Annotated in this window: 54 protein-coding genes and 3 tRNA genes (2 of these 57 running past the window's edge); 19 read left to right on the plus strand and 38 right to left on the minus strand. The window is 65.5% G+C overall.

Annotated elements, in window-relative coordinates; all coding sequences use genetic code 11:
• The 6 genes in view from U5A58_RS19400 to U5A58_RS19425 are tightly spaced (at most 50 nt apart) and all read left to right on the plus strand, a layout consistent with a single transcriptional unit that may run on beyond the window.
• Positions 1-1,878: the 3' portion of a feruloyl-CoA synthase gene (locus tag U5A58_RS19400; protein WP_321962647.1), read on the plus strand. The gene continues 3 nt to the left of window position 1, outside the view; only the last 1,878 of its 1,881 coding nucleotides appear in the window; its start codon lies off the left edge, out of view; its stop codon occupies positions 1,876-1,878.
• 50 nt (positions 1,879-1,928) lie between these two features.
• The gene (locus U5A58_RS19405; protein ID WP_321912486.1) at positions 1,929-3,068 is read left to right on the plus strand and encodes an acyl-CoA dehydrogenase family protein; all 1,140 of its coding nucleotides are present in this window, start codon (positions 1,929-1,931) and stop codon (positions 3,066-3,068) included.
• Positions 3,069-3,097: 29 nt separating this feature from the next.
• Positions 3,098-4,285 carry a lipid-transfer protein gene (locus U5A58_RS19410; RefSeq protein WP_321962648.1) on the plus strand — a complete coding sequence of 396 codons (1,188 nt, stop codon included), beginning with the start codon at positions 3,098-3,100 and terminating at the stop codon, positions 4,283-4,285.
• 34 nt (positions 4,286-4,319) lie between these two features.
• The gene (locus U5A58_RS19415) at positions 4,320-4,760 is read left to right on the plus strand and encodes a MaoC family dehydratase N-terminal domain-containing protein (protein ID WP_321936093.1); all 441 of its coding nucleotides are present in this window, start codon (positions 4,320-4,322) and stop codon (positions 4,758-4,760) included.
• 13 nt (positions 4,761-4,773) lie between these two features.
• Entirely contained in the window at positions 4,774-5,187 is a 414-nt protein-coding gene (locus U5A58_RS19420; RefSeq protein ID WP_321962649.1) for a MaoC family dehydratase, read from the plus strand.
• Positions 5,188-5,223: 36 nt separating this feature from the next.
• Positions 5,224-6,048: an SDR family NAD(P)-dependent oxidoreductase gene (locus U5A58_RS19425; RefSeq protein WP_321962650.1), complete on the plus strand. Its 825-nt coding sequence runs from the start codon at positions 5,224-5,226 to the stop codon at positions 6,046-6,048.
• Between the two features lie 84 nt (positions 6,049-6,132).
• Here U5A58_RS19425 and U5A58_RS19430 read toward each other — a convergent pair whose 3' ends face one another.
• From U5A58_RS19430 to U5A58_RS19440, 3 genes are all read right to left on the minus strand, one after another.
• A complete protein-coding gene (locus U5A58_RS19430; protein WP_321962651.1) occupies positions 6,133-6,597 on the minus strand; it encodes a DUF2214 family protein in 465 nt (154 codons plus the stop codon).
• Between the two features lie 94 nt (positions 6,598-6,691).
• A complete protein-coding gene (locus tag U5A58_RS19435; protein ID WP_321962652.1) occupies positions 6,692-7,660 on the minus strand; it encodes a hypothetical protein in 969 nt (322 codons plus the stop codon).
• Positions 7,661-7,896: 236 nt separating this feature from the next.
• Positions 7,897-8,961, minus strand: coding sequence for a glycosyltransferase family 4 protein (locus U5A58_RS19440; RefSeq protein WP_321912499.1), 1,065 nt, complete (start codon positions 8,959-8,961; stop codon positions 7,897-7,899).
• Between the two features lie 782 nt (positions 8,962-9,743).
• Between U5A58_RS19440 and U5A58_RS19445 the strand changes: the two genes are divergently transcribed.
• Positions 9,744-11,576: an ABC transporter ATP-binding protein gene (locus U5A58_RS19445; protein WP_321912501.1), complete on the plus strand. Its 1,833-nt coding sequence runs from the start codon at positions 9,744-9,746 to the stop codon at positions 11,574-11,576.
• Positions 11,577-11,693: 117 nt separating this feature from the next.
• Here the strand turns inward: U5A58_RS19445 and otsA are convergent, their stop codons facing one another.
• Together otsA and otsB are read right to left on the minus strand one after the other, a co-directional pair.
• Positions 11,694-13,124 (minus strand): alpha,alpha-trehalose-phosphate synthase (UDP-forming), encoded by a 1,431-nt coding sequence (gene otsA / locus U5A58_RS19450; protein WP_321962653.1) that lies wholly within the window; start codon positions 13,122-13,124, stop codon positions 11,694-11,696.
• Between the two features lie 103 nt (positions 13,125-13,227).
• On the minus strand, positions 13,228-13,980 hold the full coding sequence (otsB, locus tag U5A58_RS19455; RefSeq protein WP_321948762.1) for a trehalose-phosphatase: 753 nt from the start codon (positions 13,978-13,980) through the stop codon (positions 13,228-13,230).
• 364 nt (positions 13,981-14,344) lie between these two features.
• Here otsB and U5A58_RS19460 point away from each other — a divergent pair, with 364 nt between their 5' ends.
• From U5A58_RS19460 to U5A58_RS19470, 3 genes are all read left to right on the plus strand, one after another.
• Positions 14,345-14,995 carry an SCO family protein gene (locus U5A58_RS19460; protein WP_415774256.1) on the plus strand — a complete coding sequence of 217 codons (651 nt, stop codon included), beginning with the start codon at positions 14,345-14,347 and terminating at the stop codon, positions 14,993-14,995.
• Between the two features lie 66 nt (positions 14,996-15,061).
• Positions 15,062-15,529, plus strand: a complete 468-nt coding sequence (locus U5A58_RS19465) for a copper chaperone PCu(A)C (RefSeq protein WP_321936096.1) — start codon at positions 15,062-15,064, stop codon at positions 15,527-15,529.
• A gap of 86 nt (positions 15,530-15,615) precedes the next feature.
• Positions 15,616-16,485 (plus strand): cytochrome c oxidase assembly protein, encoded by an 870-nt coding sequence (locus tag U5A58_RS19470; RefSeq protein WP_321962716.1) that lies wholly within the window; start codon positions 15,616-15,618, stop codon positions 16,483-16,485.
• Here the strand turns inward: U5A58_RS19470 and U5A58_RS19475 are convergent.
• The 7 genes from U5A58_RS19475 to uvrC all read right to left on the minus strand — a co-directional run bounded on the left by U5A58_RS19475 (position 16,461) and on the right by uvrC (position 20,981).
• Complete coding sequence (locus U5A58_RS19475; protein ID WP_321962654.1) at positions 16,461-16,949, minus strand: GNAT family N-acetyltransferase; 489 nt, start codon at positions 16,947-16,949, stop codon at positions 16,461-16,463. The genes U5A58_RS19470 and U5A58_RS19475 overlap by 25 nt on opposite strands.
• Before the next feature lie 86 nt (positions 16,950-17,035).
• Positions 17,036-17,308: a DUF2164 domain-containing protein gene (locus tag U5A58_RS19480; RefSeq protein WP_321962655.1), complete on the minus strand. Its 273-nt coding sequence runs from the start codon at positions 17,306-17,308 to the stop codon at positions 17,036-17,038.
• Between the two features lie 101 nt (positions 17,309-17,409).
• A tRNA-Cys gene (locus U5A58_RS19485) sits at positions 17,410-17,483 on the minus strand.
• Positions 17,484-17,620: 137 nt separating this feature from the next.
• Positions 17,621-17,696, minus strand: a tRNA-Gly gene (locus U5A58_RS19490).
• Positions 17,697-17,772: 76 nt separating this feature from the next.
• A tRNA-Gly gene (locus U5A58_RS19495) sits at positions 17,773-17,848 on the minus strand.
• A gap of 178 nt (positions 17,849-18,026) precedes the next feature.
• Positions 18,027-18,617: a CDP-diacylglycerol--glycerol-3-phosphate 3-phosphatidyltransferase gene (gene pgsA / locus U5A58_RS19500; RefSeq protein WP_042261239.1), complete on the minus strand. Its 591-nt coding sequence runs from the start codon at positions 18,615-18,617 to the stop codon at positions 18,027-18,029.
• A gap of 123 nt (positions 18,618-18,740) precedes the next feature.
• Positions 18,741-20,981: an excinuclease ABC subunit UvrC gene (gene uvrC, locus U5A58_RS19505; RefSeq protein WP_321962656.1), complete on the minus strand. Its 2,241-nt coding sequence runs from the start codon at positions 20,979-20,981 to the stop codon at positions 18,741-18,743.
• 212 nt (positions 20,982-21,193) lie between these two features.
• On the opposite strand from uvrC, the gene earP reads away from it, so the two are divergent.
• The 4 genes from earP to U5A58_RS19525 all read left to right on the plus strand — a co-directional run bounded on the left by earP (position 21,194) and on the right by U5A58_RS19525 (position 25,354).
• The gene (gene earP / locus U5A58_RS19510) at positions 21,194-22,378 is read left to right on the plus strand and encodes an elongation factor P maturation arginine rhamnosyltransferase EarP (protein WP_321962657.1); all 1,185 of its coding nucleotides are present in this window, start codon (positions 21,194-21,196) and stop codon (positions 22,376-22,378) included.
• Positions 22,379-22,559: 181 nt separating this feature from the next.
• Positions 22,560-23,117, plus strand: a complete 558-nt coding sequence (efp, locus tag U5A58_RS19515) for an elongation factor P (RefSeq protein ID WP_321912514.1) — start codon at positions 22,560-22,562, stop codon at positions 23,115-23,117.
• Positions 23,118-23,429: 312 nt separating this feature from the next.
• Positions 23,430-23,639, plus strand: coding sequence for a CsbD family protein (locus U5A58_RS19520; protein WP_028206671.1), 210 nt, complete (start codon positions 23,430-23,432; stop codon positions 23,637-23,639).
• A gap of 329 nt (positions 23,640-23,968) precedes the next feature.
• Complete coding sequence (locus tag U5A58_RS19525) at positions 23,969-25,354, plus strand: sigma-54 dependent transcriptional regulator (protein WP_321962658.1); 1,386 nt, start codon at positions 23,969-23,971, stop codon at positions 25,352-25,354.
• A 101-nt stretch (positions 25,355-25,455) separates the two neighbouring features.
• On the opposite strand, the gene nagZ is transcribed toward U5A58_RS19525, so the two are convergent.
• From nagZ to U5A58_RS19635, 22 genes are all read right to left on the minus strand, one after another.
• The gene (nagZ, locus tag U5A58_RS19530) at positions 25,456-26,496 is read right to left on the minus strand and encodes a beta-N-acetylhexosaminidase (RefSeq protein ID WP_321912518.1); all 1,041 of its coding nucleotides are present in this window, start codon (positions 26,494-26,496) and stop codon (positions 25,456-25,458) included.
• Between the two features lie 54 nt (positions 26,497-26,550).
• On the minus strand, positions 26,551-26,961 hold the full coding sequence (gene acpS / locus U5A58_RS19535) for a holo-ACP synthase (protein ID WP_321912519.1): 411 nt from the start codon (positions 26,959-26,961) through the stop codon (positions 26,551-26,553).
• 53 nt (positions 26,962-27,014) lie between these two features.
• Positions 27,015-27,779, minus strand: coding sequence for a pyridoxine 5'-phosphate synthase (pdxJ, locus tag U5A58_RS19540; RefSeq protein WP_321912520.1), 765 nt, complete (start codon positions 27,777-27,779; stop codon positions 27,015-27,017).
• Positions 27,776-28,780 (minus strand): DNA repair protein RecO, encoded by a 1,005-nt coding sequence (recO, locus tag U5A58_RS19545; protein ID WP_321962660.1) that lies wholly within the window; start codon positions 28,778-28,780, stop codon positions 27,776-27,778. Before recO ends, pdxJ begins: the two co-directional genes overlap by 4 nt.
• Positions 28,781-28,798: 18 nt before the next feature.
• On the minus strand, positions 28,799-29,704 hold the full coding sequence (gene era, locus U5A58_RS19550) for a GTPase Era (RefSeq protein ID WP_321912524.1): 906 nt from the start codon (positions 29,702-29,704) through the stop codon (positions 28,799-28,801).
• A gap of 54 nt (positions 29,705-29,758) precedes the next feature.
• Positions 29,759-30,928 carry a ribonuclease III gene (rnc, locus tag U5A58_RS19555; RefSeq protein ID WP_321962661.1) on the minus strand — a complete coding sequence of 390 codons (1,170 nt, stop codon included), beginning with the start codon at positions 30,926-30,928 and terminating at the stop codon, positions 29,759-29,761.
• Between the two features lie 221 nt (positions 30,929-31,149).
• Positions 31,150-32,046, minus strand: a complete 897-nt coding sequence (lepB, locus tag U5A58_RS19560; RefSeq protein ID WP_321936103.1) for a signal peptidase I — start codon at positions 32,044-32,046, stop codon at positions 31,150-31,152.
• A 33-nt stretch (positions 32,047-32,079) separates the two neighbouring features.
• Positions 32,080-33,873, minus strand: coding sequence for a translation elongation factor 4 (gene lepA / locus U5A58_RS19565; RefSeq protein ID WP_321962662.1), 1,794 nt, complete (start codon positions 33,871-33,873; stop codon positions 32,080-32,082).
• Between the two features lie 174 nt (positions 33,874-34,047).
• Positions 34,048-34,371, minus strand: coding sequence for a glutaredoxin family protein (locus tag U5A58_RS19570; protein ID WP_321962663.1), 324 nt, complete (start codon positions 34,369-34,371; stop codon positions 34,048-34,050).
• 18 nt (positions 34,372-34,389) lie between these two features.
• Positions 34,390-35,913 carry a DegQ family serine endoprotease gene (locus tag U5A58_RS19575; RefSeq protein WP_321912533.1) on the minus strand — a complete coding sequence of 508 codons (1,524 nt, stop codon included), beginning with the start codon at positions 35,911-35,913 and terminating at the stop codon, positions 34,390-34,392.
• 23 nt (positions 35,914-35,936) lie between these two features.
• Positions 35,937-36,998, minus strand: a complete 1,062-nt coding sequence (locus tag U5A58_RS19580; protein ID WP_321962717.1) for a MucB/RseB C-terminal domain-containing protein — start codon at positions 36,996-36,998, stop codon at positions 35,937-35,939.
• Between the two features lie 5 nt (positions 36,999-37,003).
• Complete coding sequence (locus tag U5A58_RS19585; RefSeq protein WP_321936104.1) at positions 37,004-37,645, minus strand: sigma-E factor negative regulatory protein; 642 nt, start codon at positions 37,643-37,645, stop codon at positions 37,004-37,006.
• A gap of 91 nt (positions 37,646-37,736) precedes the next feature.
• Entirely contained in the window at positions 37,737-38,336 is a 600-nt protein-coding gene (rpoE, locus tag U5A58_RS19590) for an RNA polymerase sigma factor RpoE (protein ID WP_158758258.1), read from the minus strand.
• 113 nt (positions 38,337-38,449) lie between these two features.
• The gene (locus tag U5A58_RS19595; RefSeq protein WP_321962664.1) at positions 38,450-38,869 is read right to left on the minus strand and encodes a protein YgfX; all 420 of its coding nucleotides are present in this window, start codon (positions 38,867-38,869) and stop codon (positions 38,450-38,452) included.
• Between the two features lie 83 nt (positions 38,870-38,952).
• Positions 38,953-40,194: a beta-ketoacyl-ACP synthase II gene (fabF, locus tag U5A58_RS19600; RefSeq protein ID WP_321948767.1), complete on the minus strand. Its 1,242-nt coding sequence runs from the start codon at positions 40,192-40,194 to the stop codon at positions 38,953-38,955.
• A gap of 190 nt (positions 40,195-40,384) precedes the next feature.
• The gene (gene acpP / locus U5A58_RS19605; RefSeq protein ID WP_004197638.1) at positions 40,385-40,624 is read right to left on the minus strand and encodes an acyl carrier protein; all 240 of its coding nucleotides are present in this window, start codon (positions 40,622-40,624) and stop codon (positions 40,385-40,387) included.
• A gap of 167 nt (positions 40,625-40,791) precedes the next feature.
• Positions 40,792-41,541 (minus strand): 3-oxoacyl-ACP reductase FabG, encoded by a 750-nt coding sequence (gene fabG, locus U5A58_RS19610; protein ID WP_321936107.1) that lies wholly within the window; start codon positions 41,539-41,541, stop codon positions 40,792-40,794.
• 34 nt (positions 41,542-41,575) lie between these two features.
• Positions 41,576-42,514 carry an ACP S-malonyltransferase gene (fabD, locus tag U5A58_RS19615; protein ID WP_321912542.1) on the minus strand — a complete coding sequence of 313 codons (939 nt, stop codon included), beginning with the start codon at positions 42,512-42,514 and terminating at the stop codon, positions 41,576-41,578.
• 124 nt (positions 42,515-42,638) lie between these two features.
• A complete protein-coding gene (locus tag U5A58_RS19620) occupies positions 42,639-43,628 on the minus strand; it encodes a beta-ketoacyl-ACP synthase III (protein WP_321962665.1) in 990 nt (329 codons plus the stop codon).
• Complete coding sequence (plsX, locus tag U5A58_RS19625) at positions 43,628-44,767, minus strand: phosphate acyltransferase PlsX (RefSeq protein ID WP_321962666.1); 1,140 nt, start codon at positions 44,765-44,767, stop codon at positions 43,628-43,630. Before plsX ends, U5A58_RS19620 begins: the two co-directional genes overlap by 1 nt.
• 135 nt (positions 44,768-44,902) lie before the next feature.
• Complete coding sequence (rpmF, locus tag U5A58_RS19630; protein WP_018441573.1) at positions 44,903-45,082, minus strand: 50S ribosomal protein L32; 180 nt, start codon at positions 45,080-45,082, stop codon at positions 44,903-44,905.
• Between the two features lie 134 nt (positions 45,083-45,216).
• Positions 45,217-45,858 carry a DUF177 domain-containing protein gene (locus tag U5A58_RS19635; RefSeq protein WP_321962667.1) on the minus strand — a complete coding sequence of 214 codons (642 nt, stop codon included), beginning with the start codon at positions 45,856-45,858 and terminating at the stop codon, positions 45,217-45,219.
• Positions 45,859-46,224: 366 nt separating this feature from the next.
• Here U5A58_RS19635 and U5A58_RS19640 point away from each other — a divergent pair, with 366 nt between their 5' ends.
• Both U5A58_RS19640 and U5A58_RS19645 read left to right on the plus strand, forming a co-directional pair.
• Positions 46,225-46,863 carry a Maf-like protein gene (locus U5A58_RS19640; RefSeq protein WP_321962668.1) on the plus strand — a complete coding sequence of 213 codons (639 nt, stop codon included), beginning with the start codon at positions 46,225-46,227 and terminating at the stop codon, positions 46,861-46,863.
• Positions 46,860-47,582, plus strand: a complete 723-nt coding sequence (locus tag U5A58_RS19645; RefSeq protein ID WP_321962669.1) for an SAM-dependent methyltransferase — start codon at positions 46,860-46,862, stop codon at positions 47,580-47,582. The genes U5A58_RS19640 and U5A58_RS19645 overlap by 4 nt, the downstream gene beginning before the upstream one ends.
• A gap of 99 nt (positions 47,583-47,681) precedes the next feature.
• Here the strand turns inward: U5A58_RS19645 and U5A58_RS19650 are convergent, their stop codons facing one another.
• Genes U5A58_RS19650 through U5A58_RS19665 form a run of 4 tightly spaced genes read right to left on the minus strand, consistent with a single transcriptional unit; the run spans position 47,682 to position 50,860 of the window.
• Entirely contained in the window at positions 47,682-48,686 is a 1,005-nt protein-coding gene (locus U5A58_RS19650; RefSeq protein ID WP_321912551.1) for a S49 family peptidase, read from the minus strand.
• Positions 48,687-48,716: 30 nt separating this feature from the next.
• A complete protein-coding gene (locus U5A58_RS19655) occupies positions 48,717-49,121 on the minus strand; it encodes a Rieske (2Fe-2S) protein (RefSeq protein ID WP_321962670.1) in 405 nt (134 codons plus the stop codon).
• Positions 49,118-49,777, minus strand: a complete 660-nt coding sequence (locus U5A58_RS19660) for an HAD-IA family hydrolase (protein WP_321912553.1) — start codon at positions 49,775-49,777, stop codon at positions 49,118-49,120. The genes U5A58_RS19655 and U5A58_RS19660 overlap by 4 nt, the downstream gene beginning before the upstream one ends.
• A gap of 33 nt (positions 49,778-49,810) precedes the next feature.
• Positions 49,811-50,860 (minus strand): RluA family pseudouridine synthase, encoded by a 1,050-nt coding sequence (locus U5A58_RS19665; RefSeq protein WP_321962671.1) that lies wholly within the window; start codon positions 50,858-50,860, stop codon positions 49,811-49,813.
• Between the two features lie 860 nt (positions 50,861-51,720).
• Here U5A58_RS19665 and U5A58_RS19670 point away from each other — a divergent pair.
• The 3 genes from U5A58_RS19670 to mobA form a co-directional block, all read left to right on the plus strand.
• Positions 51,721-54,975 carry an Rne/Rng family ribonuclease gene (locus U5A58_RS19670; RefSeq protein WP_321962672.1) on the plus strand — a complete coding sequence of 1,085 codons (3,255 nt, stop codon included), beginning with the start codon at positions 51,721-51,723 and terminating at the stop codon, positions 54,973-54,975.
• A 161-nt stretch (positions 54,976-55,136) separates the two neighbouring features.
• Positions 55,137-56,258, plus strand: a complete 1,122-nt coding sequence (moaA, locus tag U5A58_RS19675) for a GTP 3',8-cyclase MoaA (RefSeq protein WP_321962673.1) — start codon at positions 55,137-55,139, stop codon at positions 56,256-56,258.
• Between the two features lie 16 nt (positions 56,259-56,274).
• Positions 56,275-56,704 carry the 5' portion of a molybdenum cofactor guanylyltransferase MobA gene (gene mobA, locus U5A58_RS19680; RefSeq protein ID WP_321962674.1) on the plus strand. It continues 194 nt past the right edge of the window, so 430 of the gene's 624 nt are visible here — the first part of the coding sequence; the start codon lies at positions 56,275-56,277; the stop codon falls past the right edge of the window.

A 56,704-nucleotide genomic window follows, 5' to 3' on the forward strand; every position in this document is an offset into this window, starting at 1 on the left:
AGTACGCTCTCGGCCAGTACTGCGCCGGCGGTTGCCGTCCGGCCTCTACCCATGCCCCACCGCCAAACGCTCGTCGAGCGGCGCAGCGACGGCAGCCTGATCCTGCGCCCGGCAAATCCGCCGCCAGCCATTACGCAAAAGAGCTTCGTGGATTTCGTCGAGGGCTGGGCGCTCACGCGCGGCGAGACCGCCGCATTTTGCGAGCGCGGGAGCGATGGCGCATGGCGGCGCCTGAGCTGGCGCGAACTCTGGCAGCAGGTGCAGTGCGTCGGCGCCGCGCTGCTCGAGCTGGGCCTCGATCAGGCGCACCCGCTCATGCTGCTCTCCGGTAATTCGATCGAACAGGCCGTCGTGCTGCTCGCCGCCGAATACGTGGGCATTCCCACCGCACCGGTTTCGCCCGCCTACGCGACGCTGAGCCAGGACTTCGCGCGTCTGAAGGCCATAGCGGAACTGGTGCCGCCCGGCGCATTGTTCGTGCAGAACGCCGCCCCCTTCGAACGTGCACTCGCCACGCTCGCGCACTGCCACGCGCCGGTCGTCGCCGTGCAAGGCGCCGGCGCAGGCCAGCTCGACTGGGCGACGCTCGCGCAGACCGAACTGACCGCGACGCGGCGCGCCGCAGTCGCCGCCGCGCATGCCGCGATCGCGGCGGATGCAACAGCACGCGTGCTCTTCACGTCCGGCTCGACCGGCACACCCAAAGGCGTCGCCCTGAGCTACGGCAATCTCAAGGCCGTAGCCGCCTACTACGCCGACAATCTCGCCTTCCTGCTCGACACCGAGCCTGTGTTCCTCGACTGGCTGCCATGGCATCACGGCCTCGGCGGCGTGCTCAACCTGGGCCGCTCGATCCAGTTCGGTGCGACCCACTATATCGACGACGGACGCCCCGTGCCCGGCCTCATCGAGCGGACGGTGCGCAACCTGCGCGAGGTGGCGCCCACGATTTTCACGAGCGTCCCGTCAGCCTGGGCCGTGCTCGCGAACGAGCTCGAACGGGACCCTGAACTCGCGGCGAACCTGTTCTCGAAGGTTCTCTTCTTCGGCTATGGCGGCGCGAGCCTGCCCACCGATGTCCACGAGCGCATCCAACGCGTGGCCGAAAAGACCGTTGGCCAGCGCATCGCCTTCGCGACCGGCCTCGCCTGCACGGAAACGAGCGGCATGGGGACGATGTGCGGCTGGATCACCAACACGATCAGCAATATCGGCACACCGGTTCCGGGTTCGGAAGTGAAGCTCGTGCCACTCGAAAGCGCAGACGGCCGCTACGAGATCCGCATGCGCGGCGCGAACGTGTTCGGCGGTTACATCAAGCAGCCGGCGCTCACGGCGGCCGCCTTCGACGAGGAAGGCTTCTTCCGGCTCGGCGACGCCGTGCGCCTCGCCAATCCCGAAAACCCATCGGACGGCATGCTGTTCGCCGGTCGTGTCGTGGAAGACTTCAAACTCACGAACGGCACATGGGTGCGCACGGGCGCGATGCGGCTCGCGCTGCTCGATCGCTGCGCCCCGCTGCTCACCGACGCCGTGATCTGCGGACACGATCACGATTACGTCGCCGCGCTCGCCTGGCCGAACGTTCCGGCGTGCCAGCGTCTCGCGCCCGAACTCGCGGGCCTCGACGCCGCCGCGCTGGCGCGACACCCTGTCGTCGTCGCCGCACTGAGCGAGCAGTTGCGCAACCAGCGCGCGCAAGGTGCGAGCGTTCACGTCGAACGGCTGCTGCTGATGGCAGAGCCGCCCTCCATGGACGCGAACGAAATCGCCGACAAGGGTTATGTCAATCAGGCTGTCACGCGCACGCGCCGGGCCCACCTCGTCGACGCGCTCTTTCACGCCGAACCCGCCGCGCATGTCGCTCGCGCGCGTTGATCTCACCCTCAACACTCCCAACAGCAACCGCTTACGTTCAGGACTCCGATATGCAAATCAACCGTAACGTCTTTCGCGACGACCACGAGATGCTGCGCACCACCGCGCGGCGCTTCCTCGAAAAGGAATGCGTGCCGAGGCAAGCCGAATGGGACAAGGCCGGCAAGGTCGATCGCGAGACCTGGCTCAAGGCCGGCCGCGAAGGCCTGCTATGCCTGACGCTGCCGACCGAATACGGCGGCGGCGGCGGCGACTTCGGCCACGCGGCCGTGTTCAACGAGGAAGTCAGCCGCGCCGGGTTGAGCGGCCTCGGCTTCGGGGTTCACTCGGACATCATCGCTCCGTACATTGCGCGGCTCGGCAACGAGGAGCAAAAGCAGCGCTGGCTGCCGAAGGCCTGCTCGGGCGAATACATCCTCGCCATCGGCATGACCGAGCCGGGTACGGGCAGCGACCTGAAGGCCGTGCGCACGACCGCCGTACGCGACGGTGACGAGTACGTGATCAACGGCAGCAAGACCTTCATCAGCAACGGCCTGAATGCGGACCTCATCATCATGGTCTGCAAGACCGACCCGGCGGCCGGCTCCAAAGGCGTGAGCCTGATCGTGGTCGAAACCGACCGCGAAGGCTTTCGCCGTGGCCGCAAGCTCGAAAAGGTGGGCCAGCATGCGCAGGACACCGCGGAACTCTTCTTCGACAACGTGCGCGTGCCGGTCTCGAACCGGCTTGGCGAGGAAGGCAAGGGCTTCGCCTACCTGATGACTGAACTGCCGCAGGAGCGCCTCTCCATCGCCGTGAACGCGGCTGCCAAGCTCGAAGCCTGCCTCGAGCACACACTGAACTACGTGAAGGACCGCAAGGCATTCAATCAGACCGTGTGGGACTTCCAGAACACCAAGTTCAAGCTCGCCGACATCAAAGCTCAGGCGCTCGCGGTGCGGCTCATGGTCGATCACTACCTGTCTGAACACGTGCGACGCCGCCTCACGCTGGAGGAAGCCGCTGTCGTGAAGCTCTTCGCGACCGAAACGCTCGGCAAGGCGCTCGACGAAATGGTGCAGTTGCACGGCGGCTACGGCTACATGCTCGAATATCCGGTGGCCCGCGCATTCGCCGACGCTCGCGTGATGCGCATTTACGGCGGCACGAGCGAAGTGATGCGCGACCTCATCTCACGCAAGCTTTAAAAAAATTCAACTCACTCAGGAGTACTGATATGACTCGAAGTGCATACATCGCCGGCGTCGGCATGATTCCGTTCAAGAAGCCCGGCGCGAGCGACACCTACGACGTGATGGGCGCCACCGCGATCCGCCAGGCGCTCGCCGACGCGGGCATCGACTACAGCGATGTGCAGCAGGCCTATGCGGGCTACGTCTACGGCGACTCGACCTGCGGACAGAAGGCCCTTTATCAGGTCGCCATGACGGGCATTCCGGTCATCAACGTGAACAACAACTGTGCGACGGGCTCGTCCGCGCTCTATCTCGCGCGCCAGGCCGTGCAGAGCGGCGCGGTCGAGTGCGCGCTCGCGGTTGGCTTCGAGTTCATGCAGCCCGGCGCACTCAAGTCGATCTGGAACGACCGCAAGAGCGCACTCGAGCGCGCGATCGACATCACCGACGAGCTGGTCGGCCAGCATGAGGGTTTGAGCAACGCCATCCGCCAGTTCGCGGGCGCGGGTCTGTCGCACATGAAGCAATACGGCACGAAGCTCGAAACCTTCGCGAAAATCCGCGCGAAGGCGAGCCGCCACGCGGCGCGCAATCCGCTCGCCGTGTTCCGCAACGTGGTTTCGACCGAAGACGTGATGGCCGCACCCATGCTCTGGGAAGGCGTGCTCACGCGCCTGATGGCCTGCCCGCCCACCTGCGGAGCGGCGGCGGCGCTCGTCGTGTCCGAGGCGTTCGCGAAGAAGCACGGCCTGCGCACCGACGTGGTGATCGCCGGCCAGGCGCTCACCACCGACACCCCGAGCACGTACGACGCGCGAGACATGATCCGCGTGGTCGGCTTCGACATGACGCGCTCGGCTGCGAAAAGCGCCTACGAGCAAGCCGGCATCGGGCCGCGCGACATCGACGTGATCGAGTTGCACGACTGCTTCGCGCAGAACGAGCTGCTGACCTACGAGGCGCTCGGCCTGTGCGCGGAAGGCGAAGGCGAAAAGCTCGTGAACGACGGCGACAACACCTACGGCGGCAAATGGGTCGTCAACCCGTCGGGCGGCCTGCTCTCGAAGGGGCATCCGCTCGGCGCAACGGGCCTCGCGCAGTGCTACGAGCTCACACAGCAACTGCGCGGCACGGCGAGCGAGCGCCAGGTCGAAGGCGCGAAGGTCGCGCTCGCGCACAACGTGGGTCTCGGCGGCGCGTGCGTCGTCACGATCTACAAGCGCGCGTGAGCGTGAGCACGGCTGACGACTGGGAGTCAATCACATGATCGACAAGCAACACATCGGCAAGACGCTGCCCGCGTTTCGCGCCGTAGCCGAAGCGGGCCGGCTGCGCTTCTTCGCACAGGCGATTGGCGAAACGAATCCCGTCTACTTCGACGAGTCCGCCGCGCGCGACGCAGGGCACCCCGGCCTGCCGCTGCCGCCCACCTTCCTGTTCTCGCTCGAATTCGAGCAGCCGGACGGGTCCTGGCGCGACGAGATCGGCATCGAGCTGCCGCGCATCCTGCACGGCGAACAGTCTTTCACGTATCACCGGCTCGCCTATGCGGGCGACGTGCTGCTGTTCGAGTCGCGCATCGCCGACATCTACGACAAGAAAGGCGGCGCGCTGGAGTTCGTCGTGCGCGAGACGCGCGTCACGAACCCGCGCGGCGAGCACGTGGCCGATCTGCGCAGCGTGATCGTGCAACGCAACGGCTGAAGGGAGACCTCGCATGACCATCCAGTACGACACGATCGAGGTGGGCGACACGCTCCCTCCCCTCGAACTGCCGAGCGTGGACCGCAAGATGCTCGCGCTCTTCGCAGGCGCCTCGGGCGACCACAACGCGGTGCATATCGACATCGACTACGCGCGGCGCGCGGGCATGCCCGACGTGTTCGCGCACGGCATGCTCTCGATGGCCTGGCTGGGCCGCCTGCTCACCCAATGGGTCGATCAGCGCCAGTTGCGCCAGTTCGGCGTGCGCTTTGTCGGCATCACGCACCTCGGCCATCGCATCGTCTGCACGGGGCGCGTGGTCGAGAAGTTCGAAGCCGAAGGCGAGCGTCGCGTGCGCCTCGAAATCCAGACCGCCAACCAGTATGGCGAACCGCGCGTCGTGGGTGACGCCGTGGTCGCGCTCTGAACCCACCCGCATCAATCGATAGAAGGAGTCAACAGCATGGGTAAGCTCGACGGCAAGGTGGCACTCGTCACCGGCTCGGGACGCGGCATCGGCCGTGCAATCGTGGAAAAGCTCGCTAGCGAAGGCGCGCGCATTGTCGTGAACGACCTCGACGCCGATCCGGCGCACGAAACGGTCGAAGCGCTGCGCAAGACAGGCGCCGAAGCGGTAGCCTGCGTGGGCAACGTGACGGCGCCGGACTTCGCCGAGCGCTTCATCAACACGGCGATGAGCACGTACAAGGGCATCGACATCATCGTCAACAACGCCGGTTACACCTGGGACGATGTGATCCAGAAGATGACCGACGAACAGTGGTACGCGATCCTCGACTGCCACATGACCGCGCCGTTCCGCATCCTGCGCGCCGCGTACCCGCATGTGAAGGCGCTGCACGCGGCCGACGTCGCCGAAGGGCGCGAGGTGTATCGCAAGATCGTGAACATCTCGTCCACGTCCGCGCTCAATGGCAACGCCGGGCAGATGAACTACTCGTCCGCGAAGGCGGGGGTGATCGGCATGACGCGCGCACTCGCACGCGAATGGGGGCGCTTCAACGTCAATGTCAATGCGGTGGCGTTCGGCCTGATCCACACGCGCATGACGAGCGCCGACGCGAAAGCGGGCGCGACGGTGAGCATCGAAGGGCGCGAGATCCGCGTAGGCCTGAACCCCGAGTTGATCAAGACGCATGCGCAGCGCAATCCGCTCGGCCGGGGCGGTACGCCCGAAGAAGCGGCGGGCGGCGTGTATCTGTTCTGCTCGCCCGAGTCGAACTACATCACCGGCCAGACGGTCGCGGTAGCGGGCAATCTTCAGTAAAGCGAAGCAACGACTTGTCCAGTCCGGAAACCCGCCGCCGCGCGGGTTTTCTCTTTTTCGGGGCCTGATTAAGCGCCGGGTGGTCTATTCAGCGCCCGTATCGAGGCCAATGCCGCGCGCCATGCCCGTCGCCGCGAACACCATGACGACGACCAGCACCGTCTGCCACACGCCGATGCGTGCATATTTCGGCGCGCCGGTCAGATCCGGCACGTCACCTCGGCGCACGGCGAGGCGCCAGCGCAACAGCGCCATCATCGGGGCAATCTCGAGCAGGAGGATCAGCACGAGCGCGCCCATCTTCACGTGAAAGAGCGGTTCGTGCAGGTAGTACCCGGCGCCCTTCTCGAAGCCGCCGAACGCGCGCATGGCACCGGTGACGATCAGCACGACGGCCGAGCCGCCCCAGCCGTTGTCGGCGCTGAAGATCACCGGCAGGTCCTCGGTGGAGGTGCAACGGCGCAGTCCGCGTGTACGCCGCAGGATGGACGCGAGCGCGAAGCCGAAGGCCAGCAGGTGAATGGCGGCGAGCAACCAGCGTATGAGCATTGCGACTCCTTCGAGTGGACGACAGGAACGGCAAGCAACAAAAAAGCGGGCGTATATGGGCGCGGCGTCATGCAGCCGGGCCCTGTCGGGTGCGTCAGGTCTGCTTCAGCGCCGAGTCGAGAGCGCGCGAGGCCGTGCGGTCCCCTTCGGACGCAAGCGACACGCGAAACACGGTCTGGCGGTTATGGCCCGCCGCAGCCGGCGAATCCCAGAGCAATTCGATCTTCGGCCGGCGCGCGGACTTGCCCGCAGGCTTGGACGATGACGACGCCGATGCCTGACGCGGCACAGTGTGCGCGCCGGGTTCTCGCGTGGCCGCGGGCGGCACGCCCGCCAGCGTAGCGGCGGCATCGGGAGGATCCGCACTGGCAACCGGCTCGACAACGCCGGCCGCGACCGCGGGATCGTCCACCTGAGCGCGCTCGGGTGCAGGCAGGCGCGCAGGCTCCGCCATGACCACCCCGCCCTGCGGCGCCCCCGAAAGCCAGCGCACCGACAGTTCACGCGCATCGTACTGCCCGACCTTGCGGCTTTCCTGCCAGACGACCGTCGTGCGCGTGGCCGGATCGATCGACACGGCGAAGCGCCCGATCGCGAAACGCCGCGCCGCGAAGTTGCTGCGCCAAAGCGCGCGCGGCCGGCAGATCCAGACCACGGCGGCATAGAGCGCGGGGGCGGCGACGAGCCAGCCGTTGGTATCGGCCACCGCGTGGAAGGTGCGCCGCCAGCCGGCGGTCCAGACAAACACGCCGATCGAGCCGATCGCGAACAGAAAGCCGAGCACGCCGAAGAAGCGCAGCGCCTGGCGCAGCCACTGCGGCAGCGGGTGAAACGGCCGCTCGACGCGTGCCTTCGCGCCCGGCAGGACGATCAGCAGAAATAGGAAGACGAGATTCAGGCTTGCCGCCGGCGACGACGCCATGCCTTCGAGCGCGGCGAGGAAATTCATCTGCGCCATGGAGTGCAGCCAGCGCGCCAGGATCACGAGCCCGATCGCGCGCAGCGCGAAAAGCGTCCCGGCGCCGGGTACGGTCGCCGTGGGCGTCGGTCGGGTTCTGGCCAAGGGTCTTCTCCTCTGTCGACCAGAGTTCGCGCTTCAGCGCGTTACTCTGGTCCCATGCAAAGCACGCTTTTGTGGGCGCCGCGGATTTTACGGCACGGCCATTATAGGGACATTAAGCGTGCGCCTCACTTGCCGGCGCAGCGAATGTGACAACGCCCCGGTGCACAGGCACCAGGGCGTTGGGGAAAAGCGGGAAAACCGGGCGCGCCGCAGCGCGTCCGGTTTCGGTGCGCAGCTTAGCCGGCGTTGACTTCGCGCAGCACCGTGCGATGCTTCTGGCGCAGCAGTTCTTCGTACACGGCCACGTAGTTGCGCGCCATCACCTTCGACGAGAAGCGCGACTCGAACGCGGCGCGCACCTTCTCGCGCGGCAGCGTCGACAGGCGCTTGATCGCGGCGACTGCGCTGATTTCGTCTTCGACGACGAAGCCCGACACGCCGTTCTCGATGACTTCCGGCACCGAACCGCGCTTGAACGCGATGACCGGCGTGCCGCAGGCCATGGCTTCGATCATGACGAGGCCGAAGGGCTCCGGCCAGTCGATCGGGAACACCAGTGCGTGGGCATTGCCGAGGAACTCGCGCTTTTCGTGCTCGCCGATTTCGCCGATGTACTCGACGTGCGGCAGCGCCATCAGCGGCTTGATGACTTCTTCGTAGTAGGCACGGTCGGCCTTGTCGATCTTGGCGGCGACCTTGAGCTTCATGCCCGCCTGCCCGGCGATGCGGATCGCGCGGTCAAGGCCCTTCTCCGGCGAGACGCGGCCGAGGAATGCGAGGTAGCCCGGCTCGACGTTCGGAATCGGCGTGAGCACGTCTTCCGGCAGGCCGTGGTAGACGGTCTGCTGCCAGTTGGCTTGCTGCAGCGGATTGCGCTGGTTGTCCGAGATCGAAACGACCGGCACGTCGTTGAACGCGTTGAACACCGGCTGCAGTTCCGGCAGGTCCAGACGGCCGTGCATGGTCGTGACGAACGGCACCGGCTGACGTGCGAACAGCGAGAACGGGTAGTAGTCGATGTGGAAGTGCAGCACGTCGAATTCTTCCGCGCGGCGGCGAACTTCTTCGAGCAGCAACATGTGCGGAGCCATCACGTCGCGAATCGTGGGATCGAGGCGCAGTGCCTGCGGCCAGAACGCTTCGAGCTTTGCCGAGGTGATCGAATCGCCGCTGGCGAACAGCGTGACATCGTGACCCTGTTCGACCAGCGCTTCGGTCAGGTAGGAGACCACCCGTTCCGTGCCGCCGTACAGCTTGGGAGGAACCGCCTCGTGCAACGGAGCGATTTGAGCGATTCGCATAGTGGTGAACTCCTTCCTCGTAATAATCGGGCAATAGACTGCAAATTTGACAATCGACCTATGCAGGCTGCGGCTTCCTTGTCGCCACGCGCCTTACAGGCGTTCCGTACCGCTAACCGCGCCGGAAATCCGGACACAGACCCGACGCAGTTGTGAAGCGGCAAGAGAGCGCACACGCGGCGGTTCAGGCGGTAAACGCGCAGGGTTCGCGGCCGTTGACATAAAAGCTGTCAAATTCCCTACGCCGTCCGAGTCGGCATTATCCCGGTCAGGGGTCAATACCGGCTAGATCATTTCAAAGTCTTTACGTTGTTACAAACCGGAAACACTCCGCAACCCATTGTTTTCCAAGAGAGTTCTAGATTGGGTGCTGCGCTGCGGAAAACAACTGCGGGGGATTGTCGCGGCACGAATCCGCATCGATCGATCCCACTCGTAAGGTTCCAGGTTCGTCATGGGCTGGCTGCGCGTTGCAGGCACGCACAGCAGTTTTCCGAATGCAATCCGTAATTCTATCTCTAAAACATCTATCACTAAAACGGTCCGCGATTCCTGTTGAACCTCCGCTGCAACAACGTGTCCCCAATCTGTATCCCGCGCTATCGTGTCGCGATATGATGCGCGTCCGCCGGGCACAGGCGGTGCGCCAGGCGCACGGGGTGTTTACAATGCGGTAAGTCCGCCTTCGTTGCCGCGCGCCCTGAGCCGTCGTCGCCTCAGCGCCAGCTATCTTCCTTTGAACTTGCACGGACGAAATTCCGTCAGACCGACCACCCGATCAATTGGAACATCTGACCACCGCCCAGCGTAACGCCCACAACGCAAAGCTCGCGAGCTATGCGCGGCGTCCGCTCGCGTTCCTTTTCCGCTACATCAAGCGCCATCCGTTCGCCCACAGCGTCGTGCTCGCCAGCGTGTTCGCGGCCGTGGGCTGCGCGCTTGCGTCGCAATACGCCATCAAGCATCTGATCGACGTGCTCGGCGCGGGACGCCATCATCCGGGCCCGCTGTGGACCGCGTTCGCCATCCTCGTCGGCCTGATCGCCGCCGACAACCTGCTCTGGCGGGTCGGAGGCTGGTTCGCCGCGCACACCTTCGTCACCGTGACGGGCGACCTGCGGCGTGACCTCTTCCAGTATCTGAGCGGACACTCGCCCACTTACTACGCCGAAAAGCAGCCCGGCACGCTCGCGAGCCGCATCACAGCGACGTCGAACGCCGTCTACACGGCCGAGAACACCACGGCGTGGAACGTGCTGCCGCCATGTATCGCCGTGGCCGGCGCGATCGTCATGATCATCGCCGTCAATCCGCTGATGGCAGCGGGCCTGCTCGTCTGCTCGGCCATCCTTTCGGTGATTCTTTTCAAGCTGGCCGGGCGCGGCTCGTCGCGCCACCACACGTTCGCTTCCAAAGCGGCCGCCGTGGACGGCGAGCTCGTCGACGTGATCGGCAACATGGCGCTCGTGCGCGCCTTCGGCATGACGTTGCGCGAGCAAAAGCGCTTCGGCTCGACCGTCAAGGCCGAACTCGACGCGCGCCGCTCGAGCCTGCTCTACCTCGAAAAGCTGCGTCTGCTGCACGCCGTGATCACGGCCATGCTGTCCGCCGGGCTGCTCGGCTGGGCGCTCTGGCTCTGGGATCAGGGCAAGGCGACGTCGGGCGACATCGTGCTGGTGAGCTCGCTCGGCTTCACGATCCTGCACGGCACGCGCGACCTCGCCGTGGCGCTCGTGGATGTGACCCAGCACGTGGCGCGTCTGGCCGAAGCCGTGCAAACGCTGCTGGAGCCGCACGGCATGCCCGACCGCGACGACGCCACGGAACTCGTAGCCCAGGGCGGCCGCGTCGACTTCGAGGGCGTGACGTTCGCGTATCCGCACCGCAAGCCGATCCTCGATCATTTCGACCTGCACATCGAAGCCGGTCAGCGCGTCGGCCTGATCGGCAAATCGGGGGCAGGCAAGACGACGGTGCTCGCGCTGCTGCAGCACTTCTACGACACCCAGGGCGGCGCCATCAAGGTCGACGGCCAGGACATCGCGCACGTCACCCAGGACAGCCTGCGCCATTCCATTGCGCTCGTGCCGCAGGACATTTCGCTGCTGCACCGCTCAATCTACGAGAACATCGCCTACGGCCGCCCCGAGGCGAGCCGCGAGGAAGTGCTCGCCGCGGCTCGCGAGGCGCGCTGCGCCGAATTCATCGAGGCGATGCCCGAGGGCTACGACACGATCGTGGGCGACCGCGGCGTGAAGCTGTCGGGCGGCCAGCGCCAACGCATTGCGATCGCGCGCGCCATTCTGAAGAATTCGCCGATCCTGCTGCTCGACGAAGCCACCTCCGCGCTCGACAGCGCGTCCGAAGAGGCCATCCAGCAGGCGCTCGACCGGCTCATGGTCGGCCGCACCGTGATCGCGATCGCCCACCGCCTCTCCACGCTCAACAACTTCGACCGCATCATCGTGATGAGCGCGGGCAAAGTGATCGACGACGGCAGTCCCGAAGAGCTGCGCAACCGTCCGGGCCTCTACCGCGACCTCCTCGCCAAGCAGTACGGCAAGCATTCCACGCTGCATCTGGGCAAGAAGACCGACGAAAAGCACGTAGCCTGACCACCGCGCAGGCGAGCGCGCCGCCATCGTGCGCTGCCAAACGCAAAAAAGCCGCTTCAGTGCATCGCCTGAAGCGGCTTTTTTTCGCTCTCGCCGAGGCAGGCGAGGCGTGGGTGCTCAGCCCCGCGCGGGCTCGAGCGGCGGCAAGCTGACTCCTTTCCGCACGCTGACCTGGCTGAGATCGCGCATGAAGCGGTCACGCCAGACCGAGACATTGTTCTCCCGCAACTGGGCCATCATGTCCCGATAGCGCGCAAGCCGCTCGGCGAGCGGCATGGCGAGCGCAGCGTTGAGCGCGTCGGCCATGCCGTCGATATCGAGCGGATTGACGATCAGCGCGCCCGAAAGCTCCTGCGCCGCGCCGGCGAAGCGCGAGAGCACGAGCACGCCCGGATCTTCGGGGTCCTGCGCCGAGACGTATTCCTTGGCGACGAGATTCATGCCGTCGCGCAGCGGCGTGACGTAGCCGACGTTCGACGCCCGGAACAACGCGGCCAGCACCGCCCGTTCGTACTGGCGATGGATGTACCAGATCGGCGTCCAGTCGAGTTCCGCGTAGCGGCCGTTGATGCGCCCCGACTCCGCCTCGAGGCGCAGCCGGATGTCCTGATAGGCGTGGAGGTCGGCGCGCGTAGGCGGCGCGATCTGCACGAACGAGACCTTGTTGCGCTGCGCCGGCGCGTGGTCGAGCAGGCGCTCGAACGCGCGAAAGCGCTCCACGAGCCCCTTCGAGTAGTCGAGCCGGTCCACGCTCATGATGACCTTGCGCCCGTGCAGCGTGGCCTTGAGCGTGCGCACCGGCTTGCCGCGCTCGCCCGCCTTGGCAAGCTCCGCGATTTCGTCAGGATAGACGCCGATCGGGTAGTCGCCCGCGCAAAGCGTCTGCCCGAACGCCTCGATGCGCGTGAGGCCGTCCGCCTGCGGCGCGGTCGTGCCGCCCGCCTCGTTCACGATGTAGTCGCAAAACGCGCGCAGATCGGGCCTGGTCTGGAAGCCGAGCAGGTCGAACGCGCAGAGCGCCTGAACCAGTTCGCGATGCGGCGGCACCGCCAGCAGCACCTGCGAGGCCGGAAACGGAATGTGCAGGAAAAAGCCGATGCGGTTCTTCACGCCCGCCGCGCGCAGCGCCTGGGCGAACGGAATGAGGTGATAGTCGTGGACCCAGATCACGTCGTCTTCGCGCAGAAGCGGCACGAGCTGCTGCGCGAGCCACGCGTTCACGCGGCTATAGCCCTCGTACTCGTGGCGGTCGTACTGGACGAGATCGGCGCGGTAGTGGAACGCGGGCCAGAGCGTCGCGTTCGAGAAACCGCGGTAGTACTGGTCGTAGTCGCGCCGCAACAGGCCGATGGTGGCGAAGGTCACGGGCCCGCGCTCTTCGAGCGCGATCTGCGGCTGGCCGGAGGTGAGCACGTCCCCGCTCCAGCCGAACCACATGCCGCCGGTTTCCTTGAGCGCGTCGTACACGCCCACCGCGAGGCCGCCCGCGGCCGGACCGCCTTCGGAAATCGGCGCGACGCGGTTCGATACGATGATCAATCGGCTCATGAGGGGCGGGGTCCGTGCAGGAAATCAGGAGAGCATGGCGCACGCAAGGCATCGCCGCGCGTGACGCAATCAACGTGGGGAGTGAAGCGAGGCATGCGCGCGCTCACCGGGCGCCCGGCATGGCCGCGACGAGCGATGCGAGCCAGCCGATCAACGCGTCGACTGAATCGATGCGTGTTTGCGCGATGGTGTCGCCGCCGCCGACCTTGATCGACAGCCCGCCCAACGCGTTGACGACGGCGAAGCCCTTCTCGTCGGTCAGATCGTCGCCGGCGAACACCGGGCGGCGGCCCGCGAACGGCGGCTCGTCGAGGAACGCGCGCAGCGCGCGGCCTTTGTCGACGTCCTTCGGCTTGATCTCGTAGACCATCTTGCCGGGCTGCAGCACGTAGGCGTCGGCGTAGTCGGCGGCGAGGCGCTCGGTCGCGGCGCGCGCGGTGCCCTCATGCTCCGGAACGTTGCGGTAGTGCAGCGCGAGCGACGCGCCCTTGATCTCGAGCAGCATGCGCGGATGCGTGCGCACCACCTCCGCGAGCACCTGCTCCATGCGCAGCAAACGCTCATCGTTGAAGCCGACACGCTGTGTGTCGCCGTTGGCGTCGCGCCGCTCGGCGCCGTGCAGACCCGCCACGGGCAGATCGGGCATGCCGAGGAAACCGTCGATGCTCTCGATGCCGCGCCCCGAGACGATCGCCACGGCGCCGTGCGTCGTGCGGCGCAACTCATGCAGCAGCGCGAGCATGTCGGGACGCACGAGCACGCCGTCTGGCGTGGGCGCGAGATCGACGAGCGTGCCGTCGAAATCGAAGAAAAATGCCGTCTGGTCAGGCGGCAGGACTGCCGGAAGTGCTTGCATTGCGTTCTTTTCACCCATCGGCCTGCTGGCCGGGTATGGCCCCGGGCTGCGCCCAGGGAAAGTGTGCGAATCTTACCGCGCCTTGGATCGATTATCGAGAAAGTAAGGGGCTGACCGGCTACGCAGGCCTGGCCGGACTTGAATCGGCTTGTCTGCGGTCCGGCTTGTCGAAAGTTGGACTCCGCTGCCAGGACTGTGATTCAGCCGATGCAAGCCGATGCGGCATATCGACGCGAGCGATTCGCACGACCGGGGCGCTCGCGACCGGGCAGCCCCAATTTTGCTACAGTCGCAGCGACAAGCCGGGCCCAACGCCCTGTTCGAGCGCGGCTAACGTAATCCACTCGAGTCGACGAGATTGCCTTTGTTCCCCACCTTCGAGCCCACACTGCGCACGTTCCGCACCCGCCTTTGCAGCGGCCTGCGCAGCCTGCGGCACGCGGCGCTCGCGGCGGGCACCTTGCTGTTCGTGGCATGCTCGCACCCGGGCGAGCCGTGGCAACTGACGAACGTAAGCGGCCACCTGCCCGACCTCGATTTCGCACTCACGGCCGACAACGGCCAGCCCGTAACGGGCGCGAGTTTTCGAGGGCGCACGACGCTCGTCTACTTTGGCTATACGCATTGCCCGGACGTCTGCCCGGAGACGATGGCGCGCCTGATGCAGGTTATAGCGAAGCTCGGCCCCGATGCGCAGAAAGTGCGGATACTCTTCATCAGCGTCGATCCGGCGCGCGACACGCCGCAGGCCTTGCACGCCTACGTTGGCGCATTCGATGCCCGGCATGCACTCGGCCTGACCGGCACCGACAGCCAGATCGAATCGCTCGCGCGGCGCTACCGCGTGGCCTACCAGATGGAAAAGCGCGACCCCGACGGCAGCTACGAAGTCACGCACAGCTCGGCCGTCTATGTGTTCGACGCGCAGGGCCACGCGCGCCTGCTCGCCACCGACCGCGACAACCCGGACGCGATCGCGCATGACCTGCGCCGCGTGATCAACGACTCGGCGTGAACGCAGGACGCCTCTCGGGTCGAATCATCGAGTCTTAAAAGAGCACCAATCGCAACAGGAAACGTTATGACGAAGAACCTCAAGTCACTCACCGTCTCGCTCGGCTGCGCGCTGAGCACCTTCGGTGCGCTCGCCGCCTTCGCGCCCGCCGCACACGCCGCCCCGGGCGCGTTGAGCACGCAGGACGCGTGGGTGCGCTGGCTGCCCAACGACCTGCCTGCGGCAGGCTATGTGACGCTCAAGAACGATGGCGACCAGCCGGTCGATCTCGTGGGCGTATCGAGCGACGCTTACGGCATGGTCATGCTGCATCAGACGGTCTCGAATGGCTCGACGCAGAAGATGATCATGGTGCACAAGGCAACGGTGCCTGCGCACGGCACGCTGGCGATCGCACCGGGCGGCTACCACCTCATGCTGGAGAAGGCGAAGCACAAGATCGCGCCGGGCGACACGGTGAACGTGAAGCTGCAATTCTCGGACGGCGAAACGCTCGACACGCCGTTCGCAGTCAAGTCGCCCTCAGGGCAGTAAGGCCGCAGCAAAACCAACGCGCGCATCCGGTATGGTTGCGCGCGCAAGCATGTTGAATCCGCGATGAGGCCGCCGCCATGCTCGCGATGACCCTGATCTACTGGCTCCAGCCGTGGGAGCCCTCGCCGACCGTGATGATCTGCACCCTGCTCGCGGCGGTGCTGTTCGTGCGCGGCAAACGGCACGCGCGGGTGTCGCTCGCGCGCCAGCTCTCCTTCTGGTTCGGGCTCGGCGCGCTTTATGTCGTGCTGCATACGCGGCTCGACTACTACTTCGAGCACGAGTTCTTCATGCATCGCGCGCAGCACCTCGTGCTGCATCATCTGGGGCCGTTCTTCATCGCGCTCGCCTACCCGGGCGCTGCGCTGCGCGCGGGCATTCCGTTCAAGTGGCGCCAGCGCTTCGTGCGCCCCGTGCTCGCCGCGCGACCCGTGCGCGTGGCGCTCGACATCGTCATGCATCCCGTCGTCGCGGTCGGACTCTTCGTCGGGCTCATCTACTTCTGGCTTTTTTCGCCGATCCACTTCATCGCGATGCTCGACTGGCGCCTCTACCGCGTCATGAACTGGAGCATGGTGATCGACGGGCTGCTGTTCTGGTGGCTCGTGCTCGACTCGCGCCCCGCACCGCCCGCGCGTCTCTCGCCGGGCAAGCGCGTGCTCGTCGTGATCGCGGCAATTCCGCCGCAAATCGTGCTCGGCGCGTTCATCTTCTTCACGCCGCGCGAGTTGTATCCGGTTTATTCGATCTGCGGGCGCGCGTTCACCTGGCTTTCGCCCATGCGCGACCAGCAGATCGGCGGCCTGCTGCTGTGGATTCCGGGATCGATGATGAGCGTGGTCGGCGCACTGATCGCGCTGCGCCACTGGATGCGCCTATCCGTGCGCGGACGTTTGCCGCAGCACCGGCGCGGCGCGCGACCAACATCGAATCAGGCCGAGCGCATCCACACGTGAGGAATGCCGTCCTCGTCGTGAATCTCGCCAACGGGTGAGAAGCCAAACGCACCGTAGAACTTCTGCAGATGCGCCTGGGCATGCAGACGCATCGCGACATCCGGCCATTGACGCGCGATCTGCGCGATGGCGCGTTCGAGCAGCGCGTTGCCGAGCTTGATGCCGCGATGGTTCTGCGACGTCACCACGCGGCCGATACGCACGTCGGCGTCCTGTGCGTCGGGCAGCAGCACGCGCAGATAACCCGCCAGCGCTCGCTCGCCGCCCTCTTCGCTCCATGCGAACAGATGCCAAGCGCCGAAGTCGAGACCGTCGATATCGCCATACACACAGTTCTGCTCGACGACGAACGCGTCCGAGCGCAGTTTGAGCATGGCGTAGACTTCACGCGCGTCGAGCGCGTCGAAGGCTTTCCATTGCCAGTCGAATTGGGGGAGCGGCAAGGCGGCGGACTGCACGGTCATGGTCTGCGAATTCCATCGAAGCAAAGTGAATGACCACGATTATGCCGCGCGCCGTGCGCACCACAAACCCGCCACTCAGGCAGCGCTCACTTTCGCCGGCGCGGCGCTTCGTATTTGCGCCAGTACTGGAACGGCTCTTCATGCAGATCGATGTCGAGATCGACGATGCGCGCCTGCATGCTCTCCTGCGCGTCGGCAATAGCCTTGTTGTAGATCGCCGGCGCGATCTCTTCGAGAAAGAAGCCCAGCAGCGCGCCCGCCGCGATGTTGCCGATCGGCTCTTCCATGTTCGCGTCGAAATAGCGCTGAATGGAGGCGATCGCTTCGCTGCGCGCGTCTTCGGGGAGTTCGATGGACATGTCGGGCAACCGGAGAGGATGGGTGCCGCCTATTTTGCGCCACGTGCACGAGCGCGCAGCAAAAAACAAAAGCCACCCGAAGGTGGCTTTTGTTTTGCATCTGGAGGCGCGAGCCGGAGTCGAACCGGCCTACACGGCTTTGCAGGCCGCTGCATAACCGCTTTGCTATCGCGCCAGAAGCGGACTGACCGAAACGCGGCGAACATCAGGCAAACTGCTTGAGCCCGCAACGACCGGACAGATTTGTTTGATGGCTTGATACTGATCCAAGCCTGCCAAACAAAAAGGGAAGCGTTGCTTCCCCTTGGCATTTGGAGCGGGAGACGAGTCTCGAACTCGCGACCTCAACCTTGGCAAGGTTGCGCTCTACCAACTGAGCTACTCCCGCAAATGTCCTGCTTTACTGCATTTTCCTGCTTCAGCGCTTCGTTTTTTCTACTGCAAAAACGCCGCACCTTAAATTCTGGAGCGGGAGACGAGTCTCGAACTCGCGACCTCAACCTTGGCAAGGTTGCGCTCTACCAACTGAGCTACTCCCGCATATTCGCTTCAGATATACGCCTAACTTCGGCTTATCTTCTGCTATCTCCACCGCATCTGCTTGCTTGCTACTGCGTCGTGCAGCGGAGAAGTGAGATTATGTATAACCCGCAGAATCGTGTCAACCCCTTCGTGTGATCTTTTTGGAAAAAGACGCATGGGGTTCACGACACTCTGCTCACAGGCTTCCCCGCTCGCGGATCTGCGGCCACGCGAGCTTCATGTAGTAGAGCATCGACCAGATCGTGAGGAACGCCGCCACATAGATGAGCCACGCGCCCCACACGCGCGAGTCGAACAGCGTCACGCCGCCGAGCGTAAGCGGTGCGTAGAACAACAGCATGGGAATCGCGACCATCTGGCACGCGGTCTTGAACTTGCCGAGCGAATTCACGGCCACGCTCTTCGACGCGCCAATTTGCGCCATCCATTCGCGCAGCGCCGAAATCGCGATTTCGCGCCCGACGATCACGAGCGCGATCACGGCGTCGAGCCGCTGCAGATGTACGAGCACGAGCAGCGCCGCGGTCACCATCAGCTTGTCTGCGACCGGATCGAGGAATGCACCGAACGAAGACGTCTGATTCCACTTGCGCGCGAGAAAACCGTCGAACCAGTCGGTGAGCGCCGCGAGCACGAACAGCAGCATCGCCAGTACGTTCTGCTGCATCGGGGAAAGCATTGTCTGCGGCAGATAGAACACGCCGACCACGAGCGGAATCGCCAGGATCCGCAGCCAGGTCAGGAGAATCGGAATATTGAACGGCATCGGCTGGCGCTATCTGTCGGGGGAGATGCAATTATGGGAGATGCAATTGTGCCGCGTCGCCGCACCTGCCACAAGCAACCGTAAGGATTGGCCGGGCCGCACCCGGCCCGCAAGGCCGCCGCATCAGTGAAGCTGCTGGTAGATCTGCTCGGCGAGCGCGTGTGAGATGCCCTCCACGCTCGCCAGATCCTCCACACTGGCCGCCATCACGCCGCGCAGGCCGCCAAAGCGCGCGAGCAGGCGCTGACGGCGCTTCGCCCCCACGCCTTCCAGTTCTTCGAGACGCGAAGTCTGGCGCGTTTTGCCGCGCTTCGCGCGCATGCCCGTGATGGCGAAGCGGTGCGCCTCGTCGCGAATCTGCGCGACGAGCATGAGTGCCGCGCTCTCCTTGCCGAGTTCGAGCGGCGCGCGGCCGTCGGCGAACACGAGCGTTTCGAGACCGACCTTGCGCCCCTCGCCCTTCGCCACGCCCACCAGCATCGCCGGATCGAGACCCAGTTCGGTGAACACCTGGCGCGCGATCTCGACCTGCCCCTTGCCGCCGTCGATCAGCACGATGTTGGGCAGCATGCTACCGGGCGGCGGGGCTTCGACTGCCTCGCTGGCTTCCGCGGCATCGGACGCTGCATTCGGGTCGGCGGGATCGGGGGCCGCCACGCGTGGCGGCGCCTCTTCGGTTTCGGCGCGCGCCGCTTGCGCGACCATCTTCTCGTAGCGGCGCGTGAGCACCTGACGCATGGCCGCGTAGTCGTCGCCGGGCGTGATGCCGGTAATGTTGTAGCGGCGATATTCGGCCGACTGCATCTTGTGATGGTGATAGACCACGCACGAGGCCTGCGTCGCCTCGCCCATCGTGTGGCTGATGTCGAAGCACTCGATGCGCAAATGCGCGAGGTCGTCGAGTTCGAGCCCGAGCAGTTGCGCGAGCGTGCGCGTGCGAGCCTGCTGCGAACCCTGCTCGGAGAGCAGGCGCGCGAGCGCGAGCCGCGCGTTCTGCTCGGCCATGGCGAGCCACGCGCGCTTCTGACCTTGCGGCTGACGCAGCAGCGTCACCTTGTGCCCGGCCTGTTCGCTCAGCACATCGACAAGCTCGCGGTTTGCGGGCGGATGGCTCACGACCAGCACGGGCGGCACGCGGTTGCCGAAGTAGTGCTGCGCGATGAAGGCGTCGAGCACTTCGGATTCAACGCCGATCTCGCGCTTCGTGCGCGTGCCCGCTTGCGGCTCGATCGCGGGCGTGGCGGCGGCATCGGATTCGACATCGCCTGCATCGTCGCTCGCGTCGTCTTCATCCTCTGCGAGGTCGGCCGCGATCGCGAGCGGATCGGCTTCGAGCGCCGCATCGTCTCGAGCGTCGGCCTCTTGCGCTTCTTCGACGTAATCCTCCACCGTCTTGCGCGCAAGCGAGGGCAGCGACTTCAGCGCGCTCGCCGCAACCACGGTGTCGCTGTCGATTTCCTCGGCAACGCCGCCCTCTTCGTCGGTCAGCGCGCGCTCCACATGCGTCGGGAAATACGCCTTGTCGCCCAGATGCCGGCCGCCGCGCACCATCGCGAGATTCACGCACACGCGCCCGCCCAGCGCCACCACGGCAAGAATGTCGACGTCGCTCTCGCTGCCTGTTTCGATAGCCTGCTGGTGCAGCACGGTCGAAAGCGAACTCATCTGGTTGCGCACGGATGCCGCCTGCTCGAACTTCAGCTCCGAGGCAAACGCATGCATCTTCGTCTCCAGCTCCTTCATCACCTCGTTCTGACGGCCCAGCAGAAAGCGCGATGCGTTGTTCACGTCGCGCGCGTAATCCTCTTCGCTGATCGCCCCCACGCAAGGCGCCGTGCAACGGCCGATCTGATGCAGCAGGCAAGGCCGCGTGCGGTTGTTGAACACCGAGTCTTCGCAGGTGCGCAACTGGAACACGCGCTGCAGGATCTGGATACTCTCGCGCACGGCCGAGGCGCTCGGAAACGGCCCGAAGTACTGGTTGTTGCGATCGACCGCGCCGCGGTAGTACGCCATGCGCGGGAACGTGTGCCCGGTGATCTTGAGAAACGGATAAGACTTGTCGTCGCGAAACAGGATGTTGTAGCGCGGCGTGAGTGCCTTGATGAGATTGTTTTCGAGCAGCAGCGCCTCGGCCTCGGAACGCGTGACCGTGGTCTCGATGCGCGCAATACGCGTGACCATCATCGCGATGCGCGGCGAAAGCTGCGTCTTGGTGAAGTAGCTCGACACGCGCTTTTTCAGGTCGCGCGCCTTGCCGACGTAGAGGACCGCGCCTTGCGCGTCGTAGTAGCGATATACGCCCGGCAGATGCGGCAGCTGCGCGAGCGCCTTTTTCGGGTCGAAAACGTCGGTGTCGGTCATCCAGTTTCGGGGACGGGCGGTGCGTCGAGAGAGGTGAGACGTTGCACAGCGCGCCGCCGTCGCGACGCGTTCATGGCTGTGTCCTAGAATCGCAAGTTTAGATCATTCCATGCCGCACGGAACCCGTGCCGAACTTGCCAGCCGGGCGTTCTACGCCCGCCTGAGGCATGGCAGTCATGTTTGCGCCGCGTCGCGCGCCACCCAAGCTACCCATGACAGAAGCCCACACTCCCGCCGCCGCTAACGATAGCGCCATCGCCTGCGACCTCTTTTGCGCCGTCATCGACAATTTCGGCGACATCGGCGTGTGCTGGCGGCTTGCGCGCCAGCTCGCGCATGAGCACGGCTGGCAGGTACGCCTGTTCGTCGACGACTTGCACGCGTTCCAGAAGCTCTGCCCCGCGCTCGACGCGAGCCGCGCCACGCAATCGGTCGAGGGCGTGCTCGTCGAGCACTGGCACGAGCCCGAGCATGCGGGCGAGACGCTGCAGATCGCCGATGTCGTGATCGAAGCGTTCGCGTGCGAGCTGCCGCCCGTGTACGTCGCGGCGATGGCCGAACGCGAGCGCAAACCCGTCTGGCTCAACCTCGAATATCTGAGCGCAGAAGACTGGGTGGCCGATTTCCACCTGCGGCCCTCGCCGCACCCGCGCTACGCGCTCGCCAAGCACTTCTTCTTTCCTGGTCTCGGGCCCGGCACGGGGGGCGTGCTCAAGGAGCGGACGCTCGACGCCGCGCGCGCGGACTTCGAGCGCTCACAAGACGCCCGCGCCGCGTGGTGGCAGCGCGCCACGGGCGGCGCACCTCCGGGGCCGGAAGCCACCGTGATCTCGCTTTTCGCGTACGAGAACCCAGCCGTCGATCACCTGCTGGAGCAATGGCGCGACGGTGCGAAGCCGGTGGTTCTGCTCGTGCCGGAGGGCCGCATCTCCGGCGCGCTCGCACGCTTTTTCGGCGAGCCGGCGTTCGGCGCAGGCGCCCAAGCCACGCGCGGCGCACTGCGCGCGCACGCGCTGGCGTTCACCGAGCAGCGCGGTTACGACCCACTGCTCTGGGCGAGCGATCTGAACTTCGTGCGCGGCGAAGATTCGTTCGTGCGCGCGCAATGGGCCGCGCGACCGTTTGTCTGGCACATCTATCCGCAAGCCGACGATGCTCATCTGCCAAAGCTCGACGCAGCGCTCGCGCACTACGGCCGCACGCTGCCGCAGGCGCCGCGCGCCGCGCTCGAACGCTTCTGGCACGCGTGGAATGGCCGCGGCACGCCGGACTGGGCCGAATTCGCGCAGCATCTGCCCGTCTACGCGGCGCGTGCGAACGCCTGGGCCGCCGAGCTCGGGCAGGTTGGCGATCTCGCCGGAAATCTCGCCGAATTCGCAAAAACTCAGTTAAAATAAGCGGTTATCCGACGGCAGCCGTCTCAAGCGCTTCGAGTTTCGCGCCCCACATCGCTCATACGCGAATGAGGGTCGCAGCAGTTGCACCCGCAGCACCAGCAACACCAACCGAATCCGCTTGCGACGTTTGCCGTCGAGCACACTCGAAGCTACTTCAATCTGGACAGGACAGTTTTTTATTATGAAGACCGCACAGGAACTCCGCGTCGGCAACGTCGTGATGATCGGTAACGACGCGATGGTCGTGCAAAAGGCCGAATACAACAAGTCGGGCCGCAACGCCGCCGTCGTGAAGATGAAGTTCAAGAACCTGCTGACCGGCGCCGGCATGGAAACCGTGTACAAGGCAGACGACAAGTTCGACGTCGTCGTGCTGGATCGCAAGGAAGTGACGTACTCGTACTTCGCCGACCCGATGTACGTGTTCATGGACGCCGACTACAACCAGTTCGAAGTCGAAGGCGAGATGATGGGCGACGCCCTCAACTACCTCGAAGACGGCATGGGCTGCGAAGTCGTGTTCTACAACGAGAAGGCCATCTCGGTCGAACTGCCGACCGTGCTCGTGCGCGAGATCATCTACACGGAACCGGCCGTCAAGGGCGACACGTCGTCGGGCAAGGTCCTGAAGACCGCCAAGCTGAACACTGGGTTCGAACTGCAAGTGCCGCTCTTCTGCAACATCGGCGACAAGATCGAAATCGACACGCGTACGAACGAGTACCGCAGCCGCGCCTAAATGTAACTGCGGGTAACCGCGGCATACTGCAGCGCAAGAACGCCTGCCCCGCCCGCCTTGGCGGGCAAGGCGGCAAGCGTCGTGAAAGCGCCCCTCGGGGCGCTTTTTCTTTTTTTGCTGAACGTGTATGTTTGAGACTGCCACGGAAAACCTTACCGGTTATGCGCAACGGATTGCGTACTTGCCGCCTGCCGCAAGCAGGCGGCGAGCAAGCGCAGCGCGCGCCGGTCAGATTGACGCCCGCGGCACGGTTTCTGCTGTGAGGTGAGAGAGCATGCGTTCCACACTCTTTCCCTTTATCAGGAGAAGCAAATGAATAACGACATTGCTGAAGGCAAGTGGAAGCAGTTGATCGGCAAGGCCAAAGCGGCATGGGGCGAGTTGACGGACGACGAACTCGCGAAAGCCGAAGGCCGTGCGGACCGACTCGCCGGGCTCATCCAGGAACGTTACGGCAAGACGCGTGACGAGGCAGAACTGGAAGTGCGCCGCTGGTTCGACGCACACCGGCCGCGCGACTAAGGTCGCGTCCGCGGCACGGCCGGTACGGTCGCCGCCCACTTGCAGGCAAACAGGGGGTTGCACGCACGCCCAGGCGCCACGCGCTTCGGCCTTGTGCTGCTGCCCGGCCGCCACGCTGCCGGGCATAGCCGTCGCGCCCCCGCTCTGGCGCAGCACAACTGGGAGGACCGGAACTGAACACCCTGCTACGAGACATCTCCGTGATCTCGGTGAAATCTTTCGCATCGTGCCGCGCTTGCCCGCGCCGCGCGGCTGTCTGCCGGGGCGCGCACGCTACCCAGCGTGCGCAGCGCCGGCGCGAATGCGCTCATCCGTAAGCCGCTACCGCCATGCCACATGCCCTGATTGTCGAAGACGATCCCAATAGCCTGTCAGGTCTGTCAGCGATCCTGTCGGCCGACGGGTTCTCCGTCGACACTGCTGCCACGCTCGCGCAAGCGCGCGCCGCCCTTGCCCGCTTCATTCCCGATGTCGTACTCGTCGACCTGAACCTGCCCGACGGCGGCGGGCTCGAACTGCTTCCGTACTTGCCCGCGCAGCCGCCGGGCGGCGCGCTGCCCGTGATCGTCATGACCGGCAACGCCACGGTCGAAAGCGCGATCGAAGGCCTGCGCCACGGTATCTGGGACTATTTGCTCAAGCCCGTCAACATTCCGCGCCTGCGCAGCCTGCTCGCACGCATTCCGCGTCCCTACGAGCTGACCGAAGAAGTGCGCACGCTGCGCGCCGCGCTGCGCCAGATGGGCCACTTCGGGCCCATGCTCGGACGCAGCAGCGCGATCCAGCATGTCTACGACACGCTCGAACAGCTCGCGCCCACCGAATCGGCGCTGCTCGTGCACGGCGAAGCCGGCACGGGCAAGGAAGTCGCCGCGCGCACGCTGCATCAGTTGAGCCGCCGCCGCAAAGGGCCGTTCGTCGTGTGCGACGCGCACTCGCTCGTGGCAGAAGCGGCCACCGGACGTCCGCTCGCGAGCGTGCTGTTCGGCCACGAGCGCGGCGCGTTCACGGGCGCGGAACAGCGCGAGCCAGGCCTCGTCGATCAGGCGAGCGGCGGCACGCTCTTTATCGACGAGCTGACTGACCTCACGCGCGAGCAGCAGGAAACGCTGCTGCGCGCGCTCGATTCGCAAACTTTCATGCGCGTGGGCGGCAGCAGCGAGGTGGGCACCGATTTCCGCCTGATTGCCGCTACTCGGGCGGTGCCGCGTGAAGCCGTCCAGCAAGGCGCGCTGCACAACGATCTATGGATGCGCCTCGACGCTGCGGCGATCCCGCTGCCGCCGCTGCGCGAGCGCGACGACGACGCCGCCCTGCTCGCGCTCGCGTGCGTCGACGAGCTCAATCAGGACGCCCAGTCGCACGGTCTGGCCGGCGCGACGCGGCTCGTCGCGCCATCGTTCATCCGCGAGTGCCTGGCCTATGACTGGCCCGGAAACGTGCGCGAGCTGCACGAACGCGTGAGGCGCGCGTGGCACGCCTCGGGCGAGGTGCTGGAAACCTTGCAGGCCGAGGAAAGCAGCGGCGCGGGGCCGCGCGACATGAACGGCGGCCGCGTGCAGGTGACCGTGGGCACGCCGCTCGCCGACGTGGAAGAGATGCTGATCCGCGCGACGCTCGACGCCGTAGGCGGTACGCGGCACCGCGCCGCGTCGTTGCTCGGCATCAGCCCCAAGACGCTCTACAACAAGCTGCAGCGTATGCGGCTGAACTGAGTCCACGAAGCCAAACGCTCCCGGCGCCCGGCATGTAAAAAGGCGGCCCTTCGTTTCCGAAGGACCGCCTTTTTCGTTTTTCCGGCGCGGCAATCAGGGCATCAAGGCAGCACGCTGCGCAGCAATGCCTGCGCCTCGATGTACCCTGGGTCGGCCACCAGCTTGTCCCAGCGCAGCGCCTTGCCGCGCGCGCGCATGCGCTTGATGCGCAGGTCCGACGCCTTGGCGGCGCGGCGCGGCTCGGTGGTGCGCAACGCGTCGAGCACCTTTTCGGCCTCGTGCGGCTGATTGCAGATCAGCACCATGTCGCAGCCCGCTTCGAGCGCGGCGCGCGCGCCTTCGGTCAGCGTGCCGCCCTGGCGCGCGGCCTCCATCGAGAGGTCGTCGCTGAAGATCGCGCCCGTGAAACGCAGCCGCTTGCGCAGAATCTCCTCGACCCAGATGCGCGAGAAGCCCGCGGGCTTCGAATCGACCTTCGGATAGATCACGTGCCCCGGCATCACCGCCGTGAGCGAAAGGCCGAGCCAGTCGTAAGGCAGCGCATCTTCACCGAGGATCGCCTCGAGCGGACGCTCGTCGACGGGCACCGCGACGTGCGAGTCCGCCGTCGCGAAGCCATGACCCGGAAAATGCTTGCCGCAATTGGCCATGCCCGCAAGCGACAGGCCGTGGTTGAGACTCTTGGCGAGCAACGTGACGACGCGCGGGTCGCGATGGAACGCGCGGTCCCCCACCACCTTCGACTGCCCATAGCCGAGATCGAGCACAGGCGTAAATGACAGATCGATTCCGCACGCGCGCAGCTCGCCCGCGAGGATATAGCCCACGGCCGTTGCGAGCTTGGTGGCGAGCAGCACATCCTTGTCCCACAGCGCGCCGAGGCGCCCCATGGCGGGCAGCACCGTGAAGCCGTCGGTGCGAAAACGCTGCACGCGGCCGCCTTCGTGATCGACGGCGATCAGCAAGTCTTCGCGCACCGCGCGAATGGCGTCGGTCAGCGCGACGAGCTGCGCGCGATTCTCGTAGTGGCGCGCGAACAGGATCACGCCGCCGGTCATCGGGTGCGCGAGGCGGCGCACGTCGTCGTCGTTCAGCGTGGTGCCCACCACGTCGAGCATTACCGGCCCGGGATTATTCTTCATCGATGAGTTTTGCTGAGTTGTGCGTAGATGCCGCGCGACGCACGGCAATGGATATCAGCCGTTGACTGCGGCGTTCACTTCGGCGATCACGAACGACACCGCGTAGTCGTGCTCGTCGGTGATACTCACGCGCGCCGTGATGCCGCGTTCGTCGAGCCACCGCGCGAGTTCGCCCGAGGCGACGATCACGGGCCGGCCGCCGGGCTCGTTGAGGGTCTGCATGGCGCGCCAGGTCATCGGCATGCGCATGCCGAGACCAATCGCTTTCGAGAACGCTTCTTTCGCGGAAAACCGCGTACACAGGTACGCGAGGCCTCGCACTTCCGAGCGCGCCTTGCGCGCCTCGTACACGGCGAGTTCGTCCGGGCCGAGCACGCGCGGCGCGAAGCGCCCGTTGGTGCGCTCCATGACTGCCGCCACGCGGCTCACCTGAATGATGTCGGTGCCGATACCGTAGATCGCCATGAGACTCCCGTCGAGATAGATCGATTGCGTGAGCGCGAAGCGCGGGGCTGCAATCAGCCGCGCGTGCCGAGGCGCGCCGCGACCATGATCGCCTTCATTTCGCGCACTGCGTTCTCCCAGCCCGCGAAGATGGCGTGCGCAACGATCGCGTGGCCGATATTCAGCTCGACGATGCCGTCGATGGCCGCGATCTGCTGCACGTTCGTGTAGTGCAGGCCGTGGCCGGCGTTCACCTTCAGTCCGAGGCTGTTGCCGCAGTTCACGCCCGTCACCACGCGCTCGAATTCGCGCTCCTGCTCGCCGGCGTCGTGCGCTTCGGCGTAGCGGCCCGTGTGCAGCTCGATCACGGGCGCGCCCGTTTCGTGCGCAGCGCGGATCTGCGTTTCGTCCGGGTCGATGAAAAGCGAGACGCGGCAGCCCGCATCCGCAAGCTGACGGCAGGCGGCGGCAACAGCGTCGAAGTTGCCTGCGACGTCGAGCCCGCCTTCGGTCGTCAGTTCCGCGCGCTTTTCGGGCACGAGGCAGACGTCGTGCGGCTTGATCTCGCACGCGATGTCGAGCATCTCGGCCGTCACCGCGCATTCGAGATTCATGCGCGTTTTCAGTTGCGGGCGCAGCGCACGCACGTCGGCGTCGACGATATGGCGGCGATCCTCGCGCAAATGCAGCGTGATCGCGTCGGCGCCCGCCTCTTCGGCGAGCAACGCTGCGCGGATCGGGTCGGGGTAAGCGGTGCCGCGCGCGTTGCGCAGCGTGGCGACGTGGTCGATGTTCACGCCGAGGTCGATCACGTTGGGCGAAGTGAGAAAGAAGCTCATAGGTTCTGCAAGTCGATCAGGATCTGGCGCGTCGCGAGCGGCGTGCCGCCAAGGTAAGTGTTCAGCAGGAAACGCATGAGCGCCTTGCTCTGCGCAACCGTCTGGGGTCGATGGTAATCGTCCTCTTCCATGTCGAGCAACGTCTGGCCCGAAAGCAGGGGCCATTGTGCTGGCCATTCGTCCGATGCTTCGCGCACGCCGCGTTCCGGATCGAATACGTAGCGGCCTTCAGCCACCACGGCCTTGCGGTTCACGGTGCGGTTGAGCGCGAGCGCGTAGCCCGCCTCGCGCAACAGCACGCGCTCGAACGAGCGCAGCACCTGCACGGGCGGCTCGTCGTGCGCGAGGCGCGTGAGCGTGACGACGTAGTGGCGAAAGAGTTCGGGATGCGGGTCTTCGCGCGCGATGAACTTCACGAGCAGTTCGTTCACATAGAAGCCGCACAGAAGCGCGTCGCCCGTCAGCGGCAACATGCCGCCGACCCATTCGGCACCCGTGAGCGTGCGCACCTCGCCCTTGCCGGTCCACGAAAGTGCGAGGGGCTGGAACGTTTGCAACACGCCGCGCAACGCCGAATGCGGACGCTTCGCGCCCTTCGCGACGAGCGCTACGCGGCCGTGATCGCGCGAAAGCACATCGATGATCAGGCTCGTCTCGCGGTACGGATAGCTGTGCAGCACGAAAGCCGGCTGCTCGGCGATGCGGTAATCGGGGGTCGTGCTGCGTGAAGCACGCGGCAGTTGCGAGCGCGCAGTGGTCTTGCGGGCGGGCCGCGGTTCGGCGCGGCCTTCGAGCGTGGCGTCGGCACCTTCGGTCATCGCGTTGCGCGTGGCGGCGCCTTTCGACGCCTGCGTGCTGCGCGCAAGCGCCGTGCCTTTTGCGGGCGAGCGCCGCGTGCCGCGGGATTCGGACGCTTCGCCCGGTGCGAATGCCTCGTCGGCCTGCGCCTCGTCGTGCGCGGGCCAGTCGTCGTGCAGGGTTCCGGCTGCGCCGTCACTCATACGCGGTGCCCGTCGTGCTTACTCGTAACCGTAGGCGCGCAGCCCGGCATCGTTGTCGGCCCAGCCGCTCTTCACCTTCACGAAGGTTTCGAGATAAACGGGACCGTCGAAGAGCTTTTCCATGTCGAGGCGCGCATCAGTGCTGATCTGCTTGAGCTTCGCGCCCTTCTGGCCGATCACCATCGCCTTCTGCGTGTCGCGCTCGACGAGAATCGTCGCGAAAACGCGGCGCAGGCGCCCTTCCTGCTCGAACTTGTCGATCAGCACCGTGCTCGTGTACGGCAGTTCGTCGCCGGTCCAGCGGAACACTTTCTCGCGCAGGATCTCGGCGGCGAGGAAACGCTCGCTGCGGTCGGTGAGATCGTCTTCGCCGTAGATCGGCTCGCCTTCGGGCAGATACGGCTTGAGAGTCACGAGCAGGCGCTTGATGTCGTCGGGATTCATGGCCGAGAGCGGCACGATCTCGCGGAACTCGCGCAGCCCCTGCACCTGCTGGATGAACGGATACAGCGTGGCCTTGTCGCTCACGCGGTCGATCTTGTTGGCGATCAGGATCGTAGGCGCATTCGGCGGAATCAGGTCGAGCACCTTCTGATCGTCGGGGCCGAACTTGCCGGCCTCGATCACGAACAGCACGGCATCGACCGAGCTGAGCGTGGAAGTCACCGCGCGGTTGAGCGAACGGTTGAGCGCCGTGCTGTGGCGCGTCTGGAAGCCCGGCGTATCGACGAAGATGTACTGCGCGTCGTCGATCGTGTTGATGCCGGTGATGCGATGGCGCGTGGTCTGCGCCTTGCGCGACGTGATGCTGATCTTCTGGCCGACCAGCGCGTTCATCAGCGTCGATTTGCCAACGTTCGGACGGCCGACGATCGCGACCATGCCGCAACGGAAACCGGCAGGAGTGGAAGTGGGAGCGTTCATGATCGGACCGGAATAGAAAAACGGGAGGCGCGCGCGCGGCGCGCCTCGGTGGAATCAGTGGCCGGCATCGGCCGCGCGCACGGGAATAGCGGTACTGGCTTCGGCATGCGTCTCAGCATTGGTGCTGGTGCCGCCGGGCGTAGCGGTTTGCGCGCGCTCGACGGTGCGCAGCGCCGATTCGGCCTTCACAGGGGGTGAACGGTGGCCAATGGCGCCGGCGCTCGGTACGGCATCGAAGCCCGCCGCTTTATCGGCTGGCTTGTCGCTCGCTGGCTTGTCGCCCGCTGGCTTGTCGCCCGATTTCTCCGCACCGCGTTCGGCTTTCTCCGCCGGGCGCTCCTGCACGTGCGCGGCGCGGATCACCGCGAGCGGCGCGCCTTCGGCCGCCGCGGTTTGCGCCGGACGCTCGCTGCGCGCCGAGATGCGCTCGCGGCGCTCCGGAGAGCGCAGATCGAGCGCGCCCTGCACGCCTGTCACGCCCGGGACGACCTCGGGCTCCGGCTTGGGCGCACGCGCGCCCTTCGAGCGGCGCGGCTTCGCAACCAGCGCAGGAGCCGCGGCCATGACCTCGTCGAGCGCCTTCTTCGCCGCGGCCTGCTCCGCCGCGCGACGGCTCGCGCCCGAGCCCGACACCTTCACGTCGAGCTTCGGCACCGTGCATTCGACTTCGAACTGCTGATTGTGCGCCGCACCATGCGTCGCGACCACCGTGTAGGTCGGCAACGCGATCTTGTGGCCTTGCAGGTACTCCTGCAGCAGCGTCTTGGAATCCTTGCCGAGCGTGCGCGGATCGATGTGATCGAGGATCGGCACGTAGAGGCGCTTGATGACGGTCTGGGCGGCGTCGAAGCCGCCATCGAGGAAGATCGCCCCGAAGATCGCTTCCAGCGCGTCCGCGAGGATCGACGGGCGGCGGAAGCCGCCGCTGCGCAGCTCGCCTTCGCCGAGACGCAGGCCGTCGGCAATATTGAGGGCCTGAGCGATCTCGTAGAGCGACTGCTGCTTGACCAGATTCGCGCGCACGCGCGAGAGGTCGCCCTCGTCCAGCTTGCCAAAACGTTGGAACAATAGGGCAGCCACCGCGCAATTCAGAACCGAATCACCGAGGAATTCGAGGCGTTCGTTATGCGTGGCACTGTGACTGCGGTGGGTTAAAGCCTGGCGCAGCAATTCCGCATTGCGAAATTCGTAGCGCAAACGGCTTTCCAACGGAGATTGGGGCATGGGGAGAGTATAACGCGCCCGCCGCCCCCGGCGAAAACAGGGGGCGGCGGGCGAAAAACCGTGATGAAGCGACGTTACCGAGGATTCTTCAAGTAGCGCGCGAAGATGCGATGCGAGTTATGCGAGCAAGACTCGTGTTCGCGCATGCGCTTTTTGTTGCGGCTTCTTTGGCTTCTTCGCGCAGCGTGATCAACGTGCATCGCACGTCGATCAAACACACATTACTCGAACGAACCGATGCGACGCAGGTTGCTGAAGTTCATCCAGATGAAGAACGCGCGGCCCACGATGTTCGCGTCGGGCACGAAGCCCCAGTAGCGGCTGTCCGCACTGTTGTCGCGGTTGTCGCCCATCATGAAGTAGTTGCCCGGCGGCACCTTGCAGATCACGCCGCGTGCGTTGTACTGGCAGTTGTCGCGATACGGGTAGTCCTCTGCGCCCACGATGAACGGCGGCACCGCGGGGTTGTTCAGGATGTTGTTCTTGCGGCCGTTGCCAAGGTCTTCCGTGAACTGCTTCGCGTAGCCAATGCGCTCTTCGTCGAAGAAGTCGCCTTGCGGCACTTCCGGCACCGGCTTGCCATTGATCGTGAGCTGCTTGTCCTGATAGGACACCACGTCGCCCGGCAGGCCGATCACGCGCTTGATGTAGTCGACCGACTCGTCTTTCGGATAGCGGAACACGACCACGTCGCCGCGCTCGAGCGGCCGGCCCTGCGTGACCTTCGTGTTCGTGATCGGCAGACGGATGCCGTAGTCGAACTTGTTCACGAGGATGAAGTCACCCACGAGCAGCGTCGGCACCATCGAACCCGACGGGATCTTGAACGGCTCCACGACGAACGAGCGGACGAGGAACACGATCAGGATGACGGGAAAGAAGCTCGCCGTGTACTCGAGCCACCACGGCTGGCGCAGCTTTTCGTTGCGCAGGTTCTGACGCGTGGCAGGTGCGTTTTCATCGGCAAAACGCTCGCCGATACGCTCCTGTTGACGGTCGAACTCCGCGACCGCCGCATCGGCGGCGAGGCGCCGACGCGGCATGAACACCAGTTTGTCTGCAACCCACGCAACGCCCGTCAAGAGAACGAGCACAAAAAGTATCAGCGCAAAATTCATGTAGAGATCCGTTGTCCGGCTTATTTGCGTTAATTATTTATCTTCGACACGAAGGATGGCGAGGAAGGCCTCTTGCGGAATCTCGACCGAGCCGACCTGCTTCATCCGCTTCTTGCCTTCCTTCTGCTTTTCGAGCAGCTTCTTCTTACGCGTGATGTCGCCGCCGTAGCACTTGGCCAGCACGTTCTTGCGCAGCGCCTTGATGTTCTCGCGCGCGATGATGTGCGCGCCGATCGCGGCCTGAATGGCCACGTCGTACATCTGGCGCGGAATGATCTCGCGCATCTTCGCCGCCACTTCGCGGCCGCGGTACTGCGACTGCGTGCGGTGCACGATGACGGACAGCGCATCGACCTTGTCGCCGTTGATCAGCATGTCGACCTTCACGACGTCCGAGCTGCGGTATTCCTTGAACTCGTAGTCCATCGACGCATAACCGCGCGACACCGACTTCAGACGGTCGAAGAAGTCGAGCACGATCTCCGCCATCGGAATTTCGTAGGTGAGCTGCACCTGGCGGCCGTGGTACTGCATGTTGATCTGGTTGCCGCGCTTCTGCGTACAGAGCGTGATGACCGAACCCACATAGTCCTGCGGCATGTACAGATTCACGGTCACGATCGGCTCGCGGATCTCACCGATCTTCGAGGGCTCCGGCATCTTCGCCGGGTTCTCGACCTTGATCAGGGTGCCGTCCGCCTGCACGACTTCGTACACCACGGTTGGTGCCGTGGTGATGAGGTCCATGTCGAACTCGCGCTCGAGACGCTCCTGCACGATTTCCATGTGCAGGAGACCCAGGAAGCCGCAGCGGAAGCCGAAGCCGAGCGCCTGCGACACTTCCGGCTCGTACTGGAGCGAGGCGTCGTTGAGCTTGAGCTTTTCGAGTGATTCGCGCAGCGCGTCGTACTGGTTCGCCTCGACCGGATAGAGACCCGCGAACACCTGCGGCTTCACTTCCTTGAAGCCTGGCAGCGGCTCGGACGCCGGCTTCGTGGCGAGCGTAACGGTGTCGCCCACCTTCGTCGCAGCGAGTTCCTTGATGCCGGCGATGATGAAGCCCACCTGCCCCGCCGACAGCGAGTCGAGGTTGCGCGACTTCGGCGAGAACACGCCGACGTGCTCGACCGGATACTGCGCGCCGGTGGCCATCAGCTTGATCTTGTCCTTCGGACGCAGCGTGCCGTTGACGATACGCACGAGCATCACCACGCCCACGTAGTTGTCGAACCACGAGTCGATGATGAGCGCCTGCAGCGGTGCTTCCGGATCGCCCTTGGGCGGCGGCACCTTGGCGATGAGCGATTCGAGCACGTCTTCCACGCCGAGACCGGTCTTCGCGCTGCAGCGCGTGGCGTCGGTCGCGTCGATGCCGATCACGTCCTCGATTTCTTCGATGGCGTTTTCGGGGTTGGCGGCGGGCAGGTCGATCTTGTTGAGCACCGGCACGACTTCCACGCCGAGTTCGATCGCGGTGTAGCAGTTCGCCACCGTCTGCGCCTCGACGCCCTGGCTCGCGTCCACCACGAGCAGCGCGCCCTCGCACGCGGAGAGCGAGCGGCTCACCTCGTACGAGAAGTCGACGTGCCCGGGCGTGTCGATCAGGTTCAGGTTGTAGACCTTGCCGTCGCGCGCCTTGTACGAGAGCGCGGCGGTCTGCGCCTTGATGGTGATGCCGCGCTCGCGCTCGAGATCCATCGAGTCGAGCACCTGCGATTCCATTTCGCGGTCGGACAAGCCGCCGCACAGCTGGATGATGCGATCGGCGAGCGTCGACTTGCCATGGTCGATGTGCGCAATGATCGAGAAGTTACGAATATGATCCATTCAGTGCCGATCAAGCGAAAAAGGCGCGCCCCAACGATTGCGTGGCACGCCTCGTAAACAGATGAAAAACCGGACTATTTTAGCCGAAAAGGGGTCCCACGGGCGAACCGTCCGCTGATGTAACGGATGTGTCATGGCGCGCTTGCATGTTGCGCGGCCCACCGCACGCGTGTTTCACGCACCGCTCGGCGGCTTCTGCAGCGCGCCCGGCGCGTCGGCGGCGAGCCCGAGCGTCGCGCGCACGCGCGCCTCGTCGAGATGGTAGTGGCACAGCTCGATGCCGTCGCAAAGGAGCACCGGCACGAGTTCGTCGTAACGGGCCTGCAGCGCGGGGTCGGAATCGACATCGATCACGTCGAGCCGCGCACCCGCCGCCGCGGCGAGCGGCTCGAGCGCGACGCGCATGTCCTCGCACAGATGACACCACGCGCGCCCGTACAGCACGAGGTGCGCGCTCGCACGCTCGAGCGCGCCCGGCGACGCCGGCGAAGACCGCAAGGGCGGGCGCACCGCGCGTTACTTCTGGCCCGGTGCGCGCGGGCGCAGCGGCACGAACTGCGTGTTGTCGCCGCGCCGCACGAGCACCGCCACCATCTTCTGCGGGTCGAGATGCGCCGTGACGTCCTGGAACTGCTTCGCGCCCGTGATATCCGTGTCGCCCACGCGCAGGATGATGTCGCCCTTTTGCAGGCCGGCGCGCGCTGCCGGGCCGTCCACCGAATCCACCATCGCACCGCCCTTGATCTTGAGCTGGGCGAGCTGGTCGGCGGGGATATCGACCACCGCGATACCGAGCGCACCCATCGCGCGCGGCTTGGGATCGGGCGCCTTTTTCTGGTCGGCCTTCGCGCTCTTGTCGGTCTGCATCTCGGCGATCGTGATCGGCAGATCGCGTGTCGCGCCCTTGCGCCAGATCGTCACAGTCGCCTTGGTGCCCGGCTTCGTGTCGCCAACCATGCGCGGCAAGTCGGTCGCGGCGTCGACGCTCGCGCCATTGAACTTCAGGATGATGTCGCCCGGCTGGATGCCTGCCTTGTCAGCCGGGCCGCCCGGCTCGACGCTGGAGACGAGCGCGCCTTGCGCCTTGGGCAAGCCGAGCGAATCGGCCACGTCCTTCGTCACCTCGCCGATCGCCACGGCAATGCGGCCGCGCGTGACCTTGCCCGTCGACTTCAGCTGATCTGCCACGCGCATCGCCTCGTCGATCGGAATCGCGAACGAAATGCCCATGAAGCCGCCGGTGCGGCTATAGATCTGCGAGTTGATGCCGATCACCTCGCCTTGCATGTTGATGAGCGGGCCACCGGAGTTGCCGGGGTTCACGGCCACGTCGGTCTGGATGAACGGCAGATAGTCGCCGGTATCGCGCCCCTTCGCGCTCACGATGCCCGCCGTCACGGTGTTCTCGAGGCCGAACGGCGAACCGATCGCCACGACCCACTCGCCCACGCGCACCTTGTTCGAATCGCCCATCGTCACGGCCGGGAGATTCGCGGCCTGGATCTTCACGACGGCAACGTCCGTGCGATCGTCCACGCCGATCAGCTTCGCCTTGAATTCGCGCTTGTCGGTGAGCGTCACATAGATGCTGTCCGCGTCATCGATCACGTGCGCATTGGTCATCACGTAGCCGTCGCTCGAAAGGATGAAGCCCGAGCCGACGCCGCTGTTCTGTTCGGTATCGTTGCCGCTGTCCGGGCCCGAGTCCGAACCGCCACCGCCCTGGCTTCCTCCTTGACCGCCGCCGCCCTGACCGCCGCCTTGTCCACCCTGCGGCCCTTGCGGGAGCGGGATGCCAAAGAAGCGGCGGAAGAATTCCGACATGTCGCCCTGATCCATCCCCGGCGGGAGGCCGCGCTGCGCCGTGGAGACGCGTGTGGTGGTGCGGATATTGACGACCGATGGCCCCACTTTGTCCACGAGGTCGGCGAAATCGGGCAAGTTGGCAGCCGGCGCCGCCGATGCCACGTGCGGTGCGAACGGCAGGCATGCCGCCACGACCGCGGCCGCGAAGAATTTGCGCAGCGGGAGAATCGTCATATCGAAGTCAGCCGAAGGAGGAGTTACCTGGGAGCCTTGTATTCTATGGCAGACGCGAACTGCTGCAACGTGGTCTGGGGCACTTCTCCGAGCAACGTGATGAAGTAATCGCCGTTGCGCTTCACGAGCACGTGGGTCGCACCACTGCTGCCCGAGCCTTCCTTGCGACTGTTGTTCTTCACCGGTTCGATAAAGACGGAAAGCGTGGACAGTCCGTCAGAGAACACAGCCTGATCGACCGGAATAGGCGGATCGCTGGCGTCGCGTGCGGCCATGGGCCGGCGCACTTCACGAATCTTCTGGAAGCCCGGCGCGGCCTGGCCAAACGACCAACCCTGCGCTTCGATATCGACCGGCTGCAGCGGCGGACGCACCACGTTCCAGCCCTCGATATTGCGCATGCCGTTCACGATAGGCGTCTTGTCGACGGGGCCGCCGATGCGTACCTGCGTGAACGCGAGTTGCTGGAGCACCTGGCCGTTCGAAGGGTCGAGCATCTGCGAACGCAGCAGCAGTCCGGTTTTCGCGTCGGCCCACAGCTTGTAGGCGAAGCGAAAATTGTCCTTCGGGTCGAGCTGGATCACCTGGCTGTCGAGGCCCGCCACACGGTCGTTGCCGAGCAGCTTCGGCTCGTACACGCCCAGCACCTGGTCACCGCTCGTGGAGAGCAGCGCCGGGAAAGCGTCCTTGTTCTGGCGCTTTTCGACGACGAGCAGCTTGCGCTCGGGCACGAAGGTATAAAGATCGTCGTTGTGGCGCAGCATCGTGCGCGGCTTGCCGTCGAGGCTTTCGAGCTTCTCGAACTCGCCGTCCTGCTTCGAGGCGTAGTGCGTGATGCGTGAGGACTGCACGAACTCGCCGCGCTGGTAGACGAAGGTGCCTTCGTAGCTTTGCTGCTGAGCAGCCTGCTGGATGCGGTCGAGCAACTGCGCCGCGCTCTGGCGCGTGGCGGCATCGGCCGCGGACGCGCCTTGCGCGTGGGCACACGGGGCGACAGACAGAGCGGTGAACATCACGGCTGCGCAGCACAGGAATGCCGGCAACCGCCCCCAGATCGTCTTTTTATTCAACCGCAATGTCTGCATCAAACTTATTGGCCTTGCGTGGTGAGAGCGGCTGAGCGGATGTACGGCATGGAATCCGACATAACCGGCTGCTGCGCGAACTGCTGATGCGCCTGGAGGTATTCGTCGAGGCGCGCGTCGCGGATGATATTACCGTCCTGAGCGCCGGTGAGAGGCGCCGGCGTGGTGTTCATCGCCACGCGCTGCACGCCGTCGCCCTGCGACTGGACGGCGGCGATTTGCGGCGCACCGGCCATGCCCACGCCGCGCATTTGCGGCATGACGATCCACGTGAGCGTAGCAGCGGCGGCGGCCACGGCCAACGACGGCACCACGCGGCGGCGCAGCGCCAGAATACGGCCCACGCGCTCATTGCGGCCAGCCTGCACCTGCGGCAGCGCGGCCGGTGCGAGCAGATGCGGCTCCGCTTCGAAACGCGCTGCGAAACCCGTCATGAAAGCGCGGCTCGCGGCCTGACTAAGTGCCAGATCGTCAGAGCGCAGCACGTCGCCGATCAGGTGGTACTCCGACCAGGCTGCGCGCCCTTCGCCGTCGAGTTCCAGATATTTTCCGTTCAGATGCTCCTGCGCCGACGCTTCACCGTCGACGAAGGCGGACAGACGCTCGCCGCGCGAGCTTGATACCGATTGCATCGAGACCGAACCCATGATGCTCCCCATTTCCTGACAGACGTCCCTGGTGACACCTACTCATTCTGATGAATCGCGTCGCCGCCCGGGGCGAAACTGGTTGTTCTTCTTACCAGCGCTTGCCTTCCGGAGTGTCCAGCAGCGGACGCAATTTTGCCGCAATGGCTTCCCGAGCGCGGAAAATTCTCGATCTGACGGTGCCGATCGGGCACCCCATCATTTCGGCGATCTCTTCGTAGCTTAGGCCTTCTATTTCCCGAAGCGTAATGGCGGTGCGCAGCTCTTCCGGTAAAACCGCCATCGCAGCATTGACCGTCTGTGCGATCTGCTTGCTCATCAACATCGACTCGGGCGTATTGATATCCCTTAGTTGATCGGCGTCCGAGAAAGTTTCCGCTTCTTCTGCATCTGCCTCAGTAGAAGTCGGCGCGCGTCTTCCCTGGGTCGCAAGGTAGTTCTTCGCCGTATTGACAGCAATCCGGTACAACCACGTATAGAAAGCCGATTCGCCACGAAACTGCGGTAGTGCGCGGTAAGCCTTGATGAAGGCGTCCTGGGCCACGTCCTCGACCTCGGCGGGGTCCCGCACGAGGCGCGAGATCAGCCGGATGATCTTGCGGTGGTATTTCGAGACCAGGAGCTCGAACGCGGCCTTGTCGCCTTGTTGCACGCGCTCGACCAGAACCTGATCAATTTCTTTTTCGCTCACCTGAAAAATCCGTTAGCACATGAAGGAGACATGGGGGCACCATTGTAGCGTCCTCGCCACGGTCTCACGTTACGCGAGTAACAGCGGTTACAAGCTTTACAGCGAAGGGAAGCTCAGCGGCCGGCCGCGCTGTGCGCGCGCACGGCGAGCGTACGGAAGGTATCGGCGGCAACAGCGTCGGCGGCAACGAGAATCGTCGCGCGGCGTGCACCCTGCTCCACGACGAGTGCGAGCAGCCATGTACCCCATTGCGACGCACCGGCAAGGCGCCCGGCCGCGAGGCAGGCGCCATCGCGTGAATACGCCGCCAGGTAATCTGACCCGATTTCGATGAATGCCGGTTGCTTGCGACGCCACGCCGCAGCCACGAGGCCGCCGCTCGCGAGGAACGCCAGCGTAAGCGGCAACGCTTGCCAGCCGCCGAGCCATGGCGCAAGCGTCGTGTAGACGGCGGCCGTGGCCACGCCGAGACCTGCGGCAACGAGCAGTTGCAGCGCGAGGGAGGGACGCAGGGAAAGAAGCGGCGCGAGCACGCGCCGCGAGGGGAAAGCAGGAACGCGGCCGGCCGAAGTAGCGTGTGTACTACGCGGCGCGGCCGCTGTCTCGTCGTGCGGAATCAAGCGTGACGCTTGAATACGAGCGTGCCGTTCGTGCCGCCGAACCCGAACGAGTTCTTCAGCGCGACGTCGATCTTCATGTCCCGCGCGGTGTTCGCGCAGTAGTCCAGGTCACATGCCGGATCCTGGTTGAAGATGTTGATCGTCGGCGGCGACACCTGGTTGTGCACGGCCAGCACCGTGAACACCGACTCCAGACCGCCCGCGCCACCCAGCAGGTGGCCCGTCATGGACTTGGTCGAGTTCACGACGATATCCTTCGCATGATCGCCGAAGGCGCGCTTGATCGCCGTGGTTTCCGCGAGGTCGCCGAGCGGCGTGGACGTGCCGTGCGCGCTCAACCAGTCCACTTCACTGGTGTTGACGCCCGCGTTCTTCATCGCGGCGAGCATGCAGCGGCGCGCACCGTCGCCGTCTTCGAGCGGAGCGGTCATGTGATACGCATCGCCGCTCATGCCGTAGCCGCCGATTTCCGCGTAGATCTTTGCGCCGCGCGCCTTCGCGTGTTCGTACTCTTCGAGCACCATCACGCCTGCGCCTTCGCCGAGCACGAAACCGTCACGGTCCTTGTCCCACGGACGGCTCGCCGTTGCCGGATCGTCGTTGCGCTGCGAGAGCGCACGCGCGGCCGCGAAGCCGCCGATGCCCAGCGGCGAAACGGTCGATTCCGCGCCGCCCGCAATCATCACGTCGCAGTCGCCGTATTCGATCAGACGCGACGCTTCACCAATGCAGTGCAAGCCGGTCGTGCAAGCCGTGACCATTGCCAGATTCGGGCCCTTGAGGCCGTACTTGATCGACAGATGGCCCGAGATCATGTTGATGATCGAGGCAGGCACGAAGAACGGCGAGATGCGGCGCGGACCGCGGTTGAGCAGTTCGGTTTGCGTGACTTCGATCATCGGCAGGCCGCCGATGCCCGAGCCGACGTTCACGCCGATGCGCTCCGCGTTCGCTTCAGTGACTTCGAGACCGCTGTCCTGGATCGCCTGCATGCCCGCAGCGATGCCGTAATGGATGAACGTATCCATATGGCGCGCTTCTTTCGCCGGCATGTAGTCTTCAACGTTGAAGCCCTTCACTTCGCCGGCAAAACGGGTCGAGAAGTTCGTCGCGTCGAACTTCGTGATGTTGGCGATGCCGGACTTCCCGGCGACCAGATTGGCCCAGCCGTCGGCAACATTATTGCCAACAGGCGAAATCAGCCCCAGGCCTGTAACAACAACTCGACGACGGCTCACGGTAACCCCTTATCCATAGATGACAAAAACAAAAGCCACAGAGGCCACAGGAAATGCTCCTGTGAGCCCTGTGGCTAGTTGACCAGCAGATGCCCCGCAGCGAGTGCGGCAGGCGTATGCGGTTTCACGGGCGAGCGTCCTCGCGGGCCGCCAGCGCAAGCGTTGCGCGGCCCAGGCGGGAATCGGGCGCTTAGGCCTTGACGTTCGCGCGAGCGTAGTCGATCGCTTGCTGAACCGTCGTGATCTTCTCGGCTTCCTCGTCCGGGATTTCCATGCCGAACTCGTCTTCCAGAGCCATGACCAGTTCAACGGTGTCGAGCGAGTCGGCGCCCAGATCGTTCACGAACGAAGCTTCGTTCTTGATTTCAGCTTCGGCGACGCCCAGTTGCTCGGCGACGATCTTCTTGACGCGCTGTTCGATGTTGTCCATTACCCCTCCAAGGGAAAAAAGTTAGCTCATGAATGCGAGTGCGCGCATTTTATCAGGTTTGACCTGGCTGAAAAGCGGCGCTCAAGGTTCCGGAAGGCTATCCGCGACGGCGCTTGAGCAAGGTTTTTACACAAGCGCATCAAGGCGCGGATAGTACCTGAATCCGGTTAAGACATATACATGCCGCCGTTCACGTGCAACGTCGTGCCCGTGATATAGGCCGCCTGCGGCGACGCGAGGAACGCGACCGCGTGCGCGATGTCGTCCGGGCTGCCAAGGCGGCCCAGCGGAATCTGCTGCTTGAGCGCGGCTTGCTGCTCAGCCGGCAGGTCCTTCGTCATGTCGGTGTCGATGAAACCCGGCGCGACGCAGTTCACGGTAATGCCGCGGCTGCCGATCTCGCGTGCAAGCGCGCGCGTCATGCCCGCCACGCCGGCCTTCGCGGCCGCGTAGTTGGCCTGACCCGGGTTGCCCGACGAGCCCACCACCGACGTGATGTTGATGATGCGGCCGCCCTTGGCCTTCATCATCGGGCGCAGCACGGCGCGCGAGAGGCGGAACACCGACTTCAGGTTCGTGTCGATGACCGCATCCCATTCGTCGTCCTTCATGCGCATCGCCAGGTTGTCCTGCGTGATGCCCGCATTGTTCACGAGGATCGCAAGACCGCCGAATTCCTTGACCGTTGCGTCGATGAGCGCTTCTGCCGCCGCGGCGTCGTTCACGTTGAGCACGGCGCCGCGGCCCTTCAGGCCCGCTTCTTCGAAAGCGGCCGAAATCGCCTGCGCGCCGGCTTCGCTCGTGGCCGTACCGATCACCGTCGCGCCCTGGCGCGCCAGTTCCAGCGCGATCGCGCGGCCGATGCCACGCGTGGCGCCGGTCACGATTGCGGCTTGATTGTCGAGAGTCTTTTCCATCGTTTGAATCCGTTAGCGGTGGTGACGTAGGCGCTTAGGCCTTCAGAAGCGCGAGCGCTTCGTCGAGCGACTTCGGATCGAGCACCGAGGCGCCGACCAGGTTGCCGTCGATACGCTTGGTGAGGCCCGCGAGCACCTTGCCCGGACCACATTCGACCACGTGCGTCGCGCCTTGCGCCGCGATGGCCTGCACACACTCGACCCAGCGCACCGCACCCGCGGCCTGACGCACGAGCGCGTCGCGGATCTTCGCGGGATCGGTTTCGAAGGCCACGTCGACGTTGTTCACCACGGGAATTTGCGGCGCGTTCAGCGTGACGCTCGCGAGGTAATCGCGCAACTGATCCGAGGCGGGCTTGAGCAGCGACGAGTGGAACGGCGCCGAAACCGGCAGCGGCAGCGCGCGCTTGGCACCCTTGCCCTTGGCGACTTCGCAGGCCTTCTCGACCGCACCCTTATGGCCGGCGATCACGACTTGCGCCGGCGCGTTGAAGTTCACGGCTTCGACCACGCCGCCGCTCGCGGCCGCGGCTTCGGCGCAGACTGCACGCACCGTGTCGTCGTCGAGGCCGAGCACGGCGGCCATGCCGCCCTCGCCCACCGGCACCGCGCTTTGCATGGCCTGGGCGCGAAAGCGCACGAGCGGCACGGCGTCGCGGAACGCGAGCACGCCGGCGGCGACGAGCGCCGTGTATTCGCCGAGGCTGTGGCCCGCGACGATCGCCGGCGCCGGGCCGCCCGCCTGTTGCCACGCGCGATACACGGCGTAGGCGGCGGTGAGCATGACCGGCTGGGTGTTGGTGGTGAGGTTGAGCTCTTCAGCGGGGCCTTCGGCGATCAGCTTGCCGAGGTCCTGGCCGAGCGCGTCGGACGCTTCTTGCAGCGTCTCGCGCACGATGGCGTTATCGGCGAAGGCGTCGAGCATGCCGACGGCCTGCGAGCCTTGTCCGGGAAAAACGAACGCGAATTTCATAACGTCCCCAAATTCGTTCAATACGGGTGGGCAATGCGCTCGGATGAACCGCCGCCGGCTGCGCACAACGTGCATGTCGTGCGCACAGCCCGGCTGCGGGAGCGCGAAAGCCCGCTCAGGATGCTTAGAAGCGGATGACGGAAGCGCCCCAGGTGAAGCCGCCGCCCACGCCTTCGATCAGCACGTTCTGGCCGCGCTTGATGCGGCCGTCGCGCACCGCGACGTCGAAAGCGAGCGGGATCGAGGCCGCCGAGGTGTTGCCATGCTCGCCCACCGTCACCACCATGCGCTCGGCGGGCAGGCCGAGCTTGCGGCAGGTGCCCTGCATGATGCGGATGTTGGCCTGGTGCGGAATCAGCCAGTCGACCTGGTCGGCGGTGAGCTGCGCCTTGTCGAGCGCCTCGATCGCGACCTTTTCGAGCACGTTCACAGCAAGCTTGAACACCGCCTGGCCGTCCATGTGCAGGAACGCGTTGCCCGCGATCACGCCGCCATTCACGTTGCCCGGCGTGCACAGGATGTGCGCGTAGCTGCCGTCGGCGTGCAGCGCGCTCGCGAGCACGCCCGGTTCGTTCGACGCCTGCAGCACGATCGCGCCGGCACCGTCGCCGAACAGCACGCAGGTGGTGCGGTCATTGAAGTCGAGAATACGCGAGAAGGTCTCCGCACCGACCACGAGCGCCGTGCGGTGCTGGCCGCTGCGGATCAGGCTGTCGGCCACCGAAACGGCGTACGCGAAGCCCGAACACACAGCCTGCACGTCGAACGCCGCACCGTGATTGCGGATGCCGAGCTTGTTCTGCAACAGGCAGGCCGTGCTCGGAAACACGAAATCGGGCGTGGAAGTGGCGACGATGATGAGGTCGATCGACTGCGGATCGACATCGGCCGCCGCGATCGCGCGCTGCGACGCCGCAAGCGCGAGATCGCTCGTCGTGACGTCGGGCGCGGCGAAGTGGCGCGCGTGAATGCCCGTGCGGGCCACGATCCACTCGTCGCTCGTCTCGACGCCTTTTGCGGCGAGCCGTTCGGCCAGTTCCTGGTTGGTGACGCGATCAGGCGGAAGGTAACTGCCCGTGCCGATCACGCGGGAATAGAGAGTCGATTGAGCCATTATGCCTTCGAGGATGATGCGGCGCCGGGCGGTACTTCGCCCGCTGCCTGGCTGGGCACGCTAGTCGCCTGCCCCGCCTGCGCGGCTTGCACATTCTGGGCGCCGCCGGGCTCGTCTGCCGCCTGTTCGAGCGAACCGGCGTTTTCTTCCATGGCGCGCGCGAGGCGCTCCAGCACGCCATTTTTGACGGCATCATACCCGCGATTGATCGCACACTCAAACGCGTAGGCATCGGCCGAGCCGTGACTCTTGATGACGAGGCTCTTCAAGCCCAGCAGCGCCGCGCCGTTGTACTGGCGATGGTCCACGCGCTTCTTGAAGCGCATCAGCACGGGCAGAGCGGCAATTGCCATGAGCTTGGTGAGCCACGAGCGGCCGAACTCTTCCTTGATCATGTCGTTGAGCATCTGCGCGAGGCCCTCAGACGTCTTGAGCGCGACATTCCCAACGAAACCGTCACAGACGATGACGTCGACGGTGCCCTTGTAAATGTCGTTGCCTTCGACGTTGCCGCGGAAGTTCAGCGTGCTCGCGCGCAGGAGCTCGCCCGCGCGCTTGATGGTCTCATTGCCCTTGATGACTTCTTCGCCGATATTCAGGAGCCCGATGGTTGGGCGATCCTTGCCCTCGAGCGCCGCAACGAGCGCGTGGCCCATCTCCGCGAACTGCAGCAGATGCTGCGGCTCGCAGTCGACGTTCGCACCGAGGTCGAGCATCGTCGTGTAACCGCGCGGATTGGGCAATGCAAAGGCGATAGCCGGACGTTCGATGCCAGGCAGTGTCTTGAGCACGTAGCGCGAAACGGCCATGAGCGCGCCGGTGTTGCCGGCCGAGATGCAGGCTTGCGCCTCGCCCTCTTTCACGCGATTGAGCGCGACGCGCATCGACGAATCTTTTTTCTTGCGCAGGGCGACTTCGACCGGATCGTCCATTTCGACGACCTCGGTGGCGGGCACGACGGTAAGCGCGGGATGGTCCGCCGCCTTCAGCTTTTTCAACTGGGCGCGAACCGCCGACTCGACGCCCACGAGCATGAGATGCGCGTCGGGGTGCGAGCGGACGAAATGGACTGCGGCAGGCACCGTCACAGACGGGCCGTGGTCGCCTCCCATGCAATCTATCGTGAGCGTAACAGTCATGGAATGCGACGGATTTCAGGCATAAAAAAGCGGCAGTTGAATGCCGCCTTTTTTGCCGAGCCGAAATATGGTCAAGCGAACGTGATCGTCAGATGCGGCGCCAGGCTGCAAGCCATGCGCCGCACGCTGAAACGATTAGTCGTTCTTGGTCTTGACGACTTTCTTGCCGCGGTAGTAGCCGTTCGGGCTGATGTGGTGACGCAGATGCACTTCACCCGTGCTCGGCTCGACGGCCAGCGGCGCGCCCGTGAGGAAATCGTGCGAGCGGTGCATACCGCGCTTCGACGGCGACTTCTTGTTTTGTTGAACTGCCATGATAACTCCTGAAAATTTTCCGAATTCTAACACAGCCCGATCCGGCCGCCGCCACCCTTGGGGGGTGGCCGGACTCCGGGCTCAGGCCCTCGCGTCTGGTACTGCCTGCCCCGCGCAGCCGACTAAGGCTGACCTTAGTGCTTACTGCCGGGACCGTCCTTCTTGAGCGATTCGAGCGCCGCAAACGGGTTGACGCGCTCTTCCGGCTCGATTTCCTGCTCCGGCACGTCGTCCACGGAATCCACGCCCTCCGCGCCGTCGGGACCCGAGGCGAGACTTTCGTGAATCTCCGGACAGACTTCGTGCTTCGGCACCAGCGGCAGCGCGAGCAACAGCTCCTCTTCGATCAAGTCGACGAGATCGAAATGGCGCGAGCCCACGATCACTTCGACTTCATCGTCGTCGAGCGGAAACTCGTCCGCCTCTTCTTCCGTCTGGACGATACGGAAGGTCGCATCCGCATTGAATGCCTGCTCGTACGGAGCCAGGCACCGCTGGCACGTGAGCCACGCACCACCGTGAACGGCAAGGCGCAGGTATGGCTGCGGCCCTTCAGTGCCGTTGTCCTGCAATTCCTGCTGGGTAAAGCCCGCGGCCTGCCAGGTGAACGCGGTATCGCGATCTGGCGCCTCGGCCGGGACTTCGTTTAACATGCGCGGCAGTTGCGAGACGCGCACGACGCCCGCTGCCTCGCGCTCGCTACGCGCGAATTCGAAGAGATCGAAGTCACGCGGATTCAGTTCGGCGCCAGCAGGCTTACCAGAATGTTCGGTCATGTGCGCTCTCCTGCTTCACGGCCCGGGTAACCGGCGAGCGATGCGCGAAAGCCGACAGCGGCTCGCAGCAATCCAGCTCGTACCGGCCCGCACTGGCCTGCATTGACCATCGGCACAGGCGCCCGCACAAGACGTGCGACGAGAGCATACCGATGAAAAGCCCAAAATCATATCGCCTTTATCTTTGCGAGTCAAACACTTAAGCTCGCGTACGCAAGTGTCTGTGCGAGCGCGGTTTTCGGGCGCCTTTGATGACGTTTTGCGGGAAATCCGCCCCTGTTTTCGAGACGAAATCGCCCCGAAAACCCCAAATCACAGCCGCACGTTCCAGTCATATTCGCAGCCGTTTTCATACTCCGATCGAACATGCAGGATTCTCTCTCGCAGGCCCCGCGCACGGGCCGCCCCGCCCTCATCCTCGCCTCCAGCTCGCGCTACCGGCGCGAGCTGCTCGAACGTCTGCGCATTCCTTTCGAGACTGCCGTGCCCGCCATCGACGAAACGCCGCACCCCGGCGAAACGCCCGAGGCGACGGCGCTGCGCCTCGCCGCCGCGAAAGCCCGTGCCGTGGCCACCGCCCTGCCCGCCGGCGCCGCGCGCACGCTCGTGATCGGCTCCGACCAGGTTGCCACCTTCGATGGCCGCCAGATCGGCAAGCCCGGCACGCACGAGCGCGCGCTCGAGCAGTTGCAGGCCATGCGCGGCCGCGACGTGTTGTTCCATAGTGCCCTGAGTCTGCTCGACACCGCTACTGGCCAAACGGATACCGTCGACATCGTGACGAAGGTGCGCTTTCGCGCGTTGCCCGATGCCGCGCTCGACGCCTATCTGCGCGCCGAAACGCCTTACGACTGCGCGGGCAGCGCGAAAGCGGAAGGGCTCGGCATTGCGCTGCTCGAAGCGATCGAATCGGACGATCCCACCGCCCTGATCGGCCTGCCGCTCATTGCGCTCACGCGCATGCTGCTTGCCGCGGGCTATCCGCTGCTGGAGATGCAAGCATGAGCCTCGGCACCCTCTATTTGATCCCCAACACGCTCGGCGAAGGCGACGATGCCGCGCTCAACGCGGTCCTCCCCATGCCCGTGCGCGAACGCGCGGGCACGCTCGCAAGCTATATCGGCGAAAACGCGAAGACCACGCGCGCCTTCCTCAAGCGCGTGGGCACGACGCGTCCGATCCAGGAAATCGACATCCGCGAGCTGAACGTCAACACGCCGGCAGGCGAAGTCGACAAGCTGCTCGCGCCGCTCCTCGCGGGCATCGACACGGGGCTCGTGTCAGAAGCGGGCGTACCGGCGGTCGCCGATCCGGGCGCGCTGCTCGTGCGGCGCGCGCACGAGCGCGGCATCAAGGTCGTGCCGCTCGTAGGCCCGAGCTCGATCCTGCTCGCGTTGATGGCGTCGGGCCTGAACGGCCAGAGCTTCGCGTTTCACGGCTACCTGCCCGTCGACGCGAACGAGCGCGTGAAAAGGCTACGCGAACTGGAGCAGACCTCGCGCAAGGGCAAGCAGACGCAGATCTTCATCGAAACGCCCTATCGCAACCGCACGCTGCTCGACGCCCTGCTCGCGACCTGCGCGCCCTCCACGCTCGTGTGCGTCGCCGCCGATCTCACGCTGCCCGCCGAGACGATCGTGAGCCGCGCCGTGTCGGACTGGAAGAAGAAGCCCGCGCCCGAATTGCAAAAACGGCCGGCGATTTTCCTGCTGCTCGCGAACTGAACGCGCCTCGCCGCGCAAAAACGAATCGGCCGCTGCGCAACCCTCGCGCAGCGGCCGATTTTCCTTGCGGACGTCCGGAAGTCGAAGCGCCGTTAGCGCTCAGTGCACCGAGAGCTTGCCGCCCATCAGCAGCGAATGCACGGCGGCCGAACCGATGTTCGCGCCCACGCGCTTCGCCACGCGGTCGGTGAGGCTCTGCTTGACCGTGTAGTCGACGACGTCCGGCGCCTTGATGACTTCGCGCGCCACGTAATCGGTGTCGCCGTAGCCATCCGCGAGACCGAGTTCCACGCTCTTCTGCCCGGTCCAGAACAGGCCCGAGAAAATGTCCGGCGAGTCCTTCAGGCGCTTGCCGCGGCCCGCCTTCACGGCGTCGATGAACTGCTGGTGGATCTGGTCGAGCATCTCCTGGGCGTGCGCGTCCATTTTCGGCGTATCGGGCGAAAAGGGATCGAAGAAGCCCTTGTTTTCGCCGGAGGTGCGCAGGCGCCGCTGAACCCCGAGCTTGTCCATGAGTCCGGTAAAGCCGAAACCGTCCATCAGCACGCCGATCGAGCCCACGATGCTCGCCTTGTTGACGTAGATCTTGTCGGCGGCTGCCGCGACGTAATAGCCCCCCGAAGCGCACATGTCGCCCACCACCACATACAGCGGGATGGCCGGGTACTTCGTGCGCAGACGGTGGATCTCGTCGTTGATGATGCCGGCCTGCACCGGGCTGCCGCCGGGGCTGTCGATGTGCAGAACCACGCCCGCAGTGCCGTCGTCGTCGAAGGCGCTGTCCAGCGCGCTGATGATGTCCTCCGCGTTCGCGGGAGTGTCGGAGCCGATTTCGCCGTCGAGCGAAACGAGCGCCGTATGGCGCCCTTCACTCTCCACGCGCGCGCCTGAAAGATCAAGGATCGCCCACGCGATGACCACGAACACCGCGAGAAACGCGAAGCGAAAGAAGATCCGCCAGCGCCGCGCCGCACGCTGTTCGGTGATCGCCGCCAGCGCGATGCGTTCGAGCGCCTCGCGCTCCCAGCCAGGCGCGGACGCGCCGCGGTCTGACGAAGCCGCGCGCGGCGCTTCGTTCGAATCAGGGGTCGGATTGTCGGACATGCGAGCGGATAACGGGTCGAAGGTCAGTGATCAGGTTGGGGTCGGACGCAAAGCGTCGTCCGGCAGCCAGAATACCGCACGGCCCTCCGGCGTGTCGCGTTCCTCGACTTGCACGGGGCGCAAACGGCCGCCGCGGCACGGTCCGCCCACGCACTTGCCCGTGTCGGGCTGGTAGATCGCGCCGTGCGTGGCGCACATCAGATAGAGCCCCGACGACTCGAAGAACTGGCCCTCGACCCAGTCGAGTTCCATCGGCACGTGCGCGCAGCGGTTCAGATACCCGTACACCTCGCCTGCGTAGCGCACGAAGAACACCACAGCGTCGCCGCCCGCGTAGGTCGCGTTCATGCGCCGCCCCTCGCCGCCCTCGGCGAGTTCTTCGGCCGCGCACACGCGCACGGGCTCGCTCGCCGGTGCCTGCGGCGCCGTGCTCATGCGTTCTCCCGAAGCCAGAGCGCAAGCGCGGCCACGTCCTGCGCGACGAAGCGCGGCTCGAGCTTTTCGAGCGCGCCGCTCGCATGCGCGCCATACGCGACGCCAACGCCCGCCGCGCCCGCGTTGATCGCCATCTGCAGGTCGTGCGTCGTGTCGCCGATCATCACCGTACGGCCAAGATCCTGCCCCAATTCACGCGTGAGTTCCTGAAGCATGGCGGGATGCGGCTTCGAGAAGGTCTCGTCGGCGCAGCGCGTGCCGTCGAAGAGGCTCGTGAGCCGCGAATCCGCCAGTGCGCGGTTCAACCCCACCCGGCTCTTGCCCGTCGCCACGGCAAGCAGGTAGCCGGTGTCGCGCAGTTCCGTGAGCATCTCGCGTACGCCTGCGAACAGCTCGGTCTGCTGGTCCTTCAACAAATAATGGATGCGGTAGCGCTCCACGAGCCGCGGGTAGTCGGCCGGATCGAGCGTGGGCGCGGCAATCTGCAGCGCCTCACGCAGGCCGAGGCCGATGACATAGCTCGCCGCTTCGTCGCCGGGCACGGGCAGACCGAGGTCGCGGCACGCCGCCTGGATGCTGCGCGTGATATGGGCGGTCGAGTCCATCAGGGTGCCATCCCAGTCGAACACAATCAGATCAAATAACTCTCGAGCCATGCAGGACTTCTCCAAACGCTGTCAGATTCGGTGTCATTCGGGACGGGCCGCGCCAGGCCGGGCCGCCGCGCTGTCTTCGCTAGCGCCGCTTTCGCGCTGCGCGCGCAGCGCATCGACGAAGCCGCGGCAATCCGGCGGCAACGGCGCCTCGAACTGCAACGGGGCGCCCGTAATCGGGTGAGCAAGCTTCAACCGGTGCGCATGCAGGAACATGCGCTTGATGCCCGGCCGCGCCCCCGTGCGTGCAAGTTCCTTGTTGAGCGCGAAGTCGCCGTACTTCGCGTCGCCGACGATCGGCAGCCCGAGGTGAGCGAGGTGCACGCGGATCTGGTGCGTGCGGCCTGTTTTCAACTCTGCTTCGAGCAGCGCGTAACCCGGCCAGCGCTCGACGAGATTGAACACCGTATGCGAGGGCATGCCGTCCGGCTGCACGCGCACGCGGCGCTCGCCTTCCGGGGTCAGATACTTGTGAAGCGGCTCCTTCACGGCGCGCCGGCGGCCCCAGTCGCTCGCCCATTCGCCGTGGACGCAGGCGAAATAGCGCTTGTCGGTCTGGTTGTCGCGCATCTGCGCATGCAGGCCGACGAGCGCGGCGCGCTTCTTCGCGAGCATGAGCACGCCCGACGTTTCGCGGTCGAGCCGGTGGACCAGTTCGAGAAACTTGCCCTGCGGGCGCGCCTCGCGCAACTGCTCGATCACGCCGAACGCCACGCCGCTGCCGCCGTGCACGGCCACGCCGGCGGGCTTGTCGATGACGAGCAGCGCGTCGTCCTCGTAGATGATCGGAAACTGGGCCGCCGGCACCGGTGCGGCACCGGCGGGCGTACTCGATTGCGACGTGCGAATGGGCGGCACGCGCACGATGTCGCCTTCCGCGAGCCGATATTGCGCGTCGACCCGGCCCTTATTTACGCGCACTTCCCCGCTGCGCAAAATGCGATAGATGTGGCTCTTCGGCACGCCTTTACAGACGCGCACGAGAAAATTGTCGATGCGCTGACCGGCCGCGCCCTCGTCGATTTCGACGAACGAAACCTGGTCGCTTGCGACCTGATTCTGGGATGTTTTGCCTAACCCTTTCATTCTGAATATAATTTGCCCAGCGCCGACGCAATGGTAGGCCAAACGGCCAAATGTCCTGCGAACCCCAAGAGGGTTATCCTTGACTCGGACCACGCGGCGAACGCAGGCTGCAAGCAATAAACGGTTATTTTACTTGCGCCCGGGGCTGGTTGCTCACCCCGCTTGATGAGAAGCAACGAGTTGCACGCACGGATCACCACTCCGGCAGGGACGGCGCCCACAGGCACGTTCGGTCAGGAGCGGCTCCGACGGTAACGGAACATTGGTATAAAGAATTTATCCGGCGCGTCCCGCCGCGCGGTCGAAGTGACCGCCGAAGGAGGCGCTGGTGGCGAAAATACGGCGAGCGCCTGAAGCATCCCGGCAATGTGCGGGACAAGGCGACGTCAAAAGTGGCGAGACACCCCGAGGGGGAAGGCGGGCGTTCCTGAAAAGCTTCCCGTGCGCGGCCCTGATTGAGAGGCCGCGAACCTGATCCAGTCGCAAGCGCGCGCGGTTCGCCGCTGCGGCAGGCGTCTGTCACGGCCAGTGCGATGTGCACACGATGAATACAACCATCGGCACATCGACGGCCACGGCAGCCAGGTGAACCGGAAGCGCAGGAAAACGTTGCCGTCGCGAACCCACGGCATGTCTCTTCGCTTCTTGAAGACGTATTTCGCATGAGCCCACGCGGCCCCGTCCTCGGCAACGCAACGCCGGACCGGCGCCCATAAAAGGCAATTCTCCCCGCCATCGTTCCCGCTCCAGCGTGCTTGTGACAACACAATAAGGCGCGGCTCGCCGCTGCCCGCACCGTGCTGCCTGGCGTCGTCGCCGCGCACCGTGCGGCTCGCGCGCGAACGCACTGGAGTCGTTCAATGAAACGAATGCTGTTCAACGCGACACAGCAGGAAGAACTGCGTGTCGCCATCGTCGATGGACAGAAGCTCATCGACATCGACATCGAAACCGCCGGGCGCGAACAGCGCAAAGGCAACATCTACAAGGGGATCGTCACCCGTATCGAGCCTTCGCTCGAAGCGTGTTTCGTCAACTACGGCGAAGACCGCCACGGCTTCCTGCCGTTCAAGGAAGTCGCGCGCCAGTACTTCCGCGAAGGCATCGACATGCGCGGCGCGCGCATCCAGGACGCCCTCAAGGAAGGCCAGGAACTGATCGTCCAGGTCGAGAAGGAAGAGCGTGGCAACAAGGGCGCCGCCCTCACCACGTTCATCTCGCTCGCCGGCCGCTACCTCGTCCTCATGCCGAACAACCCGCGCGGCGGCGGCGTCTCGCGCCGCATCGAGGGCGACGACCGTCAGGAACTGCGCGAAACCATGGCGCAGCTGCAACTGCCGGACGGCATGAGCATCATCGCGCGCACGGCCGGCATCGGCCGCTCCGCCGAAGAGCTCCAGTGGGACCTGAACTACCTGCTGCAACTGTGGCGCGCCATCGAAGCCGCGTCGCAGGCCGGCCAGTCCGGTCAGCCCATGCTGATCTACCTGGAATCGAGCCTCGTCATTCGCGCGATCCGCGACTACTTCCAGCCTGATATCGGCGAAATCCTCATCGACACCACCGAGATCTATGACCAGGCACGCGCCTTCATGGATATCGTGATGCCGGACAATGTCAATAAGGTGAAGCGGTATCACGACGACGTACCGCTTTTCTCGCGCTTCCAGATCGAGCACCAGATCGAGACGGCGTATTCGCGCACGGTGCCGCTGCCCTCGGGCGGCGCGATCGTGATCGACCACACCGAAGCACTGGTGGCCATCGACGTGAACTCGGCGCGCGCCACCAAGGGCGCCGACATCGAGGAAACTGCCGCGCGCACCAACCTCGAAGCTGCCGACGAAGTGGCGCGCCAGCTGCGTCTGCGCGACCTCGGCGGCCTGATCGTGATCGACTTCATCGACATGGAGTCGGCCAAGAGCCAGCGCGAAGTCGAGCAACGTCTGAAGGACGCGCTGCGCCATGACCGCGCGCGCGTGCAGATGGGCAAGATCTCGCGCTTCGGCCTGATGGAGCTGTCGCGCCAGCGTCTGCGCCCCGCCCTCTCGGAAGGCAGCCACGTCACCTGCCCGCGCTGTAACGGCACGGGTCACATCCGCGATACGGAATCGTCGGCGCTTCAGGTCCTGCGCATCATCCAGGAAGAAGCGATGAAGGAACACACCGCGGCAATTCATTGCCAGGTGCCGGTCGAAGTGACCGCCTTCCTGCTCAACGAGAAGCGCTCGGAAATCAACAAGATCGAGTCGCGCTTCAAGGTTGGCGTCGTTCTGATCCCGAACAAGCACCTCGAAACGCCGCATTACAAGCTCGAGCGCCTGCGTCACGACGATGCGCGCCTCGACGATCCGCGCGCTTCGTGGAAGATGGCCGAGGAAGCGGCTCGCGAACTCGAGTCGGAAACCGGCTACAGCAAGCGCACCGCCGAAGCCAAGCCCAAGCAGGAAGCCGCGGTGAAGGGCATCACGCCGGAGCGTCCGGCGCCGAGCGCACCGGTCAAGACTGCCGAAGCCGCGCCCGTCGCTGCGCAAGTGGCCGTCACGCCCGCGGGCGGCGGCTTCTTCGGCTGGGTCAAGCGCCTCTTCGGCGCGCCGGCTGCGGCACCCGCACCGGCACCGGCCGCTCAACCCGAAAAGGCAACCCGTCCGACCCGCGAAGCGCGTACCGAGCGCGGCGAGAAGAGCGGCGGCGACCGTAACCGCAATCGCCGCACCGGCGGCCGCGACGCGGCAGGCCGCGGCGAAGGCGCAGGCGGCGCACGCACCGGCCAGCAGGCTGGACGCCGTGAGGAACGCGAACCGCGCGAGCAACGTGAACCGCGTGAAGCACGCGAAGGTCGTGGCGCCCGCGAACCGCGCGAGCCGCGTGAACCGCGTGAGCAACGCGAACCGCGCGAGCAACGTGAACCGCGTGAAAGCCGCGAAGCACGCGGCGAGCGCGAACAGCGCATCGAGCGCGTCGAGCGCGGCCAGGACCGTAGCGATGTGACGGCGGAAGCCGGCGCCGCGCGCGGCGAGCGCCAGGAACGAGGCGAGCGCCGCGAACGTGGTGAACGCGGCGAGCGCGGTGAACGCAACGAGCAGCGTCGCCGTCAGCAAGCCGAGGCCGCGGAAGCCCAGGAAGCGCGTCTTGACGCCGCATCGGCAGGCACCGAAGGCGTCGAAGCGCCGCAAATGGAAGAGCTGCCCGAAGGGATGAGCGCGGGTGTCGACGAAGAAGGCGTACCGCGTGAAGGCGAAGAACGCCGCCGTCGCCGTCGTGGCCGCCGCGGTGGTCGCCGCGAGCGCGAGACGGATGCAGCAGGCCTCACGCCGGGCGCGGACGCACCGGAAGGCGACGAGGAAGCCGCACCGGCTCAACCGGCCATCGAGCAGCCTGCCGTTGCTGCGCAAGTGCACGAAGCGCCGGTCATGGAAACGCGCACCGAAGCTGTGGTCGAGACTGTCGTGACCGCACTGCCGGCCGCAGCCGTTGTCGCTGAAGCCGCTCACGTGTCCGCCGCCGTGACGACTACGCAGGTCGAAACCGTTGCGCCCGCTGCAGAGCAGGCTCCGGCCCCGGCCGAAGCCGCACCGGTGAACGTCGAAACCGCGCACGTGGTCGAGCCGAAGGCCGAGGAACCCGCAGCAGTGGTGGCACCGGTCGCTCCTGCCGCCCCTGTGGCGCCTGCCGCAGCGGACGAACAGGTCGTGCCGGCAGCCCCCGCCGAGCCGGTCCAGGCCGAGACTCAGCCTGTCGTCGTGCGTGAAGACCGCGTCGAAGCCCCGCAGACCGAAGTGCTGGCGGCAGCGCCCGCCGCGCAACCGGAGCCGGTGCAAGAAGTGGTAGCCGCTGCTCCGGCGGTCGTCGCGATCCCCGAGCCGGCCGCAGAGCAACCGGCCCCGGTGGCAGCGGTGGCGCCCTCGCCCGCTCCGGCCGCCGCGGACACGCTGCGCCCGATGCTGGAATCGGCGGGTCTCGTCTGGGTCAACACCGACGCCGACAAGCTGCGCGCCGCCCAGCAAGCCGCCGCGCAGCTGGTGAAGCCCGCGCGCGCGCCGCGCGAGCGCAAGCCGCTGCCGCCAGTCGACAGCGCGCCGATGCAGCAGGTCGAAACCTCGCGTCAACCGTAAGCGCCGCAAGCGCAACTGGCCGCGCGCCGGGCCTTGAGTCCGGCGCGCCCCGAAGAGCCCGCCCTTCCCGGCGGGCTTTTTTTGATATATCAGCGTTCTCCCTCGTCTGCCGGTGCGCGCGGGTTCGGCTAAAATCGAAACAACGCGAGAACGAAGAGACCATGACACGACGCATCATCCCCGTTGCCGATGTTCGATCGCTGCCGCCGGCATTGCCCGGTCAGGCTGCGGGGACCGTGCGCGCGCCGTCTGGCGCGGTCTTCGACGCGCTCGCCAGGCCCCTGCGCGACCTGCGCATCTCGGTCACCGACCGCTGCAATTTCCGTTGCGTGTACTGCATGCCGCGTGCGGTGTTCGACAAGGACTACCCGTTTCTGCCCCATTCCGCGCTGCTTTCGCTCGAAGAAATCGAGCGGCTCGCGCGGCTTTTCGTCGCGCACGGCGTCACCAAGATCCGCCTCACGGGCGGCGAGCCGTTGCTGCGCAAGAACATCGAATTCCTGATCGAGCGCCTTGCCGCGCTGCGCACGCCCGAAGGCGAGGCGCTCGACATCACGCTCACCACCAATGGCTCGCTGCTTGCGCGCAAAGCGCGCGCCCTGCGCGACGCAGGCCTCACGCGCGTGACGGTGAGCCTCGACGCCCTCGACGACGCCCTCTTTCGCCGCATGAACGACGCCGACTTCGCAGTGGCCGACGTGCTCGACGGCATCGCGGCGGCGCAAGCCGTGGGTCTCGCGCCGATCAAGGTCAACATGGTCGTCAAGCGCGGCACGAACGACGGCGAGATCGTGCCGCTTGCGCGGCATTTCCGCGGCACGGGCGTGACGCTGCGCTTCATCGAGTACATGGACGTGGGCACCTCGAACGGCTGGAACATGGCCGAAGTGCTGCCTTCGGCCGAGGTCGTCGCGCGTATTGCCGAGCACTGGCCGCTCGTGCCGCTGGAGCCCCACACTGCCGCCGAAACGGCGCAACGCTGGGGCTACGCGGACGGCGCGGGCGAGATCGGCGCAATCTCCAGCGTGACTCGCGCGTTCTGCGGCGACTGCACGCGCGCGCGCCTTTCGACCGAAGGCAAGCTGTACCTGTGCCTTTTTGCCTCGATGGGCTACGACCTGCGCGCGCTGTTGCGCAACGGCGCCACCGACACGGCGATCTCCGGCGCCATCGCGCAAGTGTGGGAAGGCCGTGCCGACCGCTACTCGCAACTGCGGGGAAGCGCACAAGCGCCGGGTTCCGCCGAAGAGCGGCGCATCGAAATGTCCTACATCGGCGGCTGAGAAGCCACCGACGCCGATGAGCGCCAGCATCATTGCCACCGGATCGATCACGGGCCTCGTGCTCGCGGGCGGGCGCGGCCAGCGCATGGGCGGCGCCGATAAGGGTTTGCAGATGTTGCACGGCCAACCGCTCGCAGCCCACGTTCTCGCCCGCCTGGCGCCCCAGGTGGGCGCTCTCGCGATCAGCGCGAACCGCAACGGCGACGCCTACGCGGCACTCGGCGCGCCGTGGCAAGCGAACGTGCTCGCCGACACGCTGCCCGACTTTCCCGGCCCGCTCGCGGGGCTACTCGCCGGACTGCGCGCGGCGCAAACCGAGTGGCTCCTCACGGCGCCCTGCGACTCGCCCTGGCTGCCAGCCGATCTCGCCGAGCGCCTGAGCCACGCCGCGTTGGCACGGCAAGCGGACATCGTGACCGCGACCACGACGAATACCGCAGGCGAGG

This window comes from Paraburkholderia sp. J7 (assembly GCF_905220155.1).
Classification (GTDB): domain Bacteria; phylum Pseudomonadota; class Gammaproteobacteria; order Burkholderiales; family Burkholderiaceae; genus Paraburkholderia.

Coding starts and splice junctions, on each gene's coding strand:
- U5A58_RS19405 (WP_321912486.1), top strand. CDS start 1,929: ATGCAAATCAACCGTAACGTCTTTCGCGACGACCACGAGATGCTGCGC.
- U5A58_RS19410 (WP_321962648.1), top strand. CDS start 3,098: ATGACTCGAAGTGCATACATCGCCGGCGTCGGCATGATTCCGTTCAAG.
- U5A58_RS19415 (WP_321936093.1), top strand. CDS start 4,320: ATGATCGACAAGCAACACATCGGCAAGACGCTGCCCGCGTTTCGCGCC.
- U5A58_RS19420 (WP_321962649.1), top strand. CDS start 4,774: ATGACCATCCAGTACGACACGATCGAGGTGGGCGACACGCTCCCTCCC.
- U5A58_RS19425 (WP_321962650.1), top strand. CDS start 5,224: ATGGGTAAGCTCGACGGCAAGGTGGCACTCGTCACCGGCTCGGGACGC.
- U5A58_RS19430 (WP_321962651.1), bottom strand. CDS start 6,597: ATGCTCATACGCTGGTTGCTCGCCGCCATTCACCTGCTGGCCTTCGGC.
- U5A58_RS19440 (WP_321912499.1), bottom strand. CDS start 8,961: ATGCGAATCGCTCAAATCGCTCCGTTGCACGAGGCGGTTCCTCCCAAG.
- otsA (WP_321962653.1), bottom strand. CDS start 13,124: ATGAGCCGATTGATCATCGTATCGAACCGCGTCGCGCCGATTTCCGAA.
- otsB (WP_321948762.1), bottom strand. CDS start 13,980: ATGCAAGCACTTCCGGCAGTCCTGCCGCCTGACCAGACGGCATTTTTC.
- U5A58_RS19465 (WP_321936096.1), top strand. CDS start 15,062: ATGACGAAGAACCTCAAGTCACTCACCGTCTCGCTCGGCTGCGCGCTG.
- U5A58_RS19470 (WP_321962716.1), top strand. CDS start 15,616: ATGACCCTGATCTACTGGCTCCAGCCGTGGGAGCCCTCGCCGACCGTG.
- U5A58_RS19475 (WP_321962654.1), bottom strand. CDS start 16,949: ATGACCGTGCAGTCCGCCGCCTTGCCGCTCCCCCAATTCGACTGGCAA.
- U5A58_RS19480 (WP_321962655.1), bottom strand. CDS start 17,308: ATGTCCATCGAACTCCCCGAAGACGCGCGCAGCGAAGCGATCGCCTCC.
- pgsA (WP_042261239.1), bottom strand. CDS start 18,617: ATGCCGTTCAATATTCCGATTCTCCTGACCTGGCTGCGGATCCTGGCG.
- uvrC (WP_321962656.1), bottom strand. CDS start 20,981: ATGACCGACACCGACGTTTTCGACCCGAAAAAGGCGCTCGCGCAGCTG.
- earP (WP_321962657.1), top strand. CDS start 21,194: ATGACAGAAGCCCACACTCCCGCCGCCGCTAACGATAGCGCCATCGCC.
- efp (WP_321912514.1), top strand. CDS start 22,560: ATGAAGACCGCACAGGAACTCCGCGTCGGCAACGTCGTGATGATCGGT.
- U5A58_RS19520 (WP_028206671.1), top strand. CDS start 23,430: ATGAATAACGACATTGCTGAAGGCAAGTGGAAGCAGTTGATCGGCAAG.
- U5A58_RS19525 (WP_321962658.1), top strand. CDS start 23,969: ATGCCACATGCCCTGATTGTCGAAGACGATCCCAATAGCCTGTCAGGT.
- nagZ (WP_321912518.1), bottom strand. CDS start 26,496: ATGAAGAATAATCCCGGGCCGGTAATGCTCGACGTGGTGGGCACCACG.
- acpS (WP_321912519.1), bottom strand. CDS start 26,961: ATGGCGATCTACGGTATCGGCACCGACATCATTCAGGTGAGCCGCGTG.
- pdxJ (WP_321912520.1), bottom strand. CDS start 27,779: ATGAGCTTCTTTCTCACTTCGCCCAACGTGATCGACCTCGGCGTGAAC.
- recO (WP_321962660.1), bottom strand. CDS start 28,780: ATGAGTGACGGCGCAGCCGGAACCCTGCACGACGACTGGCCCGCGCAC.
- era (WP_321912524.1), bottom strand. CDS start 29,704: ATGAACGCTCCCACTTCCACTCCTGCCGGTTTCCGTTGCGGCATGGTC.
- rnc (WP_321962661.1), bottom strand. CDS start 30,928: ATGCCCCAATCTCCGTTGGAAAGCCGTTTGCGCTACGAATTTCGCAAT.
- lepB (WP_321936103.1), bottom strand. CDS start 32,046: ATGAATTTTGCGCTGATACTTTTTGTGCTCGTTCTCTTGACGGGCGTT.
- lepA (WP_321962662.1), bottom strand. CDS start 33,873: ATGGATCATATTCGTAACTTCTCGATCATTGCGCACATCGACCATGGC.
- U5A58_RS19575 (WP_321912533.1), bottom strand. CDS start 35,913: ATGACGATTCTCCCGCTGCGCAAATTCTTCGCGGCCGCGGTCGTGGCG.
- U5A58_RS19580 (WP_321962717.1), bottom strand. CDS start 36,998: ATGCAGACATTGCGGTTGAATAAAAAGACGATCTGGGGGCGGTTGCCG.
- U5A58_RS19585 (WP_321936104.1), bottom strand. CDS start 37,645: ATGGGTTCGGTCTCGATGCAATCGGTATCAAGCTCGCGCGGCGAGCGT.
- acpP (WP_004197638.1), bottom strand. CDS start 40,624: ATGGACAACATCGAACAGCGCGTCAAGAAGATCGTCGCCGAGCAACTG.
- fabG (WP_321936107.1), bottom strand. CDS start 41,541: ATGGAAAAGACTCTCGACAATCAAGCCGCAATCGTGACCGGCGCCACG.
- fabD (WP_321912542.1), bottom strand. CDS start 42,514: ATGAAATTCGCGTTCGTTTTTCCCGGACAAGGCTCGCAGGCCGTCGGC.
- U5A58_RS19620 (WP_321962665.1), bottom strand. CDS start 43,628: ATGGCTCAATCGACTCTCTATTCCCGCGTGATCGGCACGGGCAGTTAC.
- plsX (WP_321962666.1), bottom strand. CDS start 44,767: ATGACTGTTACGCTCACGATAGATTGCATGGGAGGCGACCACGGCCCG.
- rpmF (WP_018441573.1), bottom strand. CDS start 45,082: ATGGCAGTTCAACAAAACAAGAAGTCGCCGTCGAAGCGCGGTATGCAC.
- U5A58_RS19635 (WP_321962667.1), bottom strand. CDS start 45,858: ATGACCGAACATTCTGGTAAGCCTGCTGGCGCCGAACTGAATCCGCGT.
- U5A58_RS19640 (WP_321962668.1), top strand. CDS start 46,225: ATGCAGGATTCTCTCTCGCAGGCCCCGCGCACGGGCCGCCCCGCCCTC.
- U5A58_RS19645 (WP_321962669.1), top strand. CDS start 46,860: ATGAGCCTCGGCACCCTCTATTTGATCCCCAACACGCTCGGCGAAGGC.
- U5A58_RS19650 (WP_321912551.1), bottom strand. CDS start 48,686: ATGTCCGACAATCCGACCCCTGATTCGAACGAAGCGCCGCGCGCGGCT.
- U5A58_RS19655 (WP_321962670.1), bottom strand. CDS start 49,121: ATGAGCACGGCGCCGCAGGCACCGGCGAGCGAGCCCGTGCGCGTGTGC.
- U5A58_RS19660 (WP_321912553.1), bottom strand. CDS start 49,777: ATGGCTCGAGAGTTATTTGATCTGATTGTGTTCGACTGGGATGGCACC.
- U5A58_RS19665 (WP_321962671.1), bottom strand. CDS start 50,860: ATGAAAGGGTTAGGCAAAACATCCCAGAATCAGGTCGCAAGCGACCAG.
- U5A58_RS19670 (WP_321962672.1), top strand. CDS start 51,721: ATGAAACGAATGCTGTTCAACGCGACACAGCAGGAAGAACTGCGTGTC.
- moaA (WP_321962673.1), top strand. CDS start 55,137: ATGACACGACGCATCATCCCCGTTGCCGATGTTCGATCGCTGCCGCCG.